Genomic DNA, 41522 nt, shown 5'->3' with positions numbered 1-41522 from the left:
CACCCCCGCCGCCCCCACCGGCCCCCACCCACACACCCGGGCGGGGGCCGGCAGCGCGGCAAGGAACTGCTCGGTGACCACGTGCAGGCCGCCCTCCACTTCCAGCGGCTCATCCCCCGCCTACCGCGTCACCGCACCGCCCTCCTGATCCTCAACCACACCCGGCAGCGCGGCGAGGAGCTGCTCGGTGACCGCGTGCAGGCGCCGGGCGGCGGCGGGGTCGAAGGCGGGGGTGTCGGTGGGGACGCGGCGGCCCTCCAGGACGGCGGTGAGGGGGCCGGAGGGTGAGTCGAGGTGGGGGAGGATCTGGGCGACCGCCTCGGTGACGGGTTTGCCGTGGACGCGCAGGCGGTCGACGTGGGCGGCGGTGGCGGGGTCGTACTCGCCGGCGAAGCTGGTGGCGACCACGCCGGGGTGGTTGACGACCTGGGGCACGTCGGGGTGCAGGTGGGCGAGGTGGGCGGCCAGCAGGTCGCACAGGGCCCCGCCGTGACCGAGGGCACCAGTGCCGGGGTAGTCGCGGCGCAGCTGGAGGTCGTCCCAGCGGACCGGGCCGGCCAGTCCGGCGCCGCCGAAGTTGAGCACCACGGGGCTTGCGGAGCGCCGCAGTTGGGGCAGCAGGCCGTGCGAGAGCAGGTGGCGGCTGAGGTAGAAGAGGGCGAAGTTGCTCTCCAGGCCGTCGGCGGTCTCGGCCCTGGTGGAACGGTGGTAGCGGGCCCCCAGGACGAGGACGTCCACCGCCGGGTGGTGCGCGGCGACGTGGGCGATCAGACGGCGGTTCTCGGCGACCAGGCTGAGGTCCGCGGTGAGGAAGTGCGCCCGTCCGCCCGCGCCGCGCCGGTGGGCGTCGGCCCGGAACGCCTCGCCCTTGGCCGGGTCGGTGCCGACCACCAGGACGTGGTGCCCGCGCTCCAGGTAGGCGGTGGCGAGGGCGCGGCCGATGCCGTCCGTCCCACCCGTGATCACTGCTGTGGCCATGGCTCGTTCCCCTCCCGGCGCCAAATGCTTTGATGCATCAAAGCATTCGCGGGCGTGCGGGGCAACCAGCAGGCCCAGCAGGCGAGTTACCTGCTGTCCAAGGTGGAGCCGGCCGGCCCGGTAGGCTGGGCGGGTGACCGCAACCCCCACTCCACCGTCCGCCGTGGCCCGCGAACTGGCCCGACTGGAGCTGGCGTTGTCCGCGCTGGTCCGGTGGAGCGAGAGCAGGCACATCCGCACCGAGGTGGCCCGCCGTTCCGGGTTCGACATGCCGTCCAGCTCGCTGCGACTGCTGGAGCACTTCGAGGCGGCGGGCCCGATGCGGGTCTCCGACATCGCCGAGTGCCTGCGCATCGACATCTCGACGGCCTCCCTGCAACTGCGCCGGCTGCGCGCCGACGCGCTGGTCAGCCGCCGCACCGATCCGGCCGACGGCCGATCCGGCGTCATCGCGATCACCGAGGAGGGCCGCCGGGCGCTGGCCCTGGTCCGGTCCGCCCGCTGCGACCTGCTCGCCGAGACCTTCGACGCCACCCCGCCGGAGCAACTCGGCCACGCGGCCGACGTATTGGGCCTGATCCAGGAGCACATGCTCACGGCGGCGGCACAGCACACCACCGACCCGGAGTAACCGCCACACAGGACCACCCGGCCGACCGGCAGCACGCAGCACCACACTACGGTCCGGGAACCGCCCCCGCCCCCTCCCCACCCCCGACCGATCGGAGCACACCCCGTGACCGGACGCCAGATCGCCCCCGGGCTGACCGTGTTCGGCCCGGACACCGCTCCTCCGCTGGTCCTGGTGCACGGCATCCGGCTGTCCGCCACCATGTGGCGTCCGCACGCCCGCCGCCTCGCCCCGGACTTCCGGGTCAGCACGCCGGACCTGCCCTGCCACGGCGCCCTCGCCGCACGGCCGTTCACCCTGGACGCGGCCGTCGACGCCGTCCGCCTGGCCGTCCGGGAGGCCCGTGCGGCAACCGGGCGGCGACCGCTGCTGGCCGGCCTGTCCCTGGGCGGGTTCACCTCGCTGGCCCACACCGTCCGCCACCCCGAGGACGTCGACGCGGTCCTGCTGCACGGCTGCACCGCCCGCACCACCGGCCCGCTGGCCGCCGCGTACGCCACCGCCGGACGGCTGGGCGACCTGCTGGGGCCGGAGCGTTCGGCGCGGCTCCAGGCCCGGGCGATGCGCCGGATGCTCCCGCCGGAGTCCGCCGAGGCGGTCCTCGCGGGGGGCTTCCACCTGCCCGCCCTCACCCAGGGCGTCGCCGAGCTGCGCCGCCACGACTTCCTCGCCATGGCGGCCGGACTGACCGTCCCGACCCTCTACCTCAACGGCCGCACCGACCTGCCGTTCCGCGCCGACGAGCGGCGCTTCCTCGCCGCCACCCGCACCGCCGGCACCCCGGCCCGCCTGTTCCACACCCGGGGCGGGCACCTGCTCAGCCTCACCGACCCCGACCGGTTCACCACCCTGGTGCGCCGCACCCACCATCTCCTGACTACAGACAACCACCAAGGAGACAAGAAAAACTGACGTTCCGTCAGCTCTTCGCGAGCCGGTACAGCACCGCGTGCTGCTGCGGGCCGGGCGGGACGCTCGGGTCGAGGAAGTCGGCGGCCGGGTCGTGCACCATGCCGAGGCGTTCCGCGACCGCCCGCGAGGGGGTGTTCCCGGCGGCGATCACGGCCAGGATCTCGGTCAGGCCCAACTCCTCGAAGCCGTACCGGAGGACGGCCCGGCCGGCCTCGGTGGCGTAGCCGTGGCCCCAGGCGTCGCGGTGCAGCCGCCAGCCGGCCTCGACGCCGTCGAAGGGCATCTCCGGGTCGACCGGGTCGAGCCCGGCGAAGCCCAGGAAGCGGCGCTCCGAACGGAGTTCGACCGCCCACCAGCCCCAGCCGCGCTGCGCCAGTTCGGTCCGGAAGTGCTCGAGCGAGCCGGCGGACTGCTCCCGGTCGAGCAGGGTGCCGAAGTACCGGCGCACCTGCGGGTCGGCGTTCAACTCGGCCCACCGGTCCAGGTCTTCGTCCTGCCACTGGCGCAACAGCAGCCTGGGGGTGGCGAGTTCGGTGACTGTCATCGGGTTCCTTCCGCTCCGGCCAGCACCTCGCGGGCCAGTTCCTCGGCCCGGTCCAGGACGGCCGCCAGGCTCGCCGGGTCGGTGCCGCCGGGCGCGAACAGCTCCTGCGCGCGCCGCTCGAACTCCGGTGGCGCGCACGGCAGTCGGCCGGCCGAGGCGATCGCGCCCTTCTCGTTGACCAGCCACTGCCCGGCCCGCGCGTGCAGCGCGTGCACCAGCAGGCCGACGGCCCGGAACAGGCACCCGGCGACGTACCCGGCGTCCCCGCGCCGGGCCCCCTTGCGCGCGTTGGCCAGCGCGAACGGGGCCTCCCAGGCCGCGTCGGCCTCCAGCGTCCGGGTCAACTCGGCCGGGAACGCGCCGATTTCGCCGCGCAGCGCGGCCAGCTCCCCGCCGGGGTCGGCCAGCACCCGGGCGAGCGCCAGCTCGCCGACGTACGCGTAGGACGGCACGCCGTACGGGTGGCCGGGCTGCTGGCCGGAGACGTACCGGCCGTGGCGGGCCTCGGCCGCGTAGTGGCGCACCCGCTGCACGTCCCGGTAGATCCAGTCGACCCGGGCCGGGCCGATGTCCAGCCAGGCGCCGCCGTCCACCCAGGGGCCCCAGCCGCCGGGCTCGGTCACCTCCACCGGCCGGCCGCCCAGCTCGGCGGCCACCTCCCGCAGCGCGCCGGTGTCGAGCTGCCCGGGGCGGTAGTACAGGCCGAGGTCGTAGTCGGACCCGGCAGTGTGGGTACCGCGCGCCCGGCTGCCGCCGAGGCAGACCCCGACGATCCCGCCGACCCCGGCCAGCCGCTGCACGACCGGCCCCAGCACCCCGGCCTCGTCCGTCCCGGTATCCGCCGCTGCACCCGGCCCGGCGTCCGTCTCCGCGGTCTCGTTCTCGTTCTCGTTTGCCATCGACCGCCACCCTGCCCCACCGCACTACCCGCCGCCAGACATTTTCCGCCCGCCACCGGCCACACCCCGCACCCCGTACCCCACCCCCGCACCACGCGCCACGCCGCGCCGCGCGCCGCGAACACGAAAGAGCGCGGTGGGGGCGCCGCACCGCCCCGCACCGCGCCGCCGGGCGCCACCCGTACGGGCGCCCGGTCACCGAGCGGACCGGACGGCCGCGGAACCGCCCCCATGGCACGGCCCCGCGTCCGCCCGGCCCGGTCCGGCCGCCCCGGGCTCCGGTCGGCCCGGCCCCGTTCGGGTCGTTCCGCCCGGTGCGGCCCACCGGTTCAGCCTCTCCGGGAGAGTTCACCCGGCTCCCTGGGTGCTCTCACCCGGTTCGGCTCAACCGGCCGTGCAGGAAACCCCGTTGAGGGCGAAGCCGCCGGCCGCGGCGGCGTTGCCGGTGTGGTTGGCCTGGAAGCCGAAGGTGGTGGAGCCCCCGGCCGGGATCGCCGCGTTGTACGCCAGGTTGACGGCGCTGACCTGGCCGGTGGCCGGGCTGACGGTGGCGTTCCAGGCGTTGGTGACGCTCTGCCCGCCGGGCAGCGTGAAGGTCAGCTTCCAGCCGTTGACGGCGCTGCCGCCGGTGTTGGTGACCGTCACGTTCTCGGTCAGGCCGGTGTTCCAGGCGCTGACCTGGGTGCTGACCTTGCAGGCCGCGCCGGTCGGCGGCACCGACGGCGAGGAGGAGGGCGACGAGGACGGCGAAGAGGACGGCGACGGCGAGGCCGAGGAGGAGGACGACGGGGACGGCGAGGAGGTGCTGCCGCCGAGCGCCGTCACCGCCGCGTTGTAGGCGGCCTTCGGCTGGTAGTTGTCGTCGTACATGGTGGCCGCGCCGTAGCCGGAGAAGAAGCCCGGGATCCAGGAGTCCGGGTCGCCCACGCCCCACTGCGAGACGCCGACGCAACCGCTCACCGCCAGGCAGGAGTTGACCACGTAGGCGTAGTCGGTGGCCTGCTGGGCGAGGTTGGCGGCGCTGGCCGGGACGGGCATCCGGTCGTCCAGCTCGGTGATGGCGACGTTCACGCCGAGCGCGGTGAAGCGCTGGATGTTGGCCTTCAGGGTGCTGGGGACCTGGCCGACGATGAAGTGGCTCTCGAAGCCGACGCCGTCGATCGGCACGCCCTGCTGCTTGAGCGAGGAGACCAGCTGGTACATGGCGTCGCTCTTCGCGCCCAGGCCCTCGATGTTGTAGTCGTTCAGGTAGAGCTTGGCGTTCGGGTCGGCGGCGTGCGCGGTGCGCAGCGCGTCGGCGATGTAGCCGGAGCCCATCGCGTTGTAGAAGGCGTCGGTGCGCAGCGAACCGTCTTCGTTGAAGGGCTCGTTGACGACGTCCCAGGAGTAGACCTGGCCCTTGTAGTGGGTGGCCTCGGTGGTGATGTGGTTCTCCATCGCGGCCTGCACCTGGGCGGTGGGCAGGCTGCTGACCCAGTTGGGCAGCTGGCTGTGCCAGACCAGGGTGTGGCCGCGCACCCGCATGCTGTGGGCCTTGGCGAAGGAGACGATCTGGTCGCCGGGGCCGAAGTTGAAGTTCCCGGCGGAGGACTCGGTGGTGTCCCACTTCATCTCGTTGCCGGGGGTGACCATGTCGAACTGGGTGCCGGCGATGGCGGTGATGGTGGAGCTGTTCAGGTTGGACTGGGTCAGCGCGGTGCCGAAGTAGCTGCCCTTGGCCTCGGCGAGGTCGCGCAGGGTGGTGCCGGCCGCGCCGGCCGGTCCGCTGCCGACGGTGGCGGCGGCCAGCAGTCCGCCGGCGGCGGCGAGGGCCAGTGCCGCGAGGGCGCGCCCGGGCCGGCGAGCTGCGCGCAACTGTGCAGCCATGGTGGGTCCTTCCAGGGGTGGGTGGGGTGCACGGACCGTACGGCCGCCCGCGCGCCACCGGCAACGGAGCGCCGCGGCCGGCCGCCGACCGCTGCTACTTGCCCGGCTCCGAAAATTTCGACGGACGTTCGACTGTCCTTCGACACCCACCGCCCCGACCTGCGGCGGGAGACGGAAAACACGCAGCGGCCGCGGCCCGGTGCTCCGGGTCCGCGGCCGCCCCAACTGGCCCTGTGGTCAAGAAAGTTACAGCCGCCGCACGTCAGCGGGGCTGCGCCGCGGGAACGGCGGCGAGCTCCTTGCCCATGCAGACGCTCTGCTCGTGGTCCTTGTAGTAGCCGAACTTGCGGATCTCGGCGTAGCCCTCGGAGCCGTAGAGCGCGATCGCCTCGGGCTGCAGGGTGCCGGTCTCCAGCACCAGCCGGGTGCGCCCGGCGGCGAGGGCGGCGGCCTCCAGGTGGCGCAGCACGGCGCGGGCGTGGCCGCGGCCGCGGGCGTCGGGGACGACGTACATCCGCTTGAGTTCGGCGTCGCCGTCGCGCAGCCCGTCCTCGTCGCGTTCCTTGGCCCGCCATCCGCCGCAGGCCACCGGCCGGCCGTCCTGGTAGCCGATCACGAACAGCCCGGCGGGCGGGTCGAAGTGGTCGGTGTGCATGGCGGTCTGGTCGCCGTCGCCGTACCTGCGGACGTACTCCTGCTGGACCTCGGCGGCGAGCTGTTGGGCGTCGGGGTGTCCGAAGCCGGTGGTGCGGATCTCCATGGCGCCCAAGGGTACGGGCCCGCCCCCGGCCCGCGGTGCGCAGGTGTCCGGGGGCGGGAGGGGGCGCTCAGGCGCGGGTGAGGCGGGCGACCAGCTCGTCCTTGCCGAACATCCGGGCCGCGTCCAGCGCGGAGGGCGCCCCGGCGCGCGGGTCGGCGCCGTGCGCGAGCAGGGCGTCGACGACCTCGGTGGCGCCCTTGAAGACGGCGCCGGCCAGCGGGGTCTGGCCGCGGTCGTTGGCGCGGTCGGCCTCGGCGCCGCGCTCCAGCAGGGCGGTGACGGCGGCGGCGTGGCCGTGGTAGGCGGCGAGCATCAGCAGGGTGTCGCCGCGGTCGTTGGTGAGGTTGGCGGGGGTGCCGGCGTCGAGGTAGGCGGCGAGCAGCGCGGCGTCCCCAGTGCGGGCGGCGTCGAAGAGCCGGCCGGCCAGGGCGATGACGTCCTCGTCGGGCTGCGGGGCGCCGTCGGCCCGCGCGGTGGGGTCGGTCATGAGGGGTGTTCCGCCTTCCGGGTGCGCGGCCCGGGGGCCGCGGTTCGTCCTGGTCGTGCCACCGCGAACGCTAGCGGACGCCCCCGCGGACCGGTACGGCGTGGTGCGGCACGGCCGTTCGGGCGAATTCCGGGTGTGCGGGGCGCGGCTGCGCCCCGCGCGGGGACGCCTGAGTGCGCCGGTGCGATCCACTGGCCCTGTGCACCGTCGAACTGCGGGACGTATACCGCCGATCCGGGTGCCCGGGTGAGATCCACCCGTTTGCCGCACCCCATCATCTATTACTTTTTGTCACCATTGAGGCACTTTCTGTCACCTTGTCCCCGCCCCTCGTGAGGAGCAATCCCGTGATTCTCTCCATCTCCGGCATCGTCCTGTTCGGCGTGATCGCCTTCCTCTTCTTCCGCCGGGACGGGCTGAAGATCTCGCACGCCCTGGTGTGCGCGCTGTTCGGCTTCTACGTCGCGGGTTCCTCGATCGCCCCGAGCATCCAGGCGGGCGGCGCGAGCCTGGCCAGCCTGATCGGCGGCCTGAAGTTCTGAGCGGTCCCTGCTCCTCACGGCCCGGGCGCGGACATCCCACCGCCCCGGGCCTTCTGCCAGCCGGGAGCTGATCCCCCGTCAGCTCCCGGCCCTTCCCCCGGCCGGTCCCCGTCCCCGCCACCGGCCCTCGCCTCCCCGTTCTCCCCACCCTCCCCGCCCTCCCCGCCCTCCGGAGCCCGCATGTCCCTCACCCGCCACTTCACCCGGGGCCGCGACCTCGCCCGCAGCGCCGGCGACCACGCCGCCGACGTGTTCGCGCCGCTGGCCCTGATCGGCCGCGGCCTGCGCCGCCACGCCGACTGGGCCAAGGCCCGCTGGGCGGCCACCCCGAAGGAGCGGCGCGGCCCGACGCTGCTGGTCGGCGCGGCCGTGGTGCTCGGCGTCTTCCTGCTGCCGCACGGCCCGCTGCTGGCGATCGTCGCCCTGGTCGCCTCCGCCGCCTGGGTCGGCCGCAGCCCCAAGGCCCCGGCGGCACCCGAGCCGGACGCCGCCGACGTCAAGCTGCCCGCCCTGTACGCGGCGCTCACCCCGTACTTCGGCGGCTACGACGACCCGGGGGCGCTGTACCGGGTGGACGGCGAGTGGAAGTCGGCGTTCAGCGAGTGGGCGTTCGACCCGGACGGGCGGCTGGCCGCGCTGGAGATCGCCTACCCGGCGTACTTCACCGACACCGAGCCCGCCGCCCGGGCCCGGATCGAGCAGGTGGTGCAGGGCAAGGCGGGGCGCTCGCGGGAGTACCGCTTCGACTGGGACGAGGAGTCCAACCGGCTGCGGGTGGCGGCGCTGTCCCCGCTGCCCGCCGACATCGCCGCGCAGCGCTTCGTCACCGCGCCGGGCGAGATCGTGCTGGGCTTCACCGACGGCGCGGGCAGCCACCGCACCATCCCGGTCGAGCAGGGCGGCGTCACCGAGCAGCAGCCGCCGGTGATCTGGCGGGTCGGGCCGCGCTCGGCCGAGCCGCACCTGCTGGCACTGGGCGCGCCCGGCCACGGCACCTCGACGCTGCTGCGCTCGATCGCGCTGCAGGCGCTGCCGCACGGCGACCTGGTGGTGGTGGACGGGGCGAGCACCGGCGAGCACGCCTGCCTGGTGAACCGTCCGGGCGTGCACACCGTGGAGACCAGCCTGCACGGGGCGCTCGCCGCGCTGGAGTGGTGCGCGCAGGAGACCGAGCGCCGGCTGGTCGCGCTGAACGCCGCCCGGCACCACGGGCTGGCCGCGCCCGCCGACGTCACCCGGCCGCTGTGGATCCTGCTCGACCGCCTCACCGAACTGTCCGAACTCGCCCACGCCGAGGGCCGCACCGACCCGCAGGAACTGCTGGAGGTGCCGCTGCGGCACGGCCGCGCGGCCCGGGTGACGGTGGTGTTCGTGGACGCGCTGGACGCCCGGGACCGGGTCTCGGCGACCGTCCGCACCTGCACCCGCACCCGGGTGGTGCTCGGCCCGGTCACCGCCGACTCCGGCGCGGCCGCGCTCGGCGGCCCGCTGGACATCGCGCCCGCCGCGCACACCCCGCCCGGGCGCGGCTACGCCCGGATCGGCACCGCGGCCCCGGTCCGGCTCCAGGTCCCGGTCACCGTCGACCCGTTGGACGAGGACGCCCCGGCCCCGCTGCGGGACGCCGTGGTCGCGCTGCTCCCGCACCGCGACACCCGCACCGAGGCGGCCGTGCCGGCCGCCGCGCCGGCTCCGGCGAACCTGGCCAAGGAGCCGCTCGGGGAGTCGCTCGGGGAACCGGCCGGGGAGCCCGCCGGGGAGTTGGCCGGGGAGGCCGCGCCGGGCCGGGCCCGCCCGGTCTGGTAAGAACGTCCGTCGGGAGGGCCGGTCGCCCCGGCGGACTTCGCCGGACCATAAGTGCACAAAATGTGACACGCCGGGTGATAACACCGCTCAGATGTGACAAAACGGGCGACCATGGGTACAAACAGGGGCGGCACGACAGGCGACGTATGTCCCGGACGGGAATCTTCGTCGGAGGTCGAGCGTTGGACCCAGCGACGAAGACAGCGACCACTAGTCCTGTGGGCAAGAAGCCCGGGAGGCACGATTCATGAGCGAGCGAGCTCTCCGCGGCACGCGACTCGGGGCGACCAGCTACGAGACCGACCGCGGTATTGACCTGGCACCCCGCCAGACCGTCGAGTACGCATGTCAGAACGGACACCGATTCGAGGTCCCGTTCTCGGTCGAGGCCGAGATCCCCTCGGTGTGGGAATGCCGCTTCTGCGGTCAGGAGGCCGCGCTCCTCGACGGCGAGGAGCCGGAGGAGAAGAAGACCAAGCCCACCCGCACCCACTGGGACATGCTGATGGAGCGCCGGACCCGCGAGGAGTTGGAGGAGGTCCTGGCCGAGCGCCTGGCCGTCCTGCGCTCCGGAGGGATGAACCTGGCGATCCACCCGCGCGACTCGCGCAAGTCCGCCTGACGGACGGACTTCCGCCGCACGACCTGCACCACTGCCGAAGGGCCCCGGTTCCCCCCGGGGCCCTTCGGCGTTCTCGGCGGCGTTCCTCCGGCGCTCTCGGCACCGGGGAGCGCCGGACGGTCCGTCAGGGGGCGATCGGCGGGCGGTACCCGGTGTCCGGGCCGGACGGACCCGACGGGCCGCGCGGGCCGGCCGGCGGGTCGACGACCTCGCCCTGGACGACCTTGCCGTCGGGGCGGTGGATCCGCAGCTGCTCCTGCAGCCGCACCGCGTCGGCGAACCGGTCCGCGCCGACCGGGGAGGTGGAGCGCAGCGCCGAGCCGGCGATCCGGCGGCCGACGGCCCGCCACACCGCGCGGGTCGGCGGCAGCAGGAACGTCACCGCCAGCAGGTCGGACAGGAAGCCGGGGACCATCAGCAGGATGCCCGCCAGCACCGTCATCGAGGTGCCGGTCTGCGGCTGCGCGGACTGCGGGTCCTTGGACAGCTCGACCGCGGCCCGGAACGCCCGCGCCCCGGCGCGCTTGATCACCGTCCCGCCGAGGAACACCCCGGCGACCAGCAGCAGCAGCGTCAGGAACCAGCCGATCCAGCCGGCCACCACCGTGACCAGCCAGATCTCCAGCACCAGCCAGGCCACGATCAGCAGCGGCACGGTTCGGGCGAGCCGGCCTCGGCGGGCCGGGCGGGCCGGGGTTGCTTGCTGGGACACGGTACGGATCCACTCCATCGCGGTGCTCTCCGCGGCAGCCGGCCTCTCCGGCCGCGTCCACGGCACCACCCAGCACAACGGCCCCGGAGCCCGCCGTGTTCCTCGGCAGCGGCTCCGGGACCGTCGGCCCGCGCCCGCTCAGGCGGCGCGCTGCGCCTTCCGCCGGCGCACCCCGCCGGCCACCGCGAACGCGCAGGCCAGCACGCCGCCCAGGGCCAGCGTCCACTCCGGCACCGCGCCGACCCGGTCGGCGACGGTCCTGCCGTCGCGCAGCGGCACCACCGCGTTCAGCACGGCCTGCTCCATCTCGCCGGTGCGCTGCTGCACCGTGCCGTCCGGGGCGATCACCGCGGAGACGCCGCTGGTCGCCGCGATCAGCACCGCCCGCCCGTGCTCGACCGCCCGCAGCCGGGACATCGCCAGCTGCTGCTCGGTCTGCCCGGTGTTGTTGTAGGTGGCGTTGTTGGTCTGCACGACGATCACCCGGCCGCCCTGGTTGACGGTGTCCCGGACGATCTCGTCGTACGCCACCTCGAAGCAGATCACGTCGCCGATCCGGGCCGGGCCCAGCTGCATCACGCCGTTGTGGTCGCCGGGGTAGAAGTCCCGGGCGACCCGCTGCAGGCGGCTGATCACCTTGGACAGCTCGGTGCGGAACGGCACGTACTCGCCGAACGGCACCGGGTGCTGCTTGGTGTAGGAGGCGCCGGGGCCGGTGGACGGGTCCCAGACGATGCCCTCGTTCTGCACGTGCTGCTCGTCGGGGCCGTCGACCAGCGCGCCGACCAGGGTGGGCACGCCGACCGCCTTGACCGCGGCGTCGATCCGGGCGAACGCCGCCGGGTCGGTGAACGGGTCCAGGTCGGAGGCGTTCTCCGGCCAGATCACCACGTCCGGCTTGGCGGTGGCGCCCGCGGCGACCGAGGCGGCGAGCTTCTCGGTGGCGGTGGCGTGGTTGTCCAGCACCTCCATCGGGCGGCCCAGGAAGTCCATGCCGGGCCGGTCCACGTTGCCCTGGACGAGCGCGACCTTCACCGTGTCGTCCGCCGAGGTCGGCACCGGCACCGCGTAGCCGACCAGCACCAGCGCGACCGCGCCCACCACGCCGACCGCGGTGCGCCACGGCAGGTCGGTGTCGGTGCGCCGGGCCCGCGCCGCGCTCAGCGCCGCCCAGGCCAGCAAGGTGCCGCCGGCGGCGACCGCGAAGGTCACCAGCGGGGCGCCGCCCAGCGCGGCCAGCGGCGTGAACGGGCTCGCGGTGTTGGCGAACGCCAGCCGGCCCCACGGGAAGCCGCCGAACGGCAGCCGGTCGCGCATCCACTCCTGGGTGACCCAGAGCACCGCGCCCCACAGCGGCCAGCCCCGCAGCTTCGAGGTCAGCGCCGTGCCCGCGCCCATCAGGGCCAGGAACAGCGCCTCGATCAGCGACAGGCCCACCGTGGCGTCCCAGCCGACCGGGCGCAGCCAGGACAGCAGCACCACGAAGAACGGCACGCCGAACGCGAAGCCCAGCCAGGCCCCGTGCCGGGCCCGCTGCCCGCGGGTCAGCACCGCCAGGGCGGCCACCGCGAGGATCGACAGCGGCCACACGTCGAACGGCGGGAACGCGAACGCCAGGGCCAGGCCGGACAGCGCGGCCAGCCCCGTCCGGGCCCACCACGCCTTGCGGCTGCCCCGCACGGGCGCCGGCGGCTCCGCGTCCTCCTCGGCCACCGGCTGCTCCTGCGAAACGGGCAGTGCCACCTGGGCGCACCACCTCTCTACCTCGGGGTCGTCTCCGCCGGGGAGGGGGCGCACGCGCGTTCCACCTCGTTCGACGTCCCAGGAAAGGTACCTCACTCCCCCGGCCGCCCCGTGCGGCCGACGGTCCGTCAGCGGCCGACCGGCGGGCGGCGCCCGGCCCGGGGCAGGGCCTGCTCCAGGGTGCGGCGACCAGCTGGACGCCCACGGGCAGGCCGGTGGCCGGGTCCTGGTGCAGCGGCAGCGAGAGCGCGGGCTGCCCGGTGATGTCGAACACCGAGGTGAACACGCCCATCGGGCAGGAGGTGCGGACCGCGGCCAGCGGGTCCTCGGCAGTGCCGGCCCGCCAGGCGCCGATCAGCGGCGGCAGGCAGGCCATGGTCGGGGTGACCAGCAGGTCGAAGGCGGCCCGGAAGCCCTCCACCAGGCCCCGGGAGAGCCGCTGGGCGCTCAGCACGTCCTGCGCGCGTACGCCCAGGAGTCGACGGCGGGCGCGGCGTCCCGCAGCGCCCGGTCGTGCGGCTCGACCCGGTCCGGGTCGGTGAGCGGGACGCCGGCCGCGCCGGTGTTCCACAGCGTGGTGAACGCGCCGACCGGCTCCTCGGCCGGCGGCAGCGGCAGCGCGGTGTCGACCACGTGGTGGCCGGCCGCCTCCAGGGCGGGCAGCGCCGCCCGCACCGCCGTCCGGTGCTGCCGGGTCCTGGACGAACGTCCGCGGGGGTTCAGCCGCGGGGCCGGGCCGGTGCGGGGGCGTCGTCCGCGCAGAGGGCGCGCAGGTCGGCGAAGACCCGGCGGAGGTGGGCCTCCAGGCCCGGCGAGGGGTCGTCGATCCAGTCCTGGACCGCCTGGTGGAAGGCGGCCCAGCCGGTCGCGGCGGCCAGTCGGGCCGGCCGGCCGGGCACGCCCCGCTGCCGCAGGGCCTCGCCCAGGGCCTCGCCCAGGGCCGCGGCCTTGGCCAGGTCGCGTTCGCGGAGCGCCGGGGTGGCCGCGATGACCTGCAGGCGCGGTTCGGCGAAGGGGCGGTTGCGCTCCAGGATCGGTTCGGCCTCCCGGAAGGCGCGCAGCAGCACTTCGAGCGGCCGCAGGCCGTCGGGCGCCTCGGCCACCGCCCGGACCAGCGCGGCGCGCAGGTCGGCCTCGCCGTCGAAGAGCACCTCGCGCTTGTCCGGGAAGTGCCGGAAGAAGGTGCGCTCGTTGACGCCGGCGCGGGCGGCGATCTCGGCCGTCGTGGTCCGGTCGAACCCGCGTTCCCGGTACAGCTCCAAGGCCGCCTGCTGGAGGCGGCCGCGCGCTTCTGCTCCGCTCCGTGGCACGCCCAGAGGATAGCGCACGCGCCAGTCACTGGCGCTTCTTGACGCCAGTGACTGGCGCTACCTAGGCTCGGCGGCGGCGCCGCGTAGCGCCAGTCACTGACATTAAACGGGAGGGTGCTCCATGCACGTCTTCGTCACCGGCGGTTCCGGCCAGACCGGGCCCGCGGTCGTCGCCGAACTCCTCGCGGCCGGCCACACCGTCACCGGCCTGGCCCGCTCGGACGCGGCCGCCGCCCGGCTGGAGTCACTGGGCGCCGTGCCGCACCGCGGCTCGCTGGACGACCTCGACAGCCTGTGCCGCGGCGCCGGGGCCGCCGACGGCGTCCTGCACATGGCCTACGGCGGCGACTTCTCCGACCTCGCCGACATGGCGCGGCGCGACCGGAGCGCGATCGAGGCGCTGGGCCGGCCGCTGGAGGGCTCCGGGAAGCCGCTCGTCGTCACCTCGGGCACCCTCGTGCTGCCCGCGGGCCGGGAAGCCACCGAGCAGGACGCGCCCGACCCGGCCGGGATCGCCGCCTTCCGGATCGCGGGCGAGCGGGCCTGCCTGGACCTCGCCGCCCGGGGCGTGCGCGCGAGCGTGGTCCGCCTCGCCCCCACCGTCCACGGCCCCCGGGACCACGGCTTCGTCCCCATGCTCGTCGCCACCGCCCGGCAGAGCGGCGTCTCGGCCTACGTCGGGGACGGCGCCAACCGGTGGCCCGCCGTGCACCGGCGCGACGCGGCGGTGCTGTTCCGGCTCGCGGTCGAACGGGCGCCCGCGGGCAGCGTCCTGCACGGGGTGGCCGAGAGCGGCGTCCCGCTGCGGAGCGTCGCGCAGGCCATCGGCCGGGGCCTGGGCCTGCCCACCCGCTCGCTGACCCCCGAGGAGGCCGCCACCCACTTCGTCAGCCCGTTCATGGCCACCGCCTACGCCTTCGACGGGCCGGCCTCCAGCTCCCGCACCCGGCGGCTGCTCGACTGGACCCCCACCGGGCCGACCCTGCTCGAGGACCTGGCGCACGGCGACTACCTGGCCGCACCGGCCTCCTGAACCCCCCGTCCGGGCCTAGGAGTCGTGCCGGTGGACGGTGCGGCCGCGGACCACGGTGCGCAGGCAGAGCGGGAGGGGGTGGCCGGGGGTGAGGTCGGGGAGGCCGGGGGTGCCGGAGCGGGGGTCGGTGGACCAGCCGGCGATGCGGGTGTCGGGGGCCTGGACGACGAGGTCGGTGGTGTCCCAGACGGCGTAGGAGGCGATCGCGCCGGGCACGAGGATGCCGTCGGCGTCGTGGCCCAGCGCCCGGTGGCCGCCGCGGGTGTGGGCGGTGAAGGCGGCGCGGACCGAGATCCGGTGCTCGGGGGTGCGGTGGAAGGCGGCGGCCCGGACGGTGCCCCAGGGGTCGAGCGGGGTGACGGGGGCGTCGGAGCCGAAGGCCAGCGGGAGGCCGGCGCGCAGCATCGCGGCGAACGGGTTGAGGGCGGCGGCGCGGTCGGCGCCGAGGCGGGCCGCGTACATGCCGTCGGGGCCGCCCCAGGCGGCGTCGAAGGCGGGCTGGACCGAGGCGGTGAGGCCGAGTTCGGCGAACGCGGCGAGGGTCTCGGGGGTGAGGGCCTCGGCGTGCTCGACCCGGTGGCGCATCGCCTTGACCCGGTCGAGGCCGAGCTTGTCGGCGGCGGCCCGGACGCCCTCCACGACGGCGCCGATCGCGGCGTCGCCGATGGCGTGGAAGCCGGCCTGCAGGCCCGCCTCGGTGCAGGCGGTGACGTGGTCGGCGATCTCGGCGGCGCTCAGGTAGGCGGTGCCGGTGTGGTCGGCGTCGGTGTAGGGGTCGTGCAGGCAGGCGGTGTGCGAGCCGAGCGCGCCGTCGACGAACAGGTCGCCGCCGGCGCCGACCGCGCCGAGGCGCCGGGCGGTCTCGACGCCCTCGGGGCCGAGTTCGCCCCAGTAGCCGTACACCTCGGGGCCGTCGGTCTCGGCGGCGAGGGCGAGCAGCGCGGCGAGGTCCTCGGCGGAGGAGATCTGCGGGCCGGCGCACTCGTGCAGGGTGCCGATGCCGAGGGCGGCGGCCCGGCGCAGGGTGGCGTACTGGGCGTCGCGGCGCTGGACGGGGGTGAGGTGGGCGAGGGCGGCCTGCCGGACCGCGTGGTGGGCGTCGCGGGTGAGCGGGCCGGTCGCGTCGTGCCCGGGGAGCGCGTCGAGGCCGGGGACGAGGGCGCGCAGCGCGCTGGTGGCGAGGCCGGAGTGGACGTCGGTGCGGGAGAGGTAGAGCGGGACGTCCCCGGCGGCGGCGTCGAGTTCGGCGAGCGAGGGGGCGCGGTGCTCGGGCCAGCGGGTCTCGTCCCAGCCGTGGCCGATCAGGGCGCCGCCGGCGAAGGAGGCGCCGAACGCGGCGGTGCGGTTCAGGGCTTCGGCGAGCGAGCCGCAGTCGGTGAGGTCGAGGCCGGTGAGGGCGAGGCCGGTGGAGGTGGCGTGCACGTGGGCGTCGACGAAGGCGGGGGTGACCAGGGCGCCGTCCAGTTCGACGATCTCGTCGACGGTGTCGGCGTACGCCTCGGCGGCTCCGTCGCTGCCGACCCAGGCGACGTGTTGGCCCTCGACCAGCATGGCGGTGGCGAAGGGGTCGGCGGGGCTGTAGACGTTGCCGCCGCGCAGCAGCACGGTCCGGTCGGTGCGTTCGGTCATGGCGTCCAGTCTCGCACTGCGGACACCGGGGTCAGAGCTTCGGGGGGCGCGCCTCGTAGGGCGTGGAGAGGACCACGGTGGTGCGGGTGGAGACGCCGGCGGCGGTGCGGATCCGGGCCAGCAGGTCCTCGAGGTCGCCGGGGCCGGGGACCCGGACCTTGAGGATGTAGTTCTCGTCGCCGGCGACGCTGTGGCAGGCCTCGATCTCGGGCAGGCCGACGAGCCGTTCCGGGGTGTCGTCGGGGGCGCTGGGGTCGAAGGGCTTGACCGAGATGAACGCGGTGAGCGCCAGGTTGACCGCCTCGGGGTCGACGATGGCGGTGTAGCCGCGGACGACGCCGCGCTGCTCCAGGCGGCGCACCCGCTGGTGCACGGCCGAGGTGGACAGGCCGGTGGCCTTGCCCAGGTCGGTGTAGCTCATCCGTCCGTCCTGGAGCAGCAGCTGGACGATGCGCTGGTCGAGTTCCTCCACAAGGCGTCAACCTACTCGATCGGGGGTGGGCCGTGCAGACAGCTCGCGGGGGGGCGCATCCGGGGGGCACATGCCAACGGAATGTGGCGAGGAACACAAGGAATGCATCACCGTGCGCCGCAGTGCAGGGTTATGACGTCCCGTCACTGGGAAGTGCTGCTGGTGGCCCGGACGACGAGAGGTTCCGGCCCGATCCGAGGGGGATCACCATGCCTTCCACCGACCTGCGTTCCGACGTCGAGGACGAACCCGGCGCGCCCGAGGCGTCCTTCGGGACGGACCCGGGCGCGGCCGACACCTGGGAGATCGTCCGGGTGCACTGCCCGGAGTGCGACCGCCCGATCGCGTTGATCGGGGACGAGGAGCGCCTGCCCCAGCACGCGGTGCTGACCTCCGCGTGGAACCCCTTCCAGCCCGCGATCTGCCGGGGCACCGGCGCGCCGACCGCCGACCTGCCGGAGTGCGAGGAGCAGCCGGAGCAGGACGGCCAGTCCAACCTGGTGGCGCTGCCGACCGCGCTGGACTGGCGCACCCAGCCGTTCTCGCACGCCGGGGCGCACCGCCCGGTGCGGGTCTTCGTGCCCGCGCAGCGCGACCGCCGCGCGGCCTGAACCCGGCCCGAACCCGGCCCGAACCCGGCCCGAACCCGGCCCGGTCCCGGGCCCGACCGAGGAACCGGACCGCCCCGGGCGGTCCGACGTCCGGCGGGGCGCCGCCCGCGGTGCCCTCCGGAACGCCCGCCGGAACGCCCGCCGACCGGGCGGAAGCGGCCGCGTACCCTGGCCGGATGGACACCGCCCTCCCCGACCTGCCCGCGCTGGCCGCGGGCCTGCTCGCACTGCCGCCCTCGCTGGGGCCGGTGCGGCTGGTGGCGGTGGACGGGTACGCGGGCTCCGGCAAGACCACGTTCACCGGCCGGCTGGCCGCCGCGCTCGGCGGCGCCCCGGTGGTGCACCTGGACGACCTGGCCACCCACCGGGAGCCGTTCGGCTGGACGGAGCGGCTGCGCGCGGGCGTGCTGGAGCCGCTGGCGCGCGGGGAGGCGGGCCGGCACCCGGTGTACGACTGGACGGCGCGGGCCTTCACCGCCGAGCGGGCGGTGCCGGTGGCGCCGGTGGTGCTGCTGGAGGGGGTGGGCGCGGGCCGGCGGGCGGTGCGCCCGCACCTGGCGGCGCTGCTGTGGATGGAGCTGGAACGGGCCGCCGCCCGGGCCCGCGGGCAGTTGCGGGACGGTCCGGAACTGGCCGAGTTCTGGGCCGGTTGGTCGCGTGCGGAGGACGCGCACTTCGCGGCGGACCCGAGCCGTCCGCAGGCCGCGGTGCGGGTCGACGGGGTCACCGGGCGGATCGTCGGGAGCACCCTGAGTGAACCGCGTGAACCGCTCTTGACCTGCGACATCATCAGGATTTAAGTTCTGCCTGTCGCGGAAATCAGTTGAATCCGCAACCACAGACACGGCGTCTCCGGCTTGTTCCCCCGTGAGCCGGAGGCGCCGTCCTGCCCTCCGCGCCGCCCGCCGGGACCCGCCCCTCCCGCGCCATTCGAGCCGCGCGGCACCCTTACGGATCAGCGCCGCGCCGGTACCATGCCACGCAGGCGCGCAGAGGAGCGCCCCGAGGTCTGGCGGGGGGCGTCAGTGACGGTGGAGAGTTCGGGCGGCAAGGGTTCCGCCGCGGCGGGTCCGGATCCGGACGCCGACCGCGCCTGGTCGCGGGCCATGGACGCCTACACGGCCGGTTCGTACGCCCGCGCGGAGGAGGAGTTCCGGGCCGCGGTCTACGTCGACCCGGGCATGGCCGACGCCTGGCTCGGCCTGCACGCGCTGCGCAGCGACACCGCCGGCGCCCTGCTGGCGATGCACCGGCACCGGGACCGCTTCGGCGAGCAGCGCGAGCGCCACCGCCGCCCGCTCAGTTCCTGGTACTGGCTGGGCTGGTGGGTGCAGCCGGTGCTGGAGACCCCGCAGGACCTGGCGCTGGCGCACGCCTCGCACTGGCTGGACGGCCGCCACCTGGCCGAGCTGGAGCAGGCCCTGACGGCCTGTCCGGCCCCGGAGCAGGAGCCCGCGGTGCGCTTCCTGCACGCCTGCCGCTCCTACCTGCTCAAGGACTGGGAGCAACTGATCCGGGACACCGACCGGCTGCTGGACGACCCGGTGCTGGGCATCGAGGCCGGCCTGTTCGCGGGCATGGCGCGGGTCCGCCTCGACATGTGCGCGCAGGCCCAGCGCCCGCTGGCCGCCTCGCTGGCCCGCTGCCGCTCCGAGCAGCCGCAGCGCAAGGAGCTGCGCTACTGGCTGGCCCGGGCGTACGAGGGCGCCGGGCGCAGCGCGGCGGCGCTGCCGCTGTACCGGGCCGTGCACCGGGCCGACCCGGCGTTCATGGACACCGAGCAGCGGCTCGCGGCGATCGCCGCCGAGGACGGGCTGCTGGACGGCGAGGCGTTCGGCGAGTACCGGGGCGCGGCGGTGCCCGCGCCGCCGGCCGGGCCGGAGCCGGAGTCCCGCGGCGGGTCCGGCGGGGTGAGCGAGGAGGCGTGCGCGGAGGAGGACGACGGGCCGGGGGCGGCCGAGCCGGGCCGGGCGCAGCTGGCCGAGCGGGCCCCGGGCGCCTCGCCGCCGGCGCCCCGGCTGGGCAACTGGCCGGTGGCGCAGGCGATCCCGCCCGCCGGGCCGAACCCGGCGCCGGCCGCCCGGCTGGAGCTGGACCAGGCGCTGGCCGAACTGGAGGAGATGGTCGGCCTCGACCCGGTCAAGCGCCAGGTGCGGGCGCTGTCCGCGCAGCTGCGGATGGCCCGGCTGCGCGCCGACCGGGGGCTGCCGGTGCAGCCGCCGAAGCGGCACTTCGTCTTCTCCGGCCCGTCGGGCACCGGCAAGACCTCGGTGGCGCGGATCCTCGGCCGGGTCTTCCACGCCCTCGGCCTGCTCTCCGGCGACCACCTGGTGGAGGCCCAACGCGCCGACCTGGTGGGCGAGTTCCTCGGCCAGACCGCGGTGAAGGCGAACGAGCTGATCGACTCGGCGCTGGACGGCGTGCTGTTCATAGACGAGGCGTACTCGCTGGCCAACTCCGGCTACAGCAAGGGCGACGCGTACGGCGACGAGGCGCTGCAGGTGCTGCTCAAGCGGGCCGAGGACAACCGGGACCGGCTGGTGGTGATCCTGGCGGGCTACCCGGAGGGGATGAACCGGCTGCTGGCCACCAACCCGGGGCTGAACTCGCGCTTCACCACCCGGGTCGACTTCCCGTCCTACCGGCCCGGCGAGCTCGCCGAGATCGGCGCCCAGCTGGCCCGGGCGGACGGCGACGGCTGGGACGTGGACGCCGCCGAGGAGCTCGCCTCGATCTGCGGGCACGTGGTCGCCGAGGGCTGGATCGACCAGCTCGGCAACGGCCGGTTCATCCGCACCCTGTACGAGAAGTCCTGCGCCTACCGGGACCTGCGGCTGTCCGGCCAGCGCGGCACCCCGTCCCGGGAGGACCTCTCGACGCTGCGGCTGCCGGACCTGCTCCAGGCGTACGGCGAGCTGATCGACGGCCGGGCCTGAGGGCCCGCGGACGGCCGGACGGCCGGACCCCCCTCGCGGCGGGGGGGTCCGGCCGTCCGGGCGGGGTCAGCGGGCGGTGGCGGCGGGCGGGCGGTGGTCGGGGTCGTGCACCTCGCCGACCAGTTCCTCCAGGACGTCCTCCAGGGCGACCAGGCCGAGCTGGCGCCCGTCGGGGTCGACCACGGCGGCCAGGTGGGCGGCGGCGCGGCGCATCACGGCGAGCGCGTCGTCCAGCGGCAGGGCGGAGCGCAGCACGGTGATCGGGCGCCACAGCCGGTCCGGGATCGGGGCGGCGAGGTCGTCGACCTCCAGCGAGTCCTTGACGTGCAGGTAGCCGAGCACGGTGCCGTCCCGGTCGGCGACCGGGAAGCGGGAGAAGCCGGTGCGCACCGCGAGGCGCTGGATCTCCTCGCCGGTGACCTCGCGGCCGACGGTGACCAGCTGCCCGGGGGCGAGCAGCACCTCGGTGACCGGGCGGCTGCCCATCTCCAGGGCGTCCTCCAGGCGTTCGCGGCGGCTGTCGTCGAGCAGGCCGGCCTCGCCGGAGTCGGTGAGCATCAGCAGCATCTGCTCGCTGGTGGCGACCGAGTCGACCTCGTCCTTGGGCTCGACCCGGAACAGCCGCAGCACGCCGTTGGCGAAGGCGTTCAGGAAGGAGATGAACGGGGCGAGCCAGCGGGCCAGGCGGTCCAGCGGCGGGCCGAGCCAGAGCGCGGCCCTCTCCGGTCCGGCCAGCGCCAGGTTCTTCGGCACCATCTCGCCGATCACCATGTGCAGGAACACCACGATGCTCAGCGCGATGGCGTAGCTCAGCAGGTGCATCGCCGAGTCGGGGACGCCGAGCGCGTGGAAGGCGGGTTCCAGCAGGTGCGCGATGGTGGGTTCGGCGAGCGCGCCGAGCAGCAGCGAGCAGACGGTGATGCCGAGTTGGGCGGCGGCCAGCATCGCGGAGACGTTGGACAGCGCGTGCAGCACGGTGCGGGCGCGCTTGTCGCCGGCCTCGGCGAGCGGTTCGATCTGGCTGCGGCGCACCGAGATGACGGCGAACTCGGCGCCGACGAAGAAGGCGTTGCCGAGCAGCAGGAGCAGGGAGAAGGCGAGTTGCAGGGCGCTCATCGGTGGTTGTCCTGGTCCTCGTGGTCCTCGTCGTGCACGCGCCGGACCTCGACCCGGCTGGTGCGGTGCCGGTCGACGGCGGTGACCGTCAGCTCCCAGCCGGGCAGGTGGGCGTGCTCGCCGACGGCGGGGAGCTTGCCGAGCAGGTCGGCGAGCAGGCCGCCGAGCGTCTCGTAGGGGCCGTCGGGGGCGTGCAGGCCGATCCTGTCGAGCTGGTCGAGCCGGGCCCGGCCGTCGGCGTCCCAGACCGGCAGGCCGTCGCGCGGGGCGAGCGGGCGCAGGTCGGGGGTGTCGGCGGGGTCGTGCTCGTCCTGGACCTCGCCGACCACCTCCTCGACGATGTCCTCGATGGTGGCGACGCCGGCGGTGCCGCCGTACTCGTCGACCACCACGGCCATCGGTTCGCGGCCGCGCAGCAGGTCGAGCAGCCGTTCGGCGGGCATGGTCTCGGGGACCAGCAGCGGCGGGGCGGCCAGGTGGCGGACCCTGGTGTGGTCGCGGCGCCCGGCGGGGACGGCGAGGGCGTCCTTGAGGGTGACGGTGCCGGTGACCTCGTCGAGGCTGTCGGCGTACACCGGGAAGCGGCTCAGGCCGGTGGCCCGGGTGAGGTTGAGCACGTCGGTGGCGGTGGCGTCCTCCTGGAGGGCGGCGACGTCGATCCGCGGGGTCATCACGGACTCGGCGGTCAGCTCGCGCAGGCCCAGGGTGCGGACGAACAGCGCGGTGGACTGCTCGTCCATGACACCGGCCTGGTAGGAGTGCCGGGCCAGGGCGACGAGTTCGTCGGCGGTGCGGGCGTGGCCGAGCTCCTCCTGCGGTTCGACGCCGAGGGCCCGGACGATCCGGTCGGCGGAGCCGTTCAGGAAGGCGATCAGCGGGCGGCAGACCGCGGAGAAGGCGCGTTGCGGGGCGACCACGGCGTGGGCGACCTGCATCGGGCGGGAGATCGCCCAGTTCTTCGGGACGAGTTCGCCGATCACCATCTGGATCACGGTGGCCAGCACCAGGCCGACCAGGACCGCGGTGCCGCGGGCCGCCGAGTCGGGCAGGCCGACGGCGGTGAACACCGGCTCGAGCAGGGTGGAGAGCGCCGGTTCGGCGAGCATGCCGACCACCAGCGAGGTGATGGTGATGCCGAGCTGGGCGCCGGAGAGCTGGAAGGACAGCTTGTGCAGGGCCTTCGACAGGCTCGCGGCCTTGCGGTCACCGGCGGCCGCGGCGCGTTCGACGGTGCCGCGGTCGGCGGTCACGAACGCGAACTCGGCGGCCACGAACAGGCCGTTGGCGAGGATGAGCAGGAAGGCCGCGAGCAGCAGGAGCCAGGCGGTGGTCATCGGGCCGCCCGCCTTCCCCGGCTGGAAACGTGCGTGGCGGCGCTGGTACTACCGGACGGGTCGTCCATCGAGGGGAGGTGTCACTCCTCTGGTCGCGGGTGGAGGCGGGAAGCCCGGACCTGTGGTGGGGCTTTGCCGCGGTTTTACCAGCGTAGACGATACCCGAACGCTTCTCCGGGCCCGTTCGACCCGTCCGTCCGGGGGCGTGTCAGCCCTGCCGGGCGCCGCTGCCGCGCTGTTCGACCAGGTCGCGCAGGCTGCGGGCGGCGGCGATGGCCTGGGCGCGGCCGCCGCCGGGCTGGATGCCGACCGCGGCCAGCGCAGTGCCGTCGGCGAGGTCGAGCATCACCCAGGGGTCGCCGGCCTTGAAGTTGACCCGGACCACCTCGGCCCAGGACAGCCGGCGGCTGCGGACGAAGTTGACCACCGTCAGGCCCTCGGGGTCGGCGACCACCTTGGGGCGGGCCAGCATCAGGCCGACCGCGGCGAACAGCACGCCGGAGCAGGCCATCATCACCCGGTCGTTGAACTGCCAGCTCTCCGGCAGCACCACGGCGAGCACGGAGAACAGCACCAGCATCACGGCGCACAGCGCGTACAGCACGGCGCGGTTGCGGCGGGGCGCCCAGGTCACGGGCAGGGCGACGGGGGTGGCGGTGGACACGGGTGGCTCCAGGGGGGACGGGGGCCAGGGGTGGCGGCCCCCGTCCGGTGGCGGGTCAGATGCGGCAGGCGTGGATGTTGGTGACCAGGATGGCGCGGGCGCCGATCGCCCACAGGTCGTCCATGATCCGCTGCGCCTCCTTGCGGAGCACCATCGAGCGGACCGCGACCCAGCCCTCGGTGTGCAGCGGCGAGACGGTCGGCGACTCCAGGCCCGGGGTGAGGGCGACGGCCTCGCTGACCTTCCCGGCCCGGATGTCGTAGTCCATCAGCACGTAGCGGCGGGCCACCAGCACGCCCTGCAGGCGGCGCAGGAACTGCTCGACCGCGGCGTCCTCGCCGGCGCCCTTGGGGCGGATCACCACGGCGTCGGAGACCAGGATCGGGTCGCCGAACACCTCCAGGCCCGCGTTGCGCAGGCTGGTGCCGGTCTCCACCACGTCGGCGATCACGTCGGCGACGCCCAGGTGCACGGCGGTCTCGACGGCGCCGTCCAGCTTGGTGACGGTGGCCTTCACGCCGTGCTCGGCGAGGTGCTGCTCGACCAGGCCGGTGTACGAGGTGGCGATCCGCAGGCCGTCCAGGTCCTGGACCCCGGCGATCTCGGCGCCGACCGGCCGGGCGAACCGGAAGGTCGAGCCGGCGAAGCCGAGCGCCAGCACCTCCTCGGCCTCGGAGGCCGAGTCGAGCAGCAGGTCGCGGCCGGTGATGCCGACGTCGAGCCGGCCGGAGCCGACGTAGACGGCGATGTCGCGCGGGCGCAGGAAGAAGAACTCGACCTGGTTGTCCGGGTCGACCAGGACGAGCTCCTTGGCCTCCTTGCGCTGCCGGTAGCCGGCCTCATGGAGCATCTCCGCCGCGGGACCCGAGAGCGAACCCTTGTTGGGGACGGCGATGCGGAGCATGAGAGGCGAACCCTTCGCGTTGGCGATCAATGGAGGTGGGACTAGAGGTACTTGTAGACGTCTTCGAGCGTCAGCCCGCGGGCGAGCATCATCACCTGGACGTGGTAGAGGAGCTGCGAGATCTCCTCCGCCGCCTCCTCGGGCGACTGGTACTCGGCGGCCATCCAGACCTCGGCGGCCTCCTCGACGACCTTCTTGCCGATCGCGTGGACGCCCTGCTGCACGAGCTGGGCGGTGCGGGAGGTCGCGGGGTCGCCGGTGGCGGCCTTCTGCTGGAGCTCGGTGAAGAGCTCCTCGAATGTCTTGGAAGCCATGATGAGCCCACCTTACGGGGTGCGGGCTGACGGACGGTAAACGGTTTCGCACCGTGGACAGTCGGATGGACGGCCGGCCGACCCCGGAGGCCCGGCCCCGGACCCGGCGCGGGCTCGGGCCCGGGGCCCCGGCGCGGGACTAGCCCCGGGCCTTGGCGAGGGCGCGCAGCGCGGCGGCGGTGGCCACGGCCGCGGTGACCGCCTCGTGGCCCTTGTCCTCGGCGGAGCCGGGCAGCCCGGCCCGGTCCAGCGCCTGCTGCTCGGTGTCGCAGGTGAGCACGCCGAAGCCGACCGGGACGCCGGTGTCCACCGACACCTGGGTCAGGCCGAGGGTGGCGCCCTGGCAGACGTAGTCGAAGTGCGGGGTGCCGCCGCGGATCACCACGCCCAGCGCGACCACCGCGTCGTAGCCGGCGTCGGCCAGCCGCTTGGCGGCGACCGGCAGCTCGAAGGTGCCGGGGACGCGCAGCACGGTGGCGCCGCCCTCCACGCCGAGCTCCGCCAGGGCGCGCCGGGCGCCGTCCAGCAGGCCGTCCATCACCTGCTGGTGCCACTGCGCGGCGACCACCGCGACCCGCAGGTCGGCGGTGCTCTCCAGGGTCTCCGGGGACAGGACGGGGGCTCCGTGGCCGGCCATGTTCGTCTTCCTCTGTTCGTTGCTGCTCGTTGCTGACGTGCGTTGCTGACGTGCGTTGCTGACGCGTGTTCAGGGGTCTTGCGGGGGTGCTTACTTGACGTCGTCGTCGAGCCACGGCAGGTCGTGGCCCATCCGGTCGCGCTTGGTGCGCAGGTAGCGCAGGTTGTGCTCGCCCGCGGCGGTGGGCAGCGGGCGGCGGGCGGCGACCTTGAGGCCGTACTCGGTGAGCGCGGTCTGCTTGGCCGGGTTGTTGCTGAGCAGGGTCAGCGAGCGGACGCCGAGGTCGGTGAGCATCTGCGCGCCGATCGAGTAGTCGCGGGCGTCGGCGGGCAGGCCCTGGTCGAGGTTGGCGTCGACGGTGTCCAGGCCCTGCTCCTGCAGCTGGTAGGCGCGCAGCTTGTGGGCCAGGCCGATGCCGCGGCCCTCGTGGCCGCGCAGGTAGAGCACCACGCCGCGGCCGGCCTCGGCGACGGCGGCCAGCGAGGTCTGCAGCTGGGGGCCGCAGTCGCAGCGCAGCGAACCGAACACGTCGCCGGTCAGGCACTCGGAGTGCAGCCGGACCAGGACGTCCTCGCCGTCGGGGAGCCGGCCGTCCGCGTCCAGGCCGCCGGCCACCAGGGCCAGGTGCTCGGTGCCGTCGATCGTGCCGCGGTAGCCGACGGCGGTGAACTCGCCGTGCTCGGTGGGCAGTTGGGTGACGGCGGCGCGGTCGACGTGCAGTTCGGTGCGGCGGCGGTAGGCGATCAGGTCCTCGATCGAGATGATCGCCAGGCCGTGCTCGCGGGCGAAGGCGTGCAGTTCGGGCAGCCGGGCCATGGTGCCGTCGTCGTTGACCACCTCGGCGATGCCGCCGGCCGGCGGGAGGCCGGCCAGCCGGGCCAGGTCGACGGCGGCCTCGGTGTGGCCGGGGCGGACCAGCACGCCGCCCTCGACCGCGCGCAGCGGGAAGACGTGGCCGGGGCGGGTCAGGTCGGCGGGCGAGGTGCCGGCGGAGGCGAGCAGCTTGACGGTGCGGGCCCGGTCGGCGGCCGAGATGCCGGTGTCCACGCCGTCGCGGGCGTCCACCGAGACGGCGTACGCGGTGCCCTTGCGGTCCTGGTTGACCCGGGTCATCGGCGGGAGTTCGAGCCGGTCCAGCTCCGCGCCGGTCATCGGGACGCAGATCACGCCCGAGGAGTAGCGGACGGTGAAGGCGAGCAGCTCGGGGGTGGCGGCGGAGGCGGCGAAGACGATGTCGCCCTCGTTCTCGCGGTCCTCGTCGTCGACCACGATCACGGCGCGGCCGAGCGCGATGTCGGCGACGGCCCGCTCGACCGGGTCGAGGGCGAGCGGCTGGGCGGCGGGCTCGGTGCTCATGCGGTGACTCCCTTGGCGGGCGGGGCGGACTGGGCGGGCCGGGGCGCGCGGGCCTTCGTCCACCAGCTGACCAGGCCGGCCACCACCAGGACGAAGTAGATGCTGAAGGTCAGCGCGGAGAAGACGTAACCGTGGGTGTACGAGTACGGGACGCTGATCAGGTCGACGGCGAGCCAGGCGAACCAGAACTCGACCCAGCCGCGGGCCTGGGCGTACATCGCGGCGAGCGTGCCGACGAAGATGTACGCGTCCAGCAGCGGGTTCCAGGACAGCTTCGGGAAGGCGTGGAAGAGCGCGGCGACGGCGGCGGTGCCGGCCGCGGTGGCGACCACCAGCACGGCCCGCTCGCCCCAGCCGGCGAAGCGCACCGCGACCTCGCCGGTGTCCCGGCGGCCGCGGCTCCACTGCGTCCAGCCCCAGACGGCGGCGACGATGACGATCACCTGCTTGCCGATCAGGCCGGGCACCTGCCCGCCGAGGAACGCGGTGATCAGCACCGCGCCGGCCAGCAGTTGGGCGGGCCAGGTGAGCACCGAGCGGCGCCAGCCGAGGGCCAGGCCGGCCAGTCCGATCAGGTTGCCGGTCATGTCGGCGACCTTCACGTGCTCGCCGAAGGCGGTGAAGGCCAGGTCTCCGAACGCGCTCACTTGGAACTCCCCGGGGTCTCGGGCAGGGCACGGGTGTCGAGCAGCCGCTCGACGTACTTGGCGAGGACGTCCACCTCGAGGTTGACCGGCTCGCCGACCTGCTTGGCGCCCAGCGTGGTGAGTTCCAGCGTGGCGGGGATCAGCGAGACGGTGAACGAGTCGAGGGCCGCCTCGACGACGGTGAGGCTCACTCCGTCCACGGTGATCGACCCCTTCTCCACCAGGTAGCGCGAGATCGGCTGCGGCAGGGTGAAACGCAGCACCTCCCAGCGCGGATTCCCGTCCGCGTCGAGGTCGCCGGGCTCCCGGGAGAGCAGCGTGCCGGTGGCGTCGACGTGCCCCTGCACCAGGTGGCCGCCGAGCCGGGCGCCGAGCGCCATCGCCCGTTCCAGGTTGACCCGGGAGCCGGGGCGCAGCACGCCGAGGCTGGAGCGCTGCAGCGTCTCGCGCATCACGTCGGCGCTGAACTCGCCGTTGCGGTCGGCGAGTTGCTCGTTGCCGTCGAGGACGGTGAGACAGACGCCGTTGACCGCGATGGAGTCGCCGTGCCGGGCGTCGGCCGTCACGACGGGGCCGCGCAGGCGGATTCGGGAGGACTCGCCGATCTCCTCGATGGAGACGACCTCGCCGAGCTCTTCGATGATGCCGGTGAACACCCGGGTTCTCCTCGCGCTTGGGGCGCGGACTCCGGGGCGGCTCATGGGAGTTGACTGCGGACGGCATGCCGGACGCGGCTCCCCCGGGATGCCTGGGCGTCCTCGCCCGGCACGGGTTCGCTGCCGTCCTGCTCCGCACCCCGGCCCTCGGGTGGGCCGCGGTGATGACACGCCTGATCCGCCGCGCACGCCTCCCATCCGGACTTTAACCGTCGGTCCAGGAATTTCACCTGGTCAACCGGCCGCTGGCTGCGGACGGGTCGCGGACTGTAACCGCCGGTTCGGATTTTCACCGACCCCGGAGTGCGCTGAACGTCACTGGTACTGCATCCACATTGTTGCACGCGCGGGTGGTCCGGCCGCAAGGACGTGCCCTGTGGCCTGGTTCACGTCGGCGGCGCACCGTGGAGGGGAATAGTTCTCCGTACGGAGGGCTCCCGGCCGAGGAGTTGAATCCGCCATGGCGATGTTCATGGACGTCCACCACGGGATGGCGGGCATCACCGCCGAGCAGTTGAAGGCCGCGCACGAGGCGGACCTCGCGGCGCAGGGCGAGGAGGGCGTGGAGTTCCGGCAGGCCTGGGCCGACCCGGACTCGGGCACCGTCTACTGCCTGTCCTCCGCCCCGTCCCGGGAGGCCGTGCAGCGCGTGCACGAGCGCACCGGACACCCGGCGGACGAGGTGCACCCGGTGCCGCTGCAGGTCTGAGACCCCCCTGCCGACGGGGGCGTGAGCGGCGGTAGCGTCGGGACACGTGATCTTCGACGCCCTCGCCGCGGACGCGATCCGCGAACCGGCCCGCCTGCGGGCCCTGTACGAGCAGCCGAGCGCGATGGTGCGGCGCAAGCAGGTGGACCACCTGCACGAGGCGGCCCGCCGGCTGATCGGCTGCTCGTCCCTGGTGTTCGTCGCCACCGCCGACGCCGACGGCAACTGCGACGCCACGCCCCGCGGCGGCCCGCCCGGCTTCGTCGCGGTGCTGGACGAGCACACCCTGGCGATCCCCGACGCCACCGGCAACCGGCGGCTGGACAGCCTGCACAACATCGCCGCCACCGGGAAGGCCGGGCTGCTCTTCGTCGTCCCCGGCCGGGAGGCCACCCTGCGGGTCAACGGGCGGGCCTGCGTCAGCGAGGACCCCGAGTTGCTGGCCCGGCTGACCCCGGTGGGGAAGCCGCCGCGCACCGCGATCGTGGTGGCCGCCGACGAGGTGTACGGGCACTGCCCGAAGGCCCTGCTGCGCTCGGCCGCCTGGCGCCCCGAACGCTGGCTGCCCGCGGACGCGGCGCCCAGCTCGGCCGAGATCACCCTCTCCCACCTGGGCGATCCGGCGCTCACCCTGGAGCAGGTGGTGGCCGCCGAGGAGGAGTCGCTGCGGCTGCGCTACGAGTGAGCAGGGACCGCGGGGGTTGCGCGGGGGCTGGTGCATGCTGGGGGAACGGGGTTTCCGCATAGGCGGAACTTTGGGGGGCCATAGTTTCGGCTTATGACGACATAAGCCGGAGCACCGTACCGGGCGCGCCCGCCGGCCGGAAGGCTGAGCGGTACGCGCCCCGAGTCGAACAGGAGTACCTGCCCATGCCCCGCCCCGTCCGGGTGGCCATCGTCGGTTCCGGCCCCGCCGGGATCTACGCCGCCGACGCGCTGCTGAAGTCCGACCTCGCCGCCGCGCCCGGCGTCTCGATCGACCTGATCGAACGCCTGCCCGCCCCCTTCGGCCTGATCCGCTACGGCGTCGCCCCCGACCACCCCCGGATCAAGGGCATCGTCACCGCCCTCCACCAGGTCCTCGACAAGCCCCAGGTCCGCCTGCTCGGCAACGTCGACTACCCCGGCGACCTCTCGCTCGACGAACTGCACCGCTTCTACGACGCCCTGGTCTTCGCCACCGGCGCCGAGGCCGACCGCGACCTGAACATCCCCGGCATCGAGCTCGACGGCTCCTACGGCGCCGCCGACTTCGTCTCCTGGTACGACGGCCACCCCGAGGTCCCGCGCACCTGGCCGCTGGAGGCCGAACAGGTCGCCGTCCTCGGCGTCGGCAACGTCGCGCTCGACGTCGCCCGCGTCCTCGCCAAGACCGCGGACGAGCTGCTGCCCACCGAGATCCCGCCGAACGTGTACGAGGGCCTGGCCGCGAACCGCGCCGTCGAGGTGCACGTGTTCGGCCGGCGCGGCCCCGCCCAGGCCAAGTTCTCGCCGATGGAACTGCGCGAACTCGACCACTCCCCCACCATCGAGGTCGTCGTCGACCCCGAGGACATCGACTACGACGAGGGCTCGATCGCCACCCGGCGCGCCAACAAGCAGGCCGACATGGTCGCCTCGACGCTGGAGAACTGGGCGATCCGCGACATCGGCGACCGGCCGCACCGCATCCACCTGCACTTCTTCGAGAACCCGGTCGAGGTGCTCGGCGAGGACGGTCGCGTCGTCGCGCTGCGCACCGAGCGCACCGAACTCGACGGCACCGGCAACACGGTGGGCACCGGCACCTTCCGCGAGTGGCCCGTCCAGGCGGTCTACCGGGCGGTCGGCTACCGCTCCGACGAACTGCCCAAGCTGCCCTTCGACGCCCTCACCTCGACCGTCCCGCACCAGGCCGGCCGGGTCCAGGAGAACGGCGCCCACCTGCCCTCCGTCTACGTCACCGGCTGGATCAAGCGCGGCCCCGTCGGCCTGATCGGCCACACCAAGGGCGACGCCAACGAGACCGTCGCCTGCCTGGTCGCCGACCACGCCGCGGGTCTGCTCCGCGAGGCGGCCGAACCCGCCGAGGACGCCGTCCTCGACTTCCTGCGCGCCCGCGGCGTCGACTTCACCACCTGGGAGGGCTGGCACCACCTGGACGCCCACGAGAAGGCCCTCGGCGCGGCCGAGGGCCGCGAGCGGGTGAAGGTCGTCGAGCGGGTGGGGATGCTGGACGCTTCGCGCAGCGAGAGGTCTGCGGAACGCAACAGCGCTGCGCGCTGACGGGCGCGAAAGCGACGGACGCGAAAGCGACGGGCGCGAAAGCAGGGGCGCGGGGAACTGCGCGCGGCGGGAGTCGCACGTCAGCAAGTTCGCGGGATAGTGCAAGTGGCTGTCCTGCGAGGCGATCTGGCTGTGCGTGCTTGCTTGGCCGCGCAGTTCCCCGCGCCCCTGCTTTCGCCTTTCGCCTCACATCTCACATCTCACATCGTGATGGTCGCTCCGGCGGTCTCGGCGACGATCGGGTCGTGGGTGGCGACCAGGGCGGCGCAGTGGCGGCGTTGTGCGGTGGTGGCGATGAGGGTGGTGAGGGTCGCGGCTTGGGAACGGTCGACGGCGGCGGTGGGTTCGTCGATCAGGAGGAGGTCGGGTTCGAGGAAGAGGGCCCGGGCGAGGGCGACGCGTTGGCGTTCGCCGCCGGAGAGTTGGTCGGCGCGGTGGTGGAGGCGGTGGGCGAGGCCGACTTCGGTGAGGGCGTGTTCCGCCGCGGCGCGCAGCCGCCTGGCGGGGCGGCCCGCGACGGAGGCGGCGGCGAGGAGTTGTTCGACGGCGGTGAGGCCGGTGAGCAGGTTGCCGCTCTGGAACATGTAGCCGATCCGTTCGCGTCGGACCTGGGCCCGTTCGGCGTCGCCGAGGGCCGCCAAATCGGTTGTGCCGAGCAGGACTTGGCCCGCGTCGGGGCGGAGCAGGGCGCCGGCGACGGCGAGCAGGGTGGACTTGCCGGAGCCGGAGGGGCCGACCAGGGCGGTGAGGACGCCGGGGGCGCAGGTGGCGTCGACGGCGCGCAGGACGGGGGTGCGGGCGTCGCCGTGGCCGAGGGCGACGCTCACGCCGCGCAGGGTGAGTTCGGTCATCGTCCGGCTCCCAGCATGGTCATCGGGTCCGCCTTGGCGACCCGGCGGAGGGTGAGGGCGGCCCCGGCGAGGGCGGCGAGGGCGACGGCGCCCATGGTGGTGGCGAGGGACAACCCCGGGAGGCTGAACGGGACTTCGGTGCCGACCAGCAGGCCGACCGCGGAGGCGAGCGCGGCGCCCGCCAGGGTGCCGCCGAGGACGACGGCGGCGGCCTGGGCGAGGGTGTGGCCGAGCAGGCGGCGGCGGGAGGCGCCCATGGCGCGCAGCAGGGCGAGTTCGGGTTGGCGCTGGACCGTCCAGACGCCGAAGAACGCGCCGACCACCAGCGGGGCGATCAGGTAGAGGAAGAACTGGATGGACGTCATGGTGACGCGTTCGCCGGTGTAGCCGGGGGCGGCCGCGTACGCCTGCTCGACGGTGAGCGTGCGGGTGCCGAACTCGTGGTCGGCGTCGGCGAGTCGGGCTCCGCCGTCGGCCTGCAGGGCGATCGCGGCGTACTGCTGCGGGAGGGCGGTGGCGGGGGTGGTGGCGCCGGGGGTGGTGAAGCGGATGCGCTGCCAGGTGGCGGTGGTGACGTAGCCGGCCGGGACGTGGCCGTAGGAGGAGCGGCCGGTGATGCCGGTGACCTTGAGGGCGATGCCGAGCCGGTCGACGGTGAGGGTGTCGCCGATCCGCACGCCCTCTTCGGCGAGTTTCCGGGAGATGACCAACTGGTCGTCGCCGCCGAGGCGTTGGCCGTCCTCGGCGCCGGGGTCGAGGAAGGAGCCGGGTTCGACGCCGAACGCGGCGAGGTCGACCTCGGTGTGCCGGTCGGTGGTGCCGCGGGTGAGGGAGACGCCGAGCGGGGCGGCCCGGACGCCGGGCTGCCGGCGCCAGCGGTCGAGCGTCTCGGCGGGGACGAGGCTGCGGGCGAACTGGTCGGTCCCGGCGTCCGGGGAGAACGCCAGGTGGGTGGCGGGCAGGCGGCGCAGGGCGGAGACCGTGTCGTCGCCGAGGCCGGTGGTGAATCCGGAGACGATCCCGACCAGGGCGGCGACCAGCAGGACGACGCAGCCCATGAGCAGGAAACGGCCGCGGGCGGCCTTGAGTTCGAGCAGGGCGAGGTACACCGTGCTCCTTCCAGGATGGGGACGATGCGTCCCCAACATAGGGCATGGCGACGCACTGTCCCCAAACCGGGGCCCCGGCCGGGCCGACGGGACCGACGGGGCCTGCTCCTAGACTGGGCGGGTGCCGAAGATCAGTGCCTCCACCGTCGCCGACCACCGCGCCCAGCAGTACCGGGCGCTGGTCACGGCCGCCCGCGAACTGCTGGAGGCCGAGGGCGACGGCGCCGCGGTGACCTTCGCCGCCGTCGCCCGTCGCACCGGCCTGGCCCGCAACAGCGTGTACAAGTACTTCCCGGACCGGGCCGCGCTGCTGGCCGCCGTCGTGCACGAGTCCACCCCGCGGTGGACCGAGCGGATCGCCGCCGCGATGGCCGCCGCCCGCACCCCCGAGCAGCAGGTCGCCGCGTACGTGCGCGCCCAGTGCGAGCTGGTGCGGGACGGCGAGCACCGGATCGCCCGCGCGCTGGCCGGCGACCGGGACGCGGCGGCGCTGCGCGAGGCCGCCGGGGACGCCCACCGCAGGCTGCTGTCGCCGCTGGTCACCGCGCTCTCCGAGCTCGGCGACCGGGCGCCGCTGCGCACCGCGCAACTGCTCCAGGGCCTGGTGAACGCGGCCGTCACCGCCCTGGAGTCCGGCGCCCCGTACCGGCCGACCACCGAACGGGCCACCGCGCTGGCGGTGGCCTCACTGGCGGCCCTCCGGCCGAACTGACCGGTCGAGTGCCCCGTACCGCACGGGACTCGGCGTCCGTCAGGCCGGGGCGGGTTCCAGTTCGGCCCGGCCGGCGGCGTCGGAGAGTTTGATCAGGACGGCGGTCAGCAGCCAGTTGGCGGTGAGGGAGGAGCCGCCGGCGGCGAGGTAGGGCAGGGCCTTGCCGGTGAGCGGGATGAGGCCGGTGACGCCGCCGACCACGACGAAGACCTGGAGGGCGAGGGCGGCGGCGAGGCCGGTGGCGAGGAGTTTGCCGAACGGGTCGGTGACGGCCACGGCGGTGCGCAGGGCGCGCTGCACCAGCAGGCCGTAGAGCAGCAGGACGGCCATCGAGCCGGCCAGGCCGAGCTCTTCGCCGATGGTGGTGAAGATGAAGTCGCTGCGCCCGGCGAAGCCGATCAGGAACGGGCGGCCCTGGCCGAGGCCGGTGCCGAGGACGCCGCCGGAGCCGAGGCCGAAGAGCGCCTGGGCGGGCTGCTGGGAGATCAGGGCCGGGTCGTGGACGGGCCGGTAGATGTCGAGGGGGTGCAGCCAGGCTTCGACCCGGCCGTGCACGTGGGGTTCGAGGTCGCCGACCACGGCGGCGCCGCCGACGGCCATCAGCAGGCCGATGACCACCCAGCCGGTGCGTTCGGTGGCGGTGTAGAGCATCACCACGAAGACGCCGAAGAAGATCAGCGAGGTGCCGAGGTCGCGTTCGAAGACCAGCACCAGCAGGCTGACCGCCCAGATCGCCAGCACCGGTCCGAGGTTGCGGCCGCGCGGCAGTTGCAGGCCCCAGACCCGGCGGCCGGTGAGCGCGAGGGCGTCCCGGTTGGCGGTCAGGTAGCCGGCGAAGAAGACCGCGATGGCGACCTTGACGAACTCGTCGGGCTCGAAGGAGAGCCCGCCGAGGCGGATCCACCGCTTGGCGCCGAAGCTGTCGCCGGGGAAGAACGCGGGCGCGGCCAGCAGCACCAGCGCGCCCGTCATGATCAGGTAGACGTACTTCTGGAACAGCCGGTGGTGCCGGACCGCGGCCAGCACGCCGACGGCCAGCAGCGCGGCGATCACCGTCCACTGCACCTGGCCGGGCGCGGCGGGGAGCTTCTGCCAGTCGCCCTTGTCGGCGTGCCAGAGCTTGTACGAGTAGTCGAGGCGGTCGAGCAGGACCAGTCCGAAGCCGCTGAGGAAGACCGCGAGCGGCAGGATCAGCGGGTCCGCGTACGGGGCGAAGCGGCGGACGGCGAGGTGCAGCAGCAGGGCGAGCGCGCCGAGGCCGGCGCCGTAGGGGAGCAGGCCGGGCGGGAGGGCGTCGCGCAGGGCGAGGCTCGCGCCGGTCCAGGCCGCCAGGCAGACCGCCACCGCGAGCAGCAGCAGGGCGAGTTCGCGGCGACGGCGGTGTGCGGCGCGGCGTCGGCCCGCGCTGCGCGGGGCGGTTTCCACCCTGGCTCCCCCACTCGGTAGATTCTACAGCGGTGTAGACGTCGGAACCGGGTCCGCGGTTGCGGGCCGGGCCCGCGACGGCGCCCGGGTCCCGGCTGGGCCCCGCTCTCGGCAACCGCCGCCCGAAGGAGGACCACCGGCATGACCCACCCCGCGGCCGTCGCGCCCTGGCACTGGTCGGCGCTGGCCGACACCTGGACCCTGGAACCGGCGGTGGCCGCCCTGTCCGCGCTGCTCGCGGCCGGCTACCTGGCCGGCGTCCGCCGCCGCCGTCGCACCGGCGGGGCCGACGGGGACGGCCCGTGGCCCTGGCACCGCACCGCGGCGTTCCTGGGCGGGCTGGCGGTCTGGGTCTGGACCACCTGCTCCGGCCTCGGCGCGTACGAGCGGGTGCTGTTCACCGACCGCGCGGTGCAGCTGGTCCTGCTGCTGATGCTGGTGCCGATGCTGCTCGCGCTGGGCGCGCCGGTCTCGCTGCTGGCCGACGCGCTGCCGGCGGCGGGCCGCGCCCGGCTGCGGGCCGCGCTGTCCGGCCGGACCTCCCGGGTGCTGATGTTCCCGCTGGTGTCCACCGTGCTGCTGGTCGCGCCGCCCTGGCTGCTGTACTTCACGCCGCTGTACGGGCGGACGCTGACCGACCCGCTCGGGAACACCGCCTTCCACCTGGTCCTGGTGCTGATCGGCCTGCTCTACTTCTGGCCCCGCCTGCAGCTGGACCCGGTCGCGCACGCGTACCCGCTGATGATCGGCGTGGTGATCACCTTCGTCGAGGTGGTCTTCGACGCCGCCCTCGCCCTGGTGCTGCTGTACGGCGGCCACGTGATCGCCGAGCCGTACTACGCGGGCCTGGCCCGCGACTGGGGGCCGACGCTCGCCCGCGACCAGTTCGTCGGCGGCAACGCGATCTGGATCCTCGGCGACCTGGTCGGCCTGCCCTTCCTGTGCGCGCTGATCCGCCGCCTGATCGTCACCGGGCGCGCCGAGACGGCGGCGGTGGACGCCGCCCTGGACGCGGTGGAGGAGGCCAGGGCGGTGGCGGCGGCGACGGCCGTGGCGGCCGGGACCGACGCCCCCGCCGGGGACCGGCCCTGGTGGCTGGACGACCCCAACCTCCGCCACCGCTACGGCGGTTGACCTCGCCGGCCGGTCGGCCGGGCGGCGGGGTGCGACGCAGCTCACGGGCCGTCCGCGCCGCGCCGGGGAATGCGCCTCCCGGAGTCCGGGTTGCACCGGGCGTACGGTTGAATACCCAGGGGGGTATCAACGAGAGAGGTTCGACGACATGGCGAACACCCACGCGCCCTCGGACGCCCACCCCGGCGGCATCACCGCCACGCTCACCGGCACCACCTTCGCGGAGGCCGCCGACCGGGTCCGCGCGGCCCTCGCCGAGCAGGGCTTCGGCATCCTCACCGAGATCGACATGACCGCCACCCTGCGCGCCAAGCTCGGCGTCGAACTGGAGGACTACCTGGTCCTCGGCGCCTGCAACCCCCCGCTCGCCCACCGCGCCCTGGAGGCCGACCGCCGGATCGGCCTGCTGCTGCCCTGCAACGTCGTCCTGCGCACCGCCCCCGGCGGGACGGCCGTCCTGGTCGAGGCCATGGACCCGCAGCTGATGGTGCAGTTCACCGGCCGCCCCGAACTCGCCGCCATCGCCGACGACGCGGCCGCCCGCCTGCGCGCGGCCCTCGCCCCGCTGGGCGGATGAGCAGCTGACCGACCACCCGGGGCGCCCCGCACCGCGGGGCACGCCCCGGGCTCCGCACGACCTCCAAAATACCCCCCAGGGTATTATCAGTCCCCTCGCGCTTGGAGAGAGACCAGTGAACCGCTCCGCCCCCGCCCCGGCCGTCCAGGCCATCGCGGCCGACCCGTCCCGGCCGGGACTGCTGGGCCGTCTCGGCGTGTGGTCCGTACGACACTTCAAGGCCGTGATGGCCGGCTGGCTGGTGCTGGTGATCGGGCTGGGCGCGTTCGCCCCGCAGGTCACCTCCGCGCTGTCCGGCGCGGGCTGGCAGGCCGACGGCTCGGACTCGGTGCAGGTCCGCACGCTCGCCGAGGAGCACTTCGCGGGCAACGCCTCGTCCGCGATCCAGATCGTGGTGGCCGCGGACCGCCCGGTCGACGATCCCGGCGTGCGGCAGGTGGTCGACCGGGCCGCCGCGCTGGCCGCCGCCGACGGCCGGATATCCACCGTGATCCCGCCGCAGCCCGGCGCCACCGTCAGCCCGGACGGCCGGACCGCCGTGCTGCTGGCCGGGGCCGCCGCCTCGCCGGACGACATGGTGCGGGCCGCCGACGACCTCAAGGAGCCGCTGCGCGCGCTCTCCGGCGACGGCGTCGAGGTCAGCGCGACCGGCGCGTCCGTGCTGTGGAGCGACTTCAACACGGCCAACCACGACGCGATGATGAAGTCCGAGTTCATGTCCTGGCCGGTCACCCTGGCCATCCTGGTCCTGGCCTTCGGCTCGCTGGTCGCCGCCGGACTGCCGCTGCTGCTCACCATGGCGGGCCTGGCCGCGTCGGCCGGATCGCTGGTGCTGATCGGCCACCTGCTGCCGGTCTCGGTGTGGGCGATGAACTTCGCGATGATGTTCGCACTCGCCCTCGGCATCGACTACGCGCTGTTCCTGGTGGTGCGCTTCCGGGCCGCCCGGGCCGCCGGGAAGGACGGCCCGCGGGCCGTCGCCGAGACCATGGACACCGCGGGCAAGGCCGTCCTGCTGTCCGGTGCGACGGTGCTGGTCAGCCTCTCCGCCGTGATGCTGGTGCCCGCGCCCGCGTTCCGCTCGATGGCCGGCGGCATCATGCTGGCCGTGCTGTTCGTGCTGGCCGCGACGCTCACCCTGCTGCCCGCCGTCCTCGGCAAGCTCGGCCACCGGGTCGACGCGGTGTCCCTGCCCTGGGCCGAGCGGCAGCGGCAGACCTCACCGCGGTTCGCCGCCTGGGGCGAGCGGCTGTGGAAGCACCCGCTGCGCTGGGGCGCCCTCGCGCTGACCGTGCTGCTCGCACTGGCCGCGCCGGTGATCGGGCTGCGCACCGCGATGCCCTCGATCGACGTGCTGCCCACCGACGCCGGCGCCCGCACCGGGTACGCCGCCGTCCAGCAGGCGTTCGGCCCCGGCACCCCCGGCACCCTGCAGATCCTCACCCCCGCCGACCGGGCCGCCGACACCGTGCGGACCGTCGCCGCCAACCCCGGCATCGCCGGGGTGCTGCCCGCCCAGGACGCCGCCGACGGCTCCGGCTGGGCGATGGTGCAGGCCGTCCCGACCGTCGACCCGTCCGACCCCGGACTCGGCCGCACCGTCGACACGCTGCGCGCCGAACTGCCCGACCGCACCCTGGTCGGCGGCGCCTCGGTGGAGAACCTCGACCTCCAGCACCTGCTGACCGAGAAGACCCCGCTGGTGATCGGCGTGGTGATGGCGCTCGGCTTCGTCCTGCTGCTGTTCGCGCTGCGCGCCCCGCTGATCGCGGCCCTCGGCACCGCCGCCGGACTGCTGTCCACCGGCGCCGCGTTCGGCGTGGCCCGGCTGGTCTTCCAGGACGGGCACGGCGCCGGGCTGCTCGGCTTCACCCCGCAGGGCTTCCTGGACGGCTGGGCCCCGGTGTTCTTCTTCGCCATGATCTTCGCGATCGCGATGGACTACACCGTCTTCCTGCTGGCCTCCGCGAAGGAGCAGTACGAGCGCACCGGCGACCCGAAGCAGGCGATGGTCGGCGCGCTGGCCCACTCCGGCCGGGTGGTCTTCGCCGCGGCGGCCGTGATGGTCGCGGTGTTCTTCACCTTCGCGCTGTCCGGCCCGCTGCCGCCCAAGGAGATGGGCATCGTGCTGGGCGTGGCGGTCCTGCTGGACGCCGCCCTGGTCCGGCTGGTGCTGCTGCCCGTCCTGCTCCGCCTCGCCGGGCGCGCCGCCTGGCACACCCCCCGCTGGCTGGACCGCGTCCTGCCCCGGATCCCGTTCTCGCACTCCTGACCCCCGCCCCCGTACGGAAGGAACCCCTCCCATGTGTCGTCGCGTCACCTGCAAGTCCTGCGGCAAGCCGACCTTCGCCGGCTGCGGCATGCACGTCGACCAGGTCCTGGCCGGCGTACCGAAGGCGCAGCGCTGCTCCTGCGCGGCGGACGCCAAGGCCGCCAAGACCGCCAAGGCGGCGGGGGACGCCGGGAACGCCGGGAGCACCGGGGGCGCGGCCGCGCCGGCCGGGTCCTGGTTCTCCCGGCTGTTCGGCCGGAGCTGACGCCGCGTCGAACCGTCCGGGCCCGCTCCGGGAACGCCCCCGCCCCGCACGCCGCGGGGCGGGGGCGTCCGCGTCAGTGCACCGGCAGCCGCTCGGCGGCCGGCTCCCGCTCGGCGTCCAGCACCCGTTCGGCCAGCTCCGGGTCGAGGGCGACCCGGACCAGGGCGTCGGCCAGCCGGTGCAGGTCGGACGGGTCGACCAGGGCCGCCAGCCGGTCCGGCTCGACGGGGAGCCCGAGGCGTTCGGCACCGACCGGCACCCGGGCGTCCAGCGCCGGACGCAGGTGCGGCCAGACGGCCTGCGCGTCGCGGCAGAACGCGGCGGCACCGGCCGGGCCGATGCCCGGGAAGCGCTGCAGCAGGGCCCGGGTGCGGTCCGGGCGGTACTGCGCCGCCGCGGCGAGCCCGCGCAGGTCGCCGCCGTACTCGTCCTCGGCCAGCCGGGCGCAGTCGCTGAGCCGGGTCGCGGTGCCCTCGGCGAAGTGGCGGTAGCGCCCGGCGATCAGCGCCTCCTTGCAGTGCAGCCGCCCCAGCTCCAGGGTTCCCGCGGGCGTGCCGGCCCCGGCGGCGATCAGCGCGGCCGTGCCGGTGACGGCGATCGAACCGTGGATCCGGGCCGACGCCAGATTGCTCAACACCAGGAGCTGCCACAGCGGTTCGGCCCGGTCCGCGAGCACGATCCCCGCCTGTTCCGGGTACGTGCCCCCCGCGCTCTCCAACAGCACCGCCACCCGCCGTCGTGCGTCCACTCCGGACCTCCCGCCACTGATTCGCCGACGAACCGCCGACTGTCGGGGCCGACGGTACGCGGCGGCCGCCCCGACCGGCCCGCAGCCACGCCGCGAGCCCCCGGCCCGTTCCACCGGGCAACGGGCACCCGGACCGGCGGACGCGCGGGCGTGCGGGGGTGCGCGCGGGCGCGAACTCCGGCGCGGGCTCGGTGCGGCAGTCGCGAGCCCAGTGCGAAAGCCGCGAGCCCAGTGCGGCAGCCGCGGGCTCAGTGCAGCAGTGCGGCGACCTCGGCCAGCGAGTGCACCCGCGGCACGGACGACTCCTCGCCGCTCGGCTCGCGGTCCAGCCAGATGCCCAGCAGCCCGGCGGCGGTGGCCGCCTGCGCGTCCACGTCGAGCCGGTCGCCGACGTACGCGGTGCGCTCGGGGGCCACGCCGAGGGTGCGGCAGGCCAGCCGGAAGATCTCCGGATCGGGCTTGGCGCAGCCCGCCTCGGCGGAGGCCGTGGTGTGCGGGACCAGCACGTCGAGGCCGACGGCGCGCAGCTTGCGCCGCTGGACGTCGCCCTCGCCGTTGGTGATCACGCCGGTCCGCCGCGACGCGCCCAACTCCCGTACCGCGCGCGGCGCGTCGGGGTAGGCCCGCCAGGAGCGCTCGTAGCGCCGCAGGTACCCGGCGAACCAGGCGTCGGCGCGGTCGGCCGGCCACTCCCCCAGCCCGAGGTGGGCGGCCAGGCCCACGGCCCGGTTGCGGCGCTGCTGCTGGACGGTCACCTCGCCGGTCAAGTAGCGGTCGTACTCGACCCGTTCGAGGCGGCGCCAGAACCGCAGCACCTCGTCCCGGTCGAACCCCCGCCCGGACAGCTCCGCCGCGACCCCGGCCAGCACGGCCGCCTCGGCCGCCCCGTCGTGGTCCACCAGCGTGCCGTCGAGGTCGAACAGCACCGCTTCGATCACCGTCCGCCTCCCGTCCTCCCCCGGCCACCCTACCGGCCGCTGACTTCCCGTCACCACCCGGCCACCCCCCGCTCACCTGGCGGCTCGGCCCGGGGGCTCAGCGGGCAGGGGTGTCGTGTTCGAGGGACAGGAGGGCGTCGAGGAGGTGGGTGGGGGCGGGGTTGCGGGCGGGATGGGCTTCGGTGCGGACGGCGGTGGGGCGCCAGTGGCCGCCGGGGGCGGGCGCGAAGGCGAGGGCCCAGAGTTCGTGGCCGGTGTCGGCGCGGTGGAGGTGGAGGGTGCCGTCGGCGGTGTGGGTGAGCCAGTGGCGGGTGCGCAGGCCGGCGCGGTAGCGGTTCCACTGCCGGTCGGACCAGCGCAGGTCGGGGACGGGGTGGGGGCGGGGCAGTTGCATCG

The 41522-nt window shown here is 74.8% G+C and carries 43 protein-coding genes, 2 pseudogenes and 1 riboswitch; of the genes and pseudogenes, 17 read left to right on the top strand and 28 right to left on the bottom strand.

Annotation, left to right across the window (positions count from 1 at the left end; all coding sequences use genetic code 11):
* Nucleotides 1–120: 120 nt before the first annotated feature.
* Nucleotides 121–978, bottom strand: coding sequence for an SDR family NAD(P)-dependent oxidoreductase (locus IH44_RS0122215; RefSeq protein ID WP_051817174.1), 858 nt, complete (start codon nucleotides 976–978; stop codon nucleotides 121–123).
* Between the two features lie 133 nt (nucleotides 979–1111).
* On the opposite strand from IH44_RS0122215, the gene IH44_RS0122210 reads away from it, so the two are divergent.
* Nucleotides 1112–1609 carry a MarR family winged helix-turn-helix transcriptional regulator gene (locus IH44_RS0122210; RefSeq protein WP_030461432.1) on the top strand — a complete coding sequence of 166 codons (498 nt, stop codon included), beginning with the start codon at nucleotides 1112–1114 and terminating at the stop codon, nucleotides 1607–1609.
* Nucleotides 1610–1714: 105 nt separating this feature from the next.
* Complete coding sequence (locus IH44_RS0122205) at nucleotides 1715–2521, top strand: alpha/beta fold hydrolase (protein ID WP_081967043.1); 807 nt, start codon at nucleotides 1715–1717, stop codon at nucleotides 2519–2521.
* Between the two features lie 7 nt (nucleotides 2522–2528).
* Here IH44_RS0122205 and IH44_RS0122200 read toward each other — a convergent pair whose 3' ends face one another.
* The 5 genes from IH44_RS0122200 to IH44_RS0122180 all read right to left on the bottom strand — a co-directional run bounded on the left by IH44_RS0122200 (nucleotide 2529) and on the right by IH44_RS0122180 (nucleotide 7077).
* Complete coding sequence (locus tag IH44_RS0122200; protein WP_030461430.1) at nucleotides 2529–3065, bottom strand: GNAT family N-acetyltransferase; 537 nt, start codon at nucleotides 3063–3065, stop codon at nucleotides 2529–2531.
* Complete coding sequence (locus IH44_RS0122195) at nucleotides 3062–3964, bottom strand: nucleotidyltransferase domain-containing protein (RefSeq protein WP_081967042.1); 903 nt, start codon at nucleotides 3962–3964, stop codon at nucleotides 3062–3064. Before IH44_RS0122195 ends, IH44_RS0122200 begins: the two co-directional genes overlap by 4 nt.
* 384 nt (nucleotides 3965–4348) lie before the next feature.
* Nucleotides 4349–5830: an endo-1,4-beta-xylanase gene (locus IH44_RS0122190; RefSeq protein WP_030461428.1), complete on the bottom strand. Its 1482-nt coding sequence runs from the start codon at nucleotides 5828–5830 to the stop codon at nucleotides 4349–4351.
* A 262-nt stretch (nucleotides 5831–6092) separates the two neighbouring features.
* Entirely contained in the window at nucleotides 6093–6590 is a 498-nt protein-coding gene (locus IH44_RS0122185) for a GNAT family N-acetyltransferase (protein ID WP_030461427.1), read from the bottom strand.
* Nucleotides 6591–6657: 67 nt separating this feature from the next.
* Nucleotides 6658–7077, bottom strand: a complete 420-nt coding sequence (locus IH44_RS0122180; RefSeq protein ID WP_051817173.1) for an ankyrin repeat domain-containing protein — start codon at nucleotides 7075–7077, stop codon at nucleotides 6658–6660.
* Nucleotides 7078–7424: 347 nt separating this feature from the next.
* Here IH44_RS0122180 and IH44_RS0122175 point away from each other — a divergent pair, with 347 nt between their 5' ends.
* The 3 genes from IH44_RS0122175 (at nucleotide 7425) to IH44_RS0122165 (ending at nucleotide 10047) form a co-directional block, all read left to right on the top strand.
* Nucleotides 7425–7619, top strand: a complete 195-nt coding sequence (locus tag IH44_RS0122175) for a hypothetical protein (protein WP_014134294.1) — start codon at nucleotides 7425–7427, stop codon at nucleotides 7617–7619.
* A gap of 180 nt (nucleotides 7620–7799) precedes the next feature.
* Nucleotides 7800–9425, top strand: a complete 1626-nt coding sequence (locus tag IH44_RS0122170) for an FtsK/SpoIIIE domain-containing protein (protein ID WP_030461425.1) — start codon at nucleotides 7800–7802, stop codon at nucleotides 9423–9425.
* 247 nt (nucleotides 9426–9672) lie between these two features.
* Complete coding sequence (locus IH44_RS0122165) at nucleotides 9673–10047, top strand: RNA polymerase-binding protein RbpA (RefSeq protein ID WP_030461424.1); 375 nt, start codon at nucleotides 9673–9675, stop codon at nucleotides 10045–10047.
* Between the two features lie 124 nt (nucleotides 10048–10171).
* Here IH44_RS0122165 and fxsA read toward each other — a convergent pair whose 3' ends face one another.
* The 5 genes and pseudogenes from fxsA to IH44_RS0122145 form a co-directional block, all read right to left on the bottom strand.
* Nucleotides 10172–10759, bottom strand: a complete 588-nt coding sequence (gene fxsA, locus IH44_RS0122160) for an FxsA family membrane protein (protein ID WP_232795042.1) — start codon at nucleotides 10757–10759, stop codon at nucleotides 10172–10174.
* A 138-nt stretch (nucleotides 10760–10897) separates the two neighbouring features.
* Entirely contained in the window at nucleotides 10898–12502 is a 1605-nt protein-coding gene (lnt, locus tag IH44_RS0122155) for an apolipoprotein N-acyltransferase (RefSeq protein WP_030461422.1), read from the bottom strand.
* A gap of 184 nt (nucleotides 12503–12686) precedes the next feature.
* Nucleotides 12687–12956 (bottom strand): annotated as a pseudogene (locus IH44_RS49750) (amidase family protein); the annotation flags it as partial.
* The gene (locus IH44_RS48265; protein WP_030461421.1) at nucleotides 12950–13177 is read right to left on the bottom strand and encodes a hypothetical protein; all 228 of its coding nucleotides are present in this window, start codon (nucleotides 13175–13177) and stop codon (nucleotides 12950–12952) included. The pseudogene IH44_RS49750 and the gene IH44_RS48265, both read right to left, overlap by 7 nt.
* A 44-nt stretch (nucleotides 13178–13221) precedes the next feature.
* Complete coding sequence (locus tag IH44_RS0122145) at nucleotides 13222–13812, bottom strand: TetR/AcrR family transcriptional regulator (RefSeq protein ID WP_030461420.1); 591 nt, start codon at nucleotides 13810–13812, stop codon at nucleotides 13222–13224.
* Between the two features lie 121 nt (nucleotides 13813–13933).
* On the opposite strand from IH44_RS0122145, the gene IH44_RS0122140 reads away from it, so the two are divergent.
* Nucleotides 13934–14845, top strand: coding sequence for an SDR family oxidoreductase (locus IH44_RS0122140; protein ID WP_030461419.1), 912 nt, complete (start codon nucleotides 13934–13936; stop codon nucleotides 14843–14845).
* Between the two features lie 15 nt (nucleotides 14846–14860).
* Here IH44_RS0122140 and IH44_RS0122135 read toward each other — a convergent pair whose 3' ends face one another.
* Together IH44_RS0122135 and IH44_RS0122130 are read right to left on the bottom strand one after the other, a co-directional pair.
* On the bottom strand, nucleotides 14861–16474 hold the full coding sequence (locus tag IH44_RS0122135; RefSeq protein WP_030461418.1) for an amidohydrolase: 1614 nt from the start codon (nucleotides 16472–16474) through the stop codon (nucleotides 14861–14863).
* 31 nt (nucleotides 16475–16505) lie between these two features.
* Nucleotides 16506–16946, bottom strand: coding sequence for an Lrp/AsnC family transcriptional regulator (locus tag IH44_RS0122130; protein ID WP_030461417.1), 441 nt, complete (start codon nucleotides 16944–16946; stop codon nucleotides 16506–16508).
* 209 nt (nucleotides 16947–17155) lie between these two features.
* Here IH44_RS0122130 and IH44_RS0122125 point away from each other — a divergent pair, with 209 nt between their 5' ends.
* The 3 genes from IH44_RS0122125 (at nucleotide 17156) to IH44_RS0122115 (ending at nucleotide 20493) form a co-directional block, all read left to right on the top strand.
* Nucleotides 17156–17557, top strand: a complete 402-nt coding sequence (locus IH44_RS0122125; protein WP_030461416.1) for a hypothetical protein — start codon at nucleotides 17156–17158, stop codon at nucleotides 17555–17557.
* A 176-nt stretch (nucleotides 17558–17733) separates the two neighbouring features.
* Nucleotides 17734–18357, top strand: coding sequence for a uridine kinase (locus IH44_RS0122120; RefSeq protein WP_030461415.1), 624 nt, complete (start codon nucleotides 17734–17736; stop codon nucleotides 18355–18357).
* Between the two features lie 306 nt (nucleotides 18358–18663).
* Nucleotides 18664–20493, top strand: a complete 1830-nt coding sequence (locus IH44_RS0122115; protein WP_232795043.1) for an AAA family ATPase — start codon at nucleotides 18664–18666, stop codon at nucleotides 20491–20493.
* 66 nt (nucleotides 20494–20559) lie between these two features.
* Here the strand turns inward: IH44_RS0122115 and IH44_RS0122110 are convergent, their stop codons facing one another.
* The 9 genes from IH44_RS0122110 to IH44_RS0122070 all read right to left on the bottom strand — a co-directional run bounded on the left by IH44_RS0122110 (nucleotide 20560) and on the right by IH44_RS0122070 (nucleotide 28121).
* Nucleotides 20560–21609 (bottom strand): hemolysin family protein, encoded by a 1050-nt coding sequence (locus tag IH44_RS0122110; RefSeq protein ID WP_030461413.1) that lies wholly within the window; start codon nucleotides 21607–21609, stop codon nucleotides 20560–20562.
* Nucleotides 21606–22943 (bottom strand): hemolysin family protein, encoded by a 1338-nt coding sequence (locus IH44_RS0122105; protein ID WP_030461412.1) that lies wholly within the window; start codon nucleotides 22941–22943, stop codon nucleotides 21606–21608. Before IH44_RS0122105 ends, IH44_RS0122110 begins: the two co-directional genes overlap by 4 nt.
* Before the next feature lie 208 nt (nucleotides 22944–23151).
* On the bottom strand, nucleotides 23152–23607 hold the full coding sequence (locus IH44_RS0122100) for a PH domain-containing protein (protein WP_030461411.1): 456 nt from the start codon (nucleotides 23605–23607) through the stop codon (nucleotides 23152–23154).
* A gap of 55 nt (nucleotides 23608–23662) precedes the next feature.
* Complete coding sequence (gene hisG, locus IH44_RS0122095; protein ID WP_030461410.1) at nucleotides 23663–24511, bottom strand: ATP phosphoribosyltransferase; 849 nt, start codon at nucleotides 24509–24511, stop codon at nucleotides 23663–23665.
* A 41-nt stretch (nucleotides 24512–24552) separates the two neighbouring features.
* Nucleotides 24553–24825 carry a phosphoribosyl-ATP diphosphatase gene (locus IH44_RS0122090; protein WP_030461409.1) on the bottom strand — a complete coding sequence of 91 codons (273 nt, stop codon included), beginning with the start codon at nucleotides 24823–24825 and terminating at the stop codon, nucleotides 24553–24555.
* Nucleotides 24826–24964: 139 nt separating this feature from the next.
* On the bottom strand, nucleotides 24965–25462 hold the full coding sequence (gene ribH, locus IH44_RS0122085; RefSeq protein ID WP_030461408.1) for a 6,7-dimethyl-8-ribityllumazine synthase: 498 nt from the start codon (nucleotides 25460–25462) through the stop codon (nucleotides 24965–24967).
* A gap of 90 nt (nucleotides 25463–25552) precedes the next feature.
* On the bottom strand, nucleotides 25553–26818 hold the full coding sequence (locus IH44_RS0122080) for a bifunctional 3,4-dihydroxy-2-butanone-4-phosphate synthase/GTP cyclohydrolase II (protein ID WP_030461407.1): 1266 nt from the start codon (nucleotides 26816–26818) through the stop codon (nucleotides 25553–25555).
* On the bottom strand, nucleotides 26815–27405 hold the full coding sequence (locus IH44_RS0122075; RefSeq protein ID WP_198545023.1) for a nicotinamide mononucleotide transporter family protein: 591 nt from the start codon (nucleotides 27403–27405) through the stop codon (nucleotides 26815–26817). Before IH44_RS0122075 ends, IH44_RS0122080 begins: the two co-directional genes overlap by 4 nt.
* 56 nt (nucleotides 27406–27461) lie before the next feature.
* On the bottom strand, nucleotides 27462–28121 hold the full coding sequence (locus IH44_RS0122070; RefSeq protein WP_030461405.1) for a riboflavin synthase: 660 nt from the start codon (nucleotides 28119–28121) through the stop codon (nucleotides 27462–27464).
* Nucleotides 28122–28303: 182 nt separating this feature from the next.
* A riboswitch (FMN riboswitch) is annotated at nucleotides 28304–28431 on the bottom strand.
* A 150-nt stretch (nucleotides 28432–28581) separates the two neighbouring features.
* On the opposite strand from IH44_RS0122070, the gene IH44_RS0122065 reads away from it, so the two are divergent.
* From IH44_RS0122065 to IH44_RS0122055, 3 genes are all read left to right on the top strand, one after another.
* A complete protein-coding gene (locus IH44_RS0122065) occupies nucleotides 28582–28830 on the top strand; it encodes an SCO4226 family nickel-binding protein (protein WP_030461404.1) in 249 nt (82 codons plus the stop codon).
* Nucleotides 28831–28876: 46 nt separating this feature from the next.
* Nucleotides 28877–29515 carry an MSMEG_1061 family FMN-dependent PPOX-type flavoprotein gene (locus IH44_RS0122060; protein ID WP_030461403.1) on the top strand — a complete coding sequence of 213 codons (639 nt, stop codon included), beginning with the start codon at nucleotides 28877–28879 and terminating at the stop codon, nucleotides 29513–29515.
* A 185-nt stretch (nucleotides 29516–29700) separates the two neighbouring features.
* Nucleotides 29701–31095 (top strand): FAD-dependent oxidoreductase, encoded by a 1395-nt coding sequence (locus IH44_RS0122055; protein ID WP_030461402.1) that lies wholly within the window; start codon nucleotides 29701–29703, stop codon nucleotides 31093–31095.
* A gap of 200 nt (nucleotides 31096–31295) precedes the next feature.
* On the opposite strand, the gene IH44_RS0122050 is transcribed toward IH44_RS0122055, so the two are convergent.
* Both IH44_RS0122050 and IH44_RS0122045 read right to left on the bottom strand, forming a co-directional pair.
* Nucleotides 31296–31946, bottom strand: a complete 651-nt coding sequence (locus tag IH44_RS0122050) for an ABC transporter ATP-binding protein (protein ID WP_030461401.1) — start codon at nucleotides 31944–31946, stop codon at nucleotides 31296–31298.
* Nucleotides 31943–33055 (bottom strand): FtsX-like permease family protein, encoded by a 1113-nt coding sequence (locus IH44_RS0122045; RefSeq protein WP_030461400.1) that lies wholly within the window; start codon nucleotides 33053–33055, stop codon nucleotides 31943–31945. The genes IH44_RS0122050 and IH44_RS0122045 overlap by 4 nt, the downstream gene beginning before the upstream one ends.
* A gap of 121 nt (nucleotides 33056–33176) precedes the next feature.
* Between IH44_RS0122045 and IH44_RS0122040 the strand changes: the two genes are divergently transcribed.
* Nucleotides 33177–33767: a TetR/AcrR family transcriptional regulator gene (locus tag IH44_RS0122040; protein ID WP_030461399.1), complete on the top strand. Its 591-nt coding sequence runs from the start codon at nucleotides 33177–33179 to the stop codon at nucleotides 33765–33767.
* Nucleotides 33768–33806: 39 nt separating this feature from the next.
* Here IH44_RS0122040 and IH44_RS0122035 read toward each other — a convergent pair whose 3' ends face one another.
* Nucleotides 33807–35192, bottom strand: a complete 1386-nt coding sequence (locus IH44_RS0122035) for an FtsW/RodA/SpoVE family cell cycle protein (RefSeq protein WP_030461398.1) — start codon at nucleotides 35190–35192, stop codon at nucleotides 33807–33809.
* A gap of 141 nt (nucleotides 35193–35333) precedes the next feature.
* Between IH44_RS0122035 and IH44_RS0122030 the strand changes: the two genes are divergently transcribed.
* From IH44_RS0122030 to IH44_RS41285, 4 genes are all read left to right on the top strand, one after another.
* Nucleotides 35334–36326, top strand: coding sequence for a cytochrome c oxidase assembly protein (locus IH44_RS0122030; protein ID WP_051817171.1), 993 nt, complete (start codon nucleotides 35334–35336; stop codon nucleotides 36324–36326).
* A gap of 148 nt (nucleotides 36327–36474) precedes the next feature.
* Nucleotides 36475–36903, top strand: a complete 429-nt coding sequence (locus tag IH44_RS0122025) for a DUF302 domain-containing protein (protein ID WP_051817170.1) — start codon at nucleotides 36475–36477, stop codon at nucleotides 36901–36903.
* 115 nt (nucleotides 36904–37018) lie between these two features.
* Nucleotides 37019–39175 carry an MMPL family transporter gene (locus IH44_RS0122020; protein ID WP_030461395.1) on the top strand — a complete coding sequence of 719 codons (2157 nt, stop codon included), beginning with the start codon at nucleotides 37019–37021 and terminating at the stop codon, nucleotides 39173–39175.
* A 31-nt stretch (nucleotides 39176–39206) separates the two neighbouring features.
* Nucleotides 39207–39440 (top strand): hypothetical protein, encoded by a 234-nt coding sequence (locus IH44_RS41285; protein ID WP_035955991.1) that lies wholly within the window; start codon nucleotides 39207–39209, stop codon nucleotides 39438–39440.
* Between the two features lie 73 nt (nucleotides 39441–39513).
* On the opposite strand, the gene IH44_RS0122010 is transcribed toward IH44_RS41285, so the two are convergent.
* From IH44_RS0122010 to IH44_RS0122000, 3 genes and pseudogenes are all read right to left on the bottom strand, one after another.
* Complete coding sequence (locus IH44_RS0122010) at nucleotides 39514–40188, bottom strand: endonuclease (RefSeq protein WP_198545022.1); 675 nt, start codon at nucleotides 40186–40188, stop codon at nucleotides 39514–39516.
* Between the two features lie 248 nt (nucleotides 40189–40436).
* Complete coding sequence (locus IH44_RS0122005) at nucleotides 40437–41126, bottom strand: HAD family hydrolase (RefSeq protein ID WP_030461393.1); 690 nt, start codon at nucleotides 41124–41126, stop codon at nucleotides 40437–40439.
* 97 nt (nucleotides 41127–41223) lie between these two features.
* Nucleotides 41224–41522 (bottom strand): annotated as a pseudogene (locus IH44_RS0122000) (hypothetical protein); the annotation flags it as partial.

Source organism: Kitasatospora sp. NRRL B-11411, from assembly GCF_000721345.1.
Lineage (GTDB): Bacteria > Actinomycetota > Actinomycetes > Streptomycetales > Streptomycetaceae > Kitasatospora > Kitasatospora cineracea.
This window is presented reverse-complemented; position numbering and strand designations above follow the sequence as displayed.

Bases quoted from the DNA above. Each gene is read 5' to 3' on its own strand.
- IH44_RS0122075 (WP_198545023.1), bottom strand. From the start codon at position 27,405: ATGACCGGCAACCTGATCGGACTGGCCGGCCTGGCCCTCGGCTGGCGC.
- IH44_RS0122165 (WP_030461424.1), top strand. From the start codon at position 9,673: ATGAGCGAGCGAGCTCTCCGCGGCACGCGACTCGGGGCGACCAGCTAC.
- IH44_RS0122125 (WP_030461416.1), top strand. From the start codon at position 17,156: ATGCCTTCCACCGACCTGCGTTCCGACGTCGAGGACGAACCCGGCGCG.
- IH44_RS0122180 (WP_051817173.1), bottom strand. From the start codon at position 7,077: ATGACCGACCCCACCGCGCGGGCCGACGGCGCCCCGCAGCCCGACGAG.
- IH44_RS0122215 (WP_051817174.1), bottom strand. From the start codon at position 978: ATGGCCACAGCAGTGATCACGGGTGGGACGGACGGCATCGGCCGCGCC.
- IH44_RS0122140 (WP_030461419.1), top strand. From the start codon at position 13,934: ATGCACGTCTTCGTCACCGGCGGTTCCGGCCAGACCGGGCCCGCGGTC.
- IH44_RS0122200 (WP_030461430.1), bottom strand. From the start codon at position 3,065: ATGACAGTCACCGAACTCGCCACCCCCAGGCTGCTGTTGCGCCAGTGG.
- IH44_RS0122190 (WP_030461428.1), bottom strand. From the start codon at position 5,830: ATGGCTGCACAGTTGCGCGCAGCTCGCCGGCCCGGGCGCGCCCTCGCG.
- IH44_RS0122135 (WP_030461418.1), bottom strand. From the start codon at position 16,474: ATGACCGAACGCACCGACCGGACCGTGCTGCTGCGCGGCGGCAACGTC.
- IH44_RS0122170 (WP_030461425.1), top strand. From the start codon at position 7,800: ATGTCCCTCACCCGCCACTTCACCCGGGGCCGCGACCTCGCCCGCAGC.
- IH44_RS0122115 (WP_232795043.1), top strand. From the start codon at position 18,664: ATGGACGCCTACACGGCCGGTTCGTACGCCCGCGCGGAGGAGGAGTTC.
- IH44_RS0122185 (WP_030461427.1), bottom strand. From the start codon at position 6,590: ATGGAGATCCGCACCACCGGCTTCGGACACCCCGACGCCCAACAGCTC.
- IH44_RS0122025 (WP_051817170.1), top strand. From the start codon at position 36,475: ATGGCGAACACCCACGCGCCCTCGGACGCCCACCCCGGCGGCATCACC.
- IH44_RS0122120 (WP_030461415.1), top strand. From the start codon at position 17,734: ATGGACACCGCCCTCCCCGACCTGCCCGCGCTGGCCGCGGGCCTGCTC.
- IH44_RS41285 (WP_035955991.1), top strand. From the start codon at position 39,207: ATGTGTCGTCGCGTCACCTGCAAGTCCTGCGGCAAGCCGACCTTCGCC.
- IH44_RS0122055 (WP_030461402.1), top strand. From the start codon at position 29,701: ATGCCCCGCCCCGTCCGGGTGGCCATCGTCGGTTCCGGCCCCGCCGGG.
- IH44_RS0122065 (WP_030461404.1), top strand. From the start codon at position 28,582: ATGGCGATGTTCATGGACGTCCACCACGGGATGGCGGGCATCACCGCC.
- IH44_RS0122030 (WP_051817171.1), top strand. From the start codon at position 35,334: ATGACCCACCCCGCGGCCGTCGCGCCCTGGCACTGGTCGGCGCTGGCC.
- IH44_RS0122110 (WP_030461413.1), bottom strand. From the start codon at position 21,609: ATGAGCGCCCTGCAACTCGCCTTCTCCCTGCTCCTGCTGCTCGGCAAC.
- ribH (WP_030461408.1), bottom strand. From the start codon at position 25,462: ATGGCCGGCCACGGAGCCCCCGTCCTGTCCCCGGAGACCCTGGAGAGC.
- IH44_RS0122050 (WP_030461401.1), bottom strand. From the start codon at position 31,946: ATGACCGAACTCACCCTGCGCGGCGTGAGCGTCGCCCTCGGCCACGGC.
- hisG (WP_030461410.1), bottom strand. From the start codon at position 24,511: ATGCTCCGCATCGCCGTCCCCAACAAGGGTTCGCTCTCGGGTCCCGCG.
- IH44_RS0122105 (WP_030461412.1), bottom strand. From the start codon at position 22,943: ATGACCACCGCCTGGCTCCTGCTGCTCGCGGCCTTCCTGCTCATCCTC.
- IH44_RS0122080 (WP_030461407.1), bottom strand. From the start codon at position 26,818: ATGAGCACCGAGCCCGCCGCCCAGCCGCTCGCCCTCGACCCGGTCGAG.
- IH44_RS0122090 (WP_030461409.1), bottom strand. From the start codon at position 24,825: ATGGCTTCCAAGACATTCGAGGAGCTCTTCACCGAGCTCCAGCAGAAG.
- IH44_RS0122195 (WP_081967042.1), bottom strand. From the start codon at position 3,964: ATGGCAAACGAGAACGAGAACGAGACCGCGGAGACGGACGCCGGGCCG.